Genomic DNA, 57,671 nt, shown 5'->3' on the forward strand with positions numbered 1-57,671 from the left:
GCGATCTTCACCTTCTATGAATCGCTTCATCCGGTCACCCATGCTGAATGAGTTAATCCAGTTTAGGCGATCAGCGCGTTTTCACACAAGCTCGAACCGGACGCGTCGCTACATTGCGACGCACACCACGCGCCCAGTTCGATAACGAGAACGGCGGCGGCGCAATCTGCGGTCGATGCGCGAGAATAAAGACGACCCCAAGCAAGACTCCGGCACCCGCACAATAAAGCGCGCCCCTTGCGCTATGCAGACCGCCGAGACCCGCGAGCAGCCCCACCGAACACAGCATCAGATAGGCATGCCGGTAGACGCGAAACCGATGCATCACAGCGGTACATAACCTCATGACCGCCATGTAGGCGACGCCGCAAACCACCGCGCGAATCCAACTCAGGATCGCGAGGAACCACATCACACCGACGTCCAGGTCTGCCGCGTTATCGGGTGCGTGGTGCGCACCGCGCCACGTCAGGTAGGTGCTCGCGGCCGTCACGACTGCGGGCAGAACGCCCAACCACACCCAGCGCGGCCTCATGGCGTTGCCGTCCGTCGCGACTCAGGCTCACGCGGATTCATTGCCCACCATCCGCCGCGCCGCCCAGATCGCTGACTTTGACCCAACCGTCGATCGCGCCTTTGCGCGGATTGCGATACTGGATCTTGATCCAACGCGCGTCGCCGCTGATCTCGTCCGCGCGCGCAATATCGCCCTTGACCAGATAACGGTGTGCCTGCGTCTCTGTCGGTGCATCGTGCAGCGGCAAGCGCGCCACGTCGACGTGCAGATTTGCCTTGCCACCGCCATATGCCTGTAGTTGCCGCGAGATGATTTTCCCGGCGGAGCTGTAGGTCAGCAATTGCGACACCGGGCCGCCGCCTGTGTCGACTTCGCCGTCCAGATGCGTTTGCAGCACCTCGTCCGTGATGTCGGCAGACGATTGGTACAGGTAGAGCTTGCCGGCCGTATCGAACCGGTAAGCGTCCGTGTACCAGATCGGGCCGCTACGGCAAGCGCTATACAAAGTGCGCTCCGCGGCTTTGACGGAAATACCCGTCAAACCGCCGCAATTGCCGGTGGGCTGATTTTTACCCGCCGGAATTGGTAATTCGACGAAGCGCCGTGCGGCGACGTCATAGACGAAGATCCGATACGACTCGTTGACCATGCCGTACTGCGTCACGAAAGCGAGATCGCGATGACCGTCGAAGTTATAGTCCGCGGTTTCGAAGTGCGGGTCGGTACCGCCGTCCCCTTCACTATCGATTTCAAACCGGGTAGTGGCGCCGCCGGGCAGCACGCTGATGCCGATATGGCTGTCGTCGATTTGCACGGCTTTGGCTGTAACACCGTCGCCGACGGCAAAGGTCACCGGCCCGGCATATTCGCTGTCCGCCATTGCCGGTGATCCATGACAGCAAAGTACGCATAACAGCAGTTGCGCGGGTGAGCGCAATCGTTGCATAAACATTCGCGATGTTTCCAAAATGGCCGGTTGTTAGTGCGCGGGCGGTGCAGATGAACCCAGCGCCGCACATTGCCAACCAGAAGGTGAATCAAGATAGCGCAAGATAATAGCCGAGCCTCACCGCCATTCGCACGGAACCGATACAATAGCCGCTACAGTGGGTATGCTGACCTCAATGCCCTATTGCACTTACCACGGCGATCGCTTCTCACTCTTTCCAAAACGCACGACACGCGATTCGGCTTCGTCGACGGCAAAAACCGGTGCGGATAGTAACTGCTGCTCGTGCAAATCGAGAATCCGGATAATCGGCGGACAGTCGGCGGCCGCGATCGACCAGATATCTTCGTTCGCGCCATGAGCGGCAGCATCCAGAATGCGCTCCGCGTCGAGATAAAGCGCGCGTTCCGCGTCGCCGAATCCGGCCTGCTGAAGATACCAGGCGAGATAAAGCGCCTTCACCAGTTTGACGAGCAGGTCGCCATTACCCTTGCCCGTCTGAAACGCGGCCAAAGCCAGATGCCAGCAGAGCGATTGCTCGCGCACATAAGAGGTGGTATGCGGGAGAAGTTTGGCCTTGCCAAGCGGTTTTCGACGCTTCTGATTCCCCGTGGGTTGTTTTTTACGATTCTGCGACATGGATCGTTTTTATCTGAGTGATGCCGTTTTTAATAACCAGCATCGTAATCGATATGGCAAATAAAAATAACCGCCGACGACTCCATTTAACAAAAATAATCAATATGCTATAGGCATATATTTGTCACGAAATAAACTTCGTATAGCAGATCGCAAATCCACAATGCCAATTTAACTTTACGCTTTAACAATTACCGCATCCAAATGTGCATTCAGCAAATAATGCCGACTGCCAATCCGCACGCGTACACGGCCTTAATCCGCAGCGCCGGCCGCAGTGAGGCAAGGCTCGCACGCCTTGCCGACACATCACGTTTCCGATGAGAAAACCGATTCAACCCGGCCGCCCCGCGCATGTGCCGAACAAGCTTAGGACGAGCGCCGGCCATCGGCCCACGGGCAATCCCCGACCACCCTAGCCGACCGGGGCTGCCGTACCGAATGTTATTATCGGAAACACCACGCGCCCACGAAGGCGAGCTTTCAAGCTGTCGGACCCCATGGATACCCATCTCACCAAACCCGCCGATCCCTCCACCACGGACCTCGGCCGGCGCGTGCGCGCCGCCCGTCAGGCCCAGGATCTGACGCTGGAAACCGCGAGCCGCCTGTGCGGCGTGTCCCGCTCGACGCTCTCCAAAGTCGAAAACGGCCTGATGTCCCCCACGTTCGACGTGCTGCAGAAAATCGTGCTGGGTCTGAAGATCGAGATCGGCGAGTTGTTCGGCTCCACGCCGAAAGTCAGCGCGAGCGGACGTCGCGCGTTGACCCGTAAAAACGAAGGCCAGCGCCACGCTTATCGCGGCTATCAGATGGAATTGCTCGCCACCGACCTCGCGCATAAAGCGATGCTGCCGTTCCGTATCCGCATTTCCGCGCACACGCTCGACGCCTTCGACGACTGGGGCCGCCACGAGGGCGAAGAATTCCTGTACGTCATCAGCGGTAGCGTGTGCCTGTATTCCGAGCTGTACGCGCCAACGCATCTGAACGCCGGCGACAGTTTGTACTTCGACAGCCGCACGGGTCACGCGGCCGTTTCGACGAGCGACGAAGACGCCGAAGTGTTGTGGATGGCGACCAGTGCCGACATCCCGCCCGTGCCGGCCGCCGCCGATTCACCGAAGAAATAACGCCCGCTGCGCCAGTTGCGCGATATGCATTGCCTGGCGGCCGGTTCCCTGTTCGATCTGCTCGCGGCAACTAAAACCGTTGGTCAGCACGATCGTTTCGGCATTCGCCGCCGTCGCTTGCCGCACAGCCGGAAATAGCTCGTCTTCGCCGATCTTCTCCGACAACGCGTGATGCCCGGCGTTCAAGCCGAACGATCCCGCCATGCCGCAACATCCCGTGTCGAGCAGTTTCCAGGTCACGCCGAGTTTGTTCAGCAACGCCGTGTCGCCTTGCATGCCGAACAACGCCTTCTGATGGCAATGCCCGTGCACGATCACATCCGCGTCGAGCGTCGGCCAATCGAACGGCTGACGTGCAACGAAATCCGAAAACAGAAATGTTTGCGCGGACAACTGCTTCGCCAACGCGTGACCGGGCAATTGCTTCAGCAGTTCGTCCTTGAAAACGGATAGACAACCGGGCTCGAGACCGACTACCGGCACGCCGGCGGCGATATCGTCCGCGAGGTCGTCGAGAATGTGCGTGAGCAACTCGCGCGCGCGTTCGAGCAGGCCGAAGTCATACAACGGACGTCCGCAGCACAGGCGGTTCTTCGGCAGCACGACATGCCAGCCGAGTCGCTTTAAAACATCCGCGGCGGCTTCGGCGATTTCAGGCGTGAAGTGATCGTTAAACGTGTCGACCCAGAGAATGACTTTCCTCTCCACGTTGCCAACGCGTCCTTCAACCCCTCCAGAGTGGGACGAAGCACGCCGTGCGATCTCCCGATACGTCGTCGCGGCGAAGCGCGGCAATTCACGCGTCTGCGCCACGCCCGCCACCCACTTGCCGAACGAAGCCAGGCCCGGCGCCGACGTCATGAAGTTCGTCAGACGCGGAAAACGCGCGGCCCATGGCGCCCATTCGCCGATCCGCCCCATGAACAGCGCCTGCCGTGGCCGGCGCTTCGTCTCGTAGTAATGCGACAGAAATTCAGCCTTGTACGACGCCATATCCGTATGCGTCGGGCAATCGGATTTGCAACCCTTGCACGCGAGACAGGTATCGAGCGCGTCTTTCACTTCGCGGCTTTGCCAGCCGTCGGCGATCACGTCGCCTTGCAGCATTTCCCAGAACAGATGCGCGCGGCCACGGGTCGAATAGCGCTCTTCACGCGTGGCGCGATAGCTCGGGCACATCGTGCCGCCTTCGAGCGAACGACACTTGCCCATGCCGATGCAGCGCTCGATCTCGCGCTGGAAGCCGTCACCTTCCGGACTCGCGAACGTGAGCTTCGTTTGCAGGGTCACCGGCTTGTAAGCGGGGCCCATCCGCAGGTTCTCGTCGGCACGATAGGCGTGCACGACCTTGCCCGGATTCAAACGATTGGCCGGATCCCAGATCGCCTTGAATTGCTCCATCGCCTGCATCAACTCGGCGCCGTACATGATTGGCAGAAACTCGGCCTTGGCCTGGCCGTCGCCGTGTTCGCCCGACAGCGAGCCGCCGAATTCCACCACCAGCTCCGCCGCTTCGCGCAGAAACTCGCGCCATGTCGACACACCCTCCGCGCTGCGCAGATCGAAGGTAATGCGCGCGTGCACGCAGCCGTCGCCGAAATGACCGTACAGACTCGTCTCGTAGTCGTAGCGGTCCACCAGCGCCTGAAACGCGCGCAGGTAGTCGCCGAGCCGCAGCGGATCGACGGCGGCGTCTTCCCAGCCGACCACCGGATCAGGCGTGCCGTTCTCGACCGACAGCGCCACCGCCGACGCCCCCGTCTCGCGGATCGACCACACCTTCGCCTGCAGCGCGCGATCTTCGACGAGCATCGCCGACACGTTCGGCCCCGCCTCGCCGGACGAAAAATACGTCGCGGCCGCCTGCGCCCGCTGCATCACCGCCTCTTGCGTGTCCTCGCCGAATTCGAGCACGACCCATGCGTCGCCCGGCGGCAGCAGCGCGATCTCGTCCTTCTTCAAACCGCGCGCCTGCAAGCCGCGAATGATCGCGCGGTCGAGTCCTTCGATCGCGATCGGCTCGCAGCGCATGAAATGCGGCACCGCATCCGCCGCGATGTAGATATCGGTGAAGCCGACCACGACGATCACGCGTTTCGCCGGACTCTTCACGAGGCGCACTTTCGCCTGCAAGGTCACCGCGCAGGTGCCCTCCGTGCCGACCAGCGCGCGCGCCACGTTGAAGCCGTTTTCCGGCAACAACTGGTCGAGATTAAAGCCCGACACGCGCCGCTTGATGCGCGGGAATTTCGCGCGAATCTGCTCGGCGTAGGTGTCGCGCAAGTGCCTGAGCGCGGCGTAGATTTCGCCCTGGCGGCCGCCCGCCGCGATGATGCGCTCGAGTTCCGCATCGGTGGTCGGACCGACCCAGAAACGCGCACCGTCGAAGGTCGCGATTTCCAGCGCCTCGACGTTTTCCACCGTCTTGCCGGCCATCACCGAATGCGCGCCGCACGAGTTGTTGGCGATCATGCCGCCGAGCGTGCAGCGGCTATGGGTGGCCGGATCGGGCGCGAAGGTGAGGCCGTGTCGTTCGGCGGCATCGCGCAAGGTGTCGCACACCACGCCCGGTTCGACTGTCGCCACGCGCGCGACCGGATCGACCGAGACGACGCGATTCACGTACTTGCTCGCGTCGGCCACCACCGCGACGTTGACGCATTGACCGTTCTGCGAGGTGCCGCCGCCGCGCGGCAGAAACGGTACGTCGTTGCGGCGGCAGACGGCGAGCGTGGCCAGCAGATCGTCGACGTCGGCGGGCACGACAACGCCGAGCGGAACCTGCCGGTAGTTCGATGCATCCGCCGCATACAGCGCTTTCGAACCCTGATCGAAGCGCACTTCGCCGCGCACATGGCGGCGCAGGTCTGCTTCGAGCGCCTGCAGCACGGCTGCCGTGCCCTTGAACGGCGTGGCGACGCGCGGCTCGTTTAGCGTGCTGCGCACGGCTTCACGCCGCCCGGACGCTTGTGCTTCGTCGAATGACGTTGATGTTCCCACTGCCGCGCCCTCACGTGTCCTGTTCGACGTTCGAGCACCGTTGCTCGACGCTCATGCCGCCTGGCTCGCCGTCATCTTGAAGATACCCTGGGCGTTGCCCGCGTCGAAACGCAGGTCGGTTTCCCAGCGGCGCGCGTCCTGATCGAACGCGCGCTTGCGCGTGATGAACTCGTAGAACGAGCCGGGCACGTCGCGCGTCACGATGCCGCCGTCGGCCGCAACGAATTCGCGCCGCACCCTGTCCGCACGATACGCGGTCTGGAACACCCGGCCCGAACGCGAGCGCTCCACTTCCGGCTTCATCGGACGACCTTTGGCCTTCTCGTCCTCGGAGAGCTGGAAAACGTCCGCGACGCGATCCGTGGCGTGGTTGAACGCGTTGCCTTCGGTGGCGATCCACGCCATTTCCGCCGACTCCTTCAACAATACGTCGTAATCGGCTTCGCGTGGCGTCTCGTGCTGACGCGAGAACGCGCCGACGATCACCGGCAGCAGCTCGTGCGCCTCGTCGAGCGGCAGCACGCCGTCGCGTTCGAGCTCCCACAACTGGCCGACGGCGCGCGGCGTCAACGGATCGCGCGACGCGCCGATCAGGTTCGTCACGGCCTGCTGGAAGGCCTCGGAAAAACGCTCGGGATGCAATTCGCTGACGAAGAACTGCGATATCTCGTCGGGCGCATCGTCGTGCGCCCACGCGCGGCCGGTCATGCCGAGGCGGTCGAGCGGATAGCGGCCGTTGATGCTGAAACCGAGCGGACGCAGAATGCGCGCGAACGCGGCTTCGCCCATCGGCAGCGCGCCGCTGTGCGGCCAGCGCACCGTGCGCAGCGCGCCGTGATCGAAATAAACGCTGCCGCCGGCGGCGATCGTCTCTTCCGTGTACTGACGGCCATTCGGCGAACGCGCCAGCAGATCTTCGAACAACGCCATGTTCATCGCCTGCGCAAGTTCCGCGCGCGTGACCGTGCCCGTTTCCCACTCGTTCAGAATCCGCGGATGGTTCAGCGTGGCGAAGAGCCGCGCGGTGATGTCGGCGCCGAGCAGTTTCTGCAGCAGTTGTTCGACATTCGCATTCTTGATGTTTCGCATATCGGTTCTCTACGGGGCTTGACGTGATGCCTGGCGCGCTCGCCGACGCGCCGTTGGGGACCGCCAGTGGCCGCGCAACGCGCGGCATGGCAAGTTTGAAGGTGACATTATTCAAATCCGCAACGCTGCCGTAAAGCGAGATAAACTCGCCACTTGATGCGTTTTCGGAATCAACCATGCGAAAGTTCAAGATCCCCAACATGGGCGCGCTGCTCGCTTTCGAAGCCGCCGCCCGGCACGAGAGCTTCACGCATGCGGCGCGCGAACTGTTCCTCACCGAAAGCGCGATATCGCGGCAGGTCAATACGCTGGAAACCAACCTCGGCGTGCGGCTGTTCGTGCGCGTCAAACAGCGCGTGGTGCTGACCAAGGCGGGCAAGGTGTATAGCGCGCAGGTACGGCGCTCGCTGGAACAACTCGACCGCGACACGCTGTCGATCATCGCGCACGGCAGCGGCGGCGGTTATCTGGAACTGGCGGTGTTGCCGACCTTCGCGTCGCAATGGCTGATTCCGCGGCTCGCGGCATTCAATGCGCGGTATCCGGATGTTCGCGTGAACATGGGCGTGCGCACCGGCACCTTCCCATTCGCCGACACGCATTTCGAAGCGGCGATTCACTACGGCAAACCGACGTGGCCGGGCACCTCGGCGGATTTTCTGTTTAGCGAGGAAGTCGTGCCGGTGTGCGCGGCGAGTTTGCTGAAGCGGCCGGTGGAACAGGCGGCCGATCTGCTGGACTACCCGCTGCTGCACTCCACCACCCGGCCCGACGGCTGGGCAACGTGGTTCGCGAATCTGGGCGTGGACGACAATCGCACCATGCAGGGCGTGCGCTATGAACTCCACACCATGCTGATCAGCGCGGCCGCCGCCGGCCTCGGCATCGCGCTGGTGCCGAGGTTTTTTGTCGATGCACAACTCGAACAGCTCGGGCTCGTGATTCCGCTCGCGGTGCCGCTCGCCGCGCCGGCGGTGGCCGACTCGGCGTACTACCTCGTTTATCCGACGGAGTTGAGTCACGGTAAGCCGCTTGCGAGCTTTCGCGAGTGGCTGTTGCATGAGGCGGCGGACTACGGGGCGGTGAATCCGGCGTTGGCGGGTAATCCGGTCGGTGAGTCAGAGTGAGAGTGAGAGTAGGCGCGATGTCGGGCGGTCGGTATCCGTTCGGGACTTAAAGGCCCGAAGCGTTGAAGCGTTGAACCGTTGAGTCGCGTCAAGCGCCCGTTTGCTGATTGCGGGCCTGCGCCAGCGCGCTCAGATTGCCTTCGCCGAAACCATGATGTCCCTGGCGCTGAACGATCTCGAAGAAGATCTCACCGACACGGCGGCGCACGAAGGTCTGAAAAAACAGCAACGGCACGCCGTCGGCGCCGATTTCGCCATCCACCAGCACATGGGTCCGTTTGAGCCGCTCGACGTCGAGCCCGTGACCGGGCAAGCGCGTATCGAGTTGCTCGTAATAGCGCGGCGGCGGCTCGACGAATTCGACACCGTTTGCAAGCAATTGCTCGACGCACGCGAAAATGTCGTCGGTGGCGAGCGCGATATGCTGCACGCCTTCGCCCGGATGGTCCGGCAAATAGTCGTGCATCAGGTTGGTCCGGCGCGTGCCTTCTTCATACAAGGGCACGCGGATCGCGCCGCACGGCGACACCATGACCCGCGATTCCGCCGCGATGTGCCAGTTCGCGTGCAACTCGTGGATCTCGCGGAAGTTGAGCAGGTCGCGATAGAAGTCGAGCCATTCCTGCATGCGCCCCTCGCCGACCGTTTGCGTCAGATGGTCCACGGCGACGAGCCCGGTGCCCGCGTGAGTCAGATCGGCGTAAGCCGTATCGATCTCGATAGGCCGGAAGTCGATGTCGAAGATCGAGATGTCGCCCAGGCCACCCCGCTGACCGCCGCGTCCGCGCCAACGGTCGATGAAATAGATGTGCGAATCGCCGATGCCCTGAATTGCCGGGATCAGCAATTCGCCCTTGCCGAGCCGCTCGCCTTCGAACGCCCAGGCGCCGAGGTCGATCGCGCGGTCGAAAGCGCGCTGCGCGTCGGCCACGCGAATACCGATCGCGCAGATTCCCGCGCCGTATTCCTCCGCGTAGCGGGCAGCGAACGAATCCGGTTCGGCGTTGAGCAGAAATTGCATTTCGCCCTGGCGATACAGCGTGACGTCCTTGCTGATATGACGGGCGATCGCCTTGAAGCCGAGTTGCCTGAACGTCTCGCCGAGCGCTTGCGGGTCGCGCGCGGCGAACTCCACGAATTCGAGGCCGGCGGTGCCGAGCGGATTGTGCTCCGGCACCGACACGGCGCGCAGCGCGGCGTCTGGAGTGGGCAGGTCGCTGGGCATGGCAATCTCCTTATGCGGTCGTTCGACGGCGGTGTTCGGTGTGGCTGAGGTTGGCTGCGCACACCGTTTTTTCCGGCGGGTTGGCGCGGGATGCGTGGTGCGCTGCGGCAATGCGGTACGCGATGCGCCTATGCACCGTGTTTGTACACCGGGCAGTGACGCATTCGCAACCCACATTTTGTACCAAATGGTTCACATCGAACAGAGTTGCCGCTTGCGACGTCTGGTTCGTGGCTTGTGGTTCGTGGTTCCTGGTGCGCCGCTTGCGGCGCCCGCCGTCAATGCTTGGGCGCCTTCTTCGCACGCACACGTTCACGCGTACCCTCGTCCGCCGACTTATGCGCCATTGCCGCCATCCTCTGGCGCGCGACCTCGCGCACCGCGTCGATAAACGCGCGCCCCACCGGCGACGGCTGCGCATCCGAACGCCGGATCAAACCGACCGGCTCGTCGGTGCCGGCAAACGGCAACGGCAAACGCACCAGCATGCCGTGCGCCAACTCATATTCCACCGCGCTCTGCGGCACGAACCACACCGCGCCGTTCTCGAGAGTCAGCGCCCGCCCCGTGGACACCGACAGCACCTCAACGAATGCCGACAACGGCGGCACGCCCCACGCGCTCAACAGACTCTCCGCCGACTGCCGGATCAGCGTGCCGAACGGCGGCAACACCACCGGATAATCTTCCAGCGCACTAGCCGGCAAACCTGGCCCCAACGCTAGTGGATGCCCGGCTCGCACCACCGCGATCAACGGTTCGTTGAACAACTGCTCGAAGCTCAGACCCACCATCCGCTCAGGATCGGCTAGCCGCCCGATCGCCAATTCGATCGTGCCGGCTTTCAGTCGCTCGAGCAATTCAGGGTTCGCGCCGGTTGCGAGGCGCACAATCACGCGCGGCCATAGCACGGCAACCCGCTCCAGCACCGGCGGCATCAGCGCCGCCGCGATAGTCGGCAGCACGCCGACTTCCAGCGTGGCCGCCGCCGCGCCTTCCGCGCGCGCCAGCAGGTCGACGCCCTGCCGCAACGCGCTGACGCACGCGCTGGCGTGCGGCATGAAGAGTTGCCCTTCGCGGGTCGGCACGGCGCCGTGGCGGCCGCGCTCGAATAGCTTCACACCGAGAATCGCCTCGAGTTCGGCGATCGTCTTGGAGACGGCGGGCTGGGTGATCGACAGGCTGTCGGCGGCCCGCTGGACGCTGCCGAACTGCGCAACAGCCAGAAAGCACTGGAGATGACGGAATTTGACGCGGCTATCCGCGAGACTGCGTTGCATAACTGCAGGTTATACGAAAAGTGCGAAAACGTCATTTTTCATAACCGCTCCGGTTGGATACAGTCGCTCCACAAGGTCGTATCTCACAATTAAGCCGTATCCCACAATTGTCCGAAGGAGACACTGATGGACGAGTCCTCTCTCACCGCACGCGACTTCGCGTCTCACCCTGCCTACATCCATCCCGGCTATGGATCGTCGGTCAAACGCGGCCCGACGCGTCCGCTGATTCCGTTGAAGGAAAAACTGCGCGATCAGCGCGTGCCGGTGTACGGCACGGAAGACCTCGGCGCGCTCGATCACGACCTGACGCGCAATGCCGTGCGTAACGGCGAGCCGCTCGGCGAACGCATCATCGTGACGGGCCGTGTGCTCGACGAAGGCGGCCGACCGGTGCGCAATACGCTGGTCGAAATCTGGCAAGCCAACGCCGCCGGCCGCTATGTGCACAAGGCCGACCAGCACGACGCGCCGCTCGATCCGAACTTCCTCGGCGCGGGCCGCTGTATCACCGACAACGATGGCCGCTACCGCTTCCTGACCATCAAACCGGGCGCGTATCCGTGGGGCAATCACCCGAACGCATGGCGTCCGAACCATATCCACTTTTCGCTGTTCGGCGACCATTTCGGCTCGCGCCTCGTGACGCAGATGTACTTCCCCGGCGATCCTCTGCTCGCGTTCGATCCGATCTTCCAGGGCACGCCGGAACACGCCCGCAGCCTGCTGATCGCCAACTTCTCGCTCGACACCACGCAGGAAGCCTATGCGCTCGGCTACGACTTCGACATCGTGCTGCGCGGCCGTAACCAGACACCGATGGAGCGCTAAGCCATGACCACCTCCCTCAAGCAAACGCCTTCGCAGACGGTCGGACCGTACTTCGCCTATGGTCTGTGCCCACAGCAATACGACTTCGACTTCAAGAGCCTGTTCACGCCCGTGGTGGCCGACCGCGAAGCGGCCGGCGAGCACATCACGATCGTCGGCCAGTTGTTCGACGGCGACGGCAAAATCATCGGCGACGCGATGCTCGAAGTGTCGCAAGTCGACGCGAATGGCCACTTTCCCGAGTCGCGTGAAGATATCCTGAAGACGGGTTTTCGCGGTTTTGCGCGCGTCGGCACCGGGACGGATCCGCACAAGCGCTTCGTGGTGGAAACGATCAAACCCGGCCGCGTAAGCCCGGATGAAGCGCCGCATCTGAACGTGATCGTCACCATGCGCGGCATGCTGCTGCACACCTTCACGCGCATCTATTTCGAAGACGAAACCGACGCGAACGCGCGAGACGCCTTGCTGGCCGCGGTTCCGGCAGACCGGCGCGGTACGCTGATCGCGCGCCGCGAGCCGAACACGGCCAATGTGTACCGCTTCGATATCCACATGCAAGGCGAGCAGGAAACCGTGTTTTTCGACCTTTGATGCAGTTTTTCTCCACTTTCATATAGCTTTCACATACACTGAGCATGATCCGTCTAGCGACTGGATCGCGAAACTCCGAGTAGTTAAGCCCGCCCCGCGCGGGCTTTTTTTTGTCCTGCTGGCTCTGATGTGCCCGCTGAAAACGGCGAACCGTGCAGTGCGAAGCGCCAACGGCTAGCGAAGCGAACAGTGCAGCCAGCGGCTGATGCGCTCCACGTCGGCAATGTGATCGCGCGCGCCTGGCGCGCCGAGCACGACGATATCGACGGGCCGACCGTGCACCCTCATTCGCACGACGACACAATGACCCGCCTCGTTGATGAAACCTGTCTTCTGCAGCACGATCGAGCGGTCGCCGCCACGCACCAACGCGTTCGAATTCACATAACTCAACCGCGCGCGCCCGCCGCCTGGCAAAACCACTTGCGCGCGATCGGTCGAATACGCGCGAATCAACGGATAACGGCTCGCTGCCGCGACCAGCAGCGACAAATCCCGCGCCGTGGAAACATTGTGCGGCGACAAACCCGTGCCGTTCACGAACGACGTATGCCGCATGCCGAGCGCACGCGCCTTCGCATTCATCGCCGCGACGAAACCCGGCCGGCCGCCCGCGTAGTCGCGACTCAGCGCGGCAGCGGCACGATTCTCCGACGACATCAGCGCAATGTGCAGCATGTCGTGACGCGACAATCTCGACCCCACGCTCAGGCGCGAGCCGGTGAACTTGTCGAAATCCTGATCCTGGACGGTGACGTCGAGCGGCGCATTCAACGCGTGGCGGGCGTCGAGCGAAACGACCGCTGTCATCAGTTTGGATACCGAAGCGATCGGCATGACCCGGTCGGCCTGCTTTTCGGTGAGCACGGTATGCGTGCGTTCGTCCACGACATAAACGGCTTTCGCGCGAAGCAAGCCGCGCGATTTGGGCGTGTAGCCGCAGCGCGCCAGCAGACGTGGTGAACGAGGCGATGCGTGCGCGGCCGTACGCGCCGCCGCAGCGGCCGTAGCGTTGCGCTGCGCGGCCGCCACGGAACGGCGTACGCCGCGCAGCTCGTGCGTATTGCGCGCACTGCGCGCGGCCTGCTTGCGATGTTGGGTCGCGTGCTGACTGGCATGCATGGGCAATTCGGCGCCCTTCAACTGCTTGCGTTTGTGCGCGACACGACGTGGCGCTTTGCCGCCAGTGGGCTTCTTTGCTTTATTGGAAGAGCGAATTTTCGCATTCGGCACGGACTTCGACGACGGCACGACCTGTCGGCTCACGCGAGCGGACGAGGGCCGCGCGGGCTCATGAGTCGCACCGAAGGACGCGCCGATATTCAGCCATAACAGGCTGATTACGGCGAAACAGCGGAGCCATGCAGGAAAACGACTCGCAGGGAATTCAAGCGAGGAACTTCGACGACCGTACGGCATTCAGCTTCCCGTTCTGTGCCGTGTGTGCCCGAAATGGAGTGGACACGAAGCCGGCAACGACCCGGCCGATGTTAAGACACATCGTGCCGACGATCAACGGTGAGCGCGCATGCCGGCCGATTCGCCGCGATTCGTTCCAACCGTCAACAGCGGAAATGATCGATGTTCTGCCCAGCGTGAATGGCGCGTGCGAGCCAATCCGGCTTATCGCCATAACCGTCCCACGTATTGCCGAACGCGTCACGGTACAGAACGGCGCGAACCGCATTCGCGTCGGCTTCGATCGATTCGGCGAGCACTTCCAACGTGATGCCGTAGTCGTCCATGCGCCGGCGTATCCAGACGATCAGACGCTCACGCGCATTCCCGTCAAGGTCGAGCTGCATTTGTCCTTCTCGCTCTTTCATAACGTAGTGGTGTCGAGGCTAGTATTGCTCGCATTGGATAAACAAAAGGCTTCGCTAAACAACGCGAAGCCCATGTGCGATTCGAATCGGCTGAGTGCAATTCGATACACAATGACTTTCCCTATTCGAGTCGAATTGCACCGGGAAATCATGCCCAACAAATCCCGGATTCTGGAGAGTTCGCCGGCAATCGGTTCGATGGGTTCGAAGGGGATCGATGTCTCACCCACCATTCGGGGGGCGCTTCTGCGTATGGGCGGGAATTCTAGCATTCAATTTCTTTTGCTTGCAGCAACGGCTATTCATTTCTTTCCGCCATCTCGGGTTATCCACTCGCGCACCGACGAAACCAACGACTCGCGCTCCAAAGCTACAATAGCGGCTAATAAAGGAGTCGCTCTATCAGGCAAAGTTCCGCCGGTATCCGGTTGACCCATCCACGCTCAGGAGACACCACCATGCATGCCTCGACCGCCGTCATCACGATACTTGCCGCGCTTCTGCTCGGTGCAATGAGTCCGGGACCCAGCTTCGTCATCGTGGCGCGCAATGCGATCGGACTGTCTCGCGGCGACGGCCTCGCCACTGCGCTCGGCATGGGTATCGGCGGTGTTTTCTTTAGCGGCATCGCATTGCTCGGTCTCTATACGCTGCTGGCTACCGTCGAATGGCTCTACGTGGGTTTGAAAGTGGCGGGCGGACTTTATCTGATCTACCTGGCGTCGAAAATCTGGCGCGGTGCGGCTAAACCGCTCGCCTTCGACGCTTCGCAAGCGGCCGTCACCAATCCGCGCAAATCGTTCTGGATCGGTTTGAGCACACAACTCAGCAATCCGAAAACCGCCGTGTACTACGGCAGTATTTTCGCGGCGCTGCTGCCGCAGCATCCGCCGCTGTGGTGCTACTTCGCCCTGCCGCCCGCAATCTTCGCGATCGAAGCCGGCTGGTACACGATCGTCGCGTTGTGCTTTTCGAGCAAGCGTCCGCGCGAAATCTATCTGCAATGGAAAGCGTGGATCGATCGCGTCGCCGCGAGCGCGGTCACCGCACTGGGTCTGCGTCTGATCCTCACCGCCCATAAAGTGGGCATCTGAAACCGCGCCGCTGATCGAGCAGTTTGCCGTGTCGCGCGACACGGCAACTTCGAACTAACCAGGGCCGCATCGCAAGGCTTGTCGCGTGGGCGATTCGACGTGCTCAACAAAAAATTTACAAGATAAGGGTTGACGCTGACGCACCTAAACGGTTACTGTGCCACCCGAAGTTCAAGAAGTTCGATTGCTGTTCATCAATGTCTCGCTCCCAAAGCGGTATTCGTTGTCCTCTCCCTCCTTGACGCTTCATCCGCTCCTCAACCGAGCACATCTTTTACTATTTTTACTCAAGGATTCTTCATGGATACCGGTACCGTTAAGTGGTTCAACGACAGCAAAGGCTTTGGCTTCATCACCCCGGACAAGGGCGGCGACGACCTGTTCGCGCATTTCTCGGAAATCAGCGGCAATGGCTTCAAGACGCTGGCTGAGAACCAAAAGGTGAGCTTCGAAACGAAGCAAGGCCCGAAGGGTCTGCAAGCGGCTAACATCACGCCGCTGTAAAGTTTGAAGGGCTCGGTGTCCGGCAACGGACACCGGGTTGCAGCGACATCCTCGCGGAGCTTCGTCTCCCACAGTTGGCGCGATCGCTTTTTAGCTGCGAGTTATTCAAGCAGCTTGCCTAAGCGCCAAACGCCTCGTTGCACCTCATTCTCCCCTCTGGCTTCAACGCCCATTTTTCGCTTTCCGACTGCGTCAGAATTCGGCTCGCAATGGCTCGAATCAGCTCGTCCGCGTGACTCGCATTAGCGTTCGCACGGCCGGTGCGCACTCGCACATCATTAGAAATAAAATGCAAACCAAACAAATTCATCATTACAACGGCTATGCCGTCAAACCTTCGGCGCACCGTTTGCCCGATGGCTCGTTTTCATCCAACCTGCTGCTCGAACGCGCTGACAGCGCGCGCACCGAAGGGCGCTACCAGTTCTATTCGCTCGACTACTTCCCGAACGAAGAACAGGCGTTGCAGCACTCGGCACGCTGGGCACACCACTGGGTCGACACGCGCGGTTAAACGCGCTCAATCAACGTTAGCTCGCGCGCTATTCATGGCCTTCGGTCTTGATCCGCGCGCGCAGTTCGAACTTCTGAATTTTCCCCGTCGACGTCTTCGGCAATTCGCCGAAGCGCACCGCTTTCGGCAATTTGAATCCCGCAAGAAATAGCCGGCAGTGCGCGATGATCTCTTCTTCGGTCGCCTGAGCGCCCTCCTTGAGTTCGACGAAGGCGCACGGCACCTCCCCCCATTTCGGATCGGCCATCGCCACCACGGCGGCAACCGAGACCGCAGGGTGGCGATACAGCGTGTCTTCGACCTCAATGCTCGAGATGTTCTCGCCCCCCGAAATGATGATGTCCTTGCTGCGATCGCGAATGCGGATATAGCCGTCAGGCATGCGCACACCGAGATCGCCGGTATGGAACCAGCCGCCGCGGAAGCTTGCCGCCGTGGCGCGTTCGTTCTTCAGATAGCCCTTCATGCAGATATTGCCGCGGAACATGATCTCACCGAGCGTTTCGCCGTCGGCGGGCACGAGCTCGTGCGTGTCCGGATCGAGCACCGTCACGGCCGATTGCAGGTGGTAGCGCACGCCTTGCCGCGCGTTCAACTCGGCGCGCGCGCCGTCGTCGAGTGCGTCCCACTCGGCCTGTTTCGCGCAGACGGCCGCCGGCCCATAGGTTTCGGTGAGCCCATACACGTGTGTCAGATCGAAGCCGATCTCCTTCATCTTCGCGATCACCGCCGGCGCTGGGGCCGCGCCCGCCACCATCGTCGACACGCGATGCGCGATTCCCTCGCGCCATTCAGCCGGCGCATTCGCAAGCGCGCTCTGCACGATCGGCGCGCCGCAATAATGCGTGATACCTTCGCGGCGAATCAGCTCGAACACGGTCTTCGCGTCGAATCGGCGCAGACACACATTGACGCCCGCGCGCGCAGCAACGGTCCATGGAAAACACCAGCCGTTGCAATGGAAAAGCGGCAACGTCCATAGGTAAACCGCGTGCCTGGGCATGTCCCATTCGAGGATATTGCTGAGCGCGTTCAGATAAGCGCCGCGATGGTGATAGACCACGCCTTTGGGATCGCCGGTCGTGCCCGACGTGTAGTTCAGCGCGATAGCATCCCACTCGTCGGCGGGCATCGTCCACGCGAAGGCGGGGTCGCCGGCTTGCAGGAACGCTTCGTAGTCGGTCGCGCGGATGAACTTCGCGGGGTCCGCCGGCATCGCGTCGGCCACGCTGATCACACGCAGCTCCGGGAACTCCAGCGCGGCGCGATGCGCGAATTCGCCGTATTCCGTATCGACGATCAACGCCTTCGCCTCGCCATGGCGCAGCATGAACAGGAGCGACGACACGTCGAGCCGCGTATTCAGCGTGTTGAGCACGGCGCCGGCCATCGGCACGCCGAAGTGCGCTTCTATCATCGGAGGAATATTGGGCAGCAAGGCGGCCACGGTGTCGCCGCGCTCGATGCCGGCCTGCCGCAGCGCACTGGCCAGACGCCGCGCGCGCTCGTACGTCTCGCGCCAGTTGCGGCGAATCGCCCCATGGACGATAGCCAGCCGCTCACCGTAGACTTCGGCCGCGCGCACGATGAAATCGATCGGCGTCAGCGGGACATAATTGGCCTCACGCCGCTCGAGGCCTTCTTCGAACCTATGCTTCATCGCTTCGTCTCCTGAGGCGCTGCCCGCGCCGTCGCTTATTCTGGTGGGTAAGCTAGCCTAGCAAGTGACATGGTGAACTGTCTGTCATTCAAATGACAGAGTGGTTCGCCCCAGCGTGTGCCGCCCGACTTCAGCCGAACCGCCATCCCAAACCGCTTATGAACGACGCGCCGCTCCCCGCCTTGGTGGACACTCAGCCGCATCGGCCCGAACGGGTCGCGCGCGACGACCTGCCGCGCCTGTTTGCCACCTGTGCGTGGTTTCGGGCACTCGCCGCCGAGCATCAGGCAATGGTCCTCGCGAGCGCTCACGCGGAACGTCTGGAGGGCGGCGCGTGGATCGCCCGCCGCCAGGAGCCGTCGGACTACTGGATCGGCGTGCATTCAGGCCTCATCAAGCTCGCCATCTACAACGCATCGGGGCGCAGTTGCACGCTGTCGGGCGTGCCGCCCGGCGGCTGGTTCGGCGAAGGTAGCGTGATCAAGCGCGAACTGCGCAAATACGACGTGGCGGCAATTCAACCCTCGCTCGTCATGTTCGTGCCGTCGGCGACGTTCCATGCGTTGCTGGAGTCGAGCCTGCCGTTCACCGGCTTCGTGATCCGGCAATTGAACAACCGGATGGGTGAGTTCATCGCGTCGATCCAGAACAGCCGTCTGCTCGACGTGGACGCGCGCGTCGCGCAATCGCTCGCACAATTGTTCAATCCCGATCTGTATCCCGACACCGGCCGCACGCTCGCTATTTCGCAGGAAGAAGTCGGCCTGTTAGCGGGCGTATCGCGTCAGCGCATCAATCAGGCGCTACAAAACCTCGAAAAGCTGCAGATTTTGCGCCTCTCCTACAACCAGATCGACGTGCTCGATCTCGAGCGTCTGGGTGCATTCGGCCGCGAACAGATTTAACGCCGAAAAGCCGCACAGCGTTTCATCGCCCTCTCCTTGAAACGGCCGCCCGCGCGCGGCCGTTTCGCTTACCTTCGCCTAAATTTTCAGCAGATGGATAAAGAAAGCGCGACAGCCGCCGTTATGCGGACTATGCAGCGTAGATTGCAGCCGCCCCTATTCCGAGCCCAACGTAGCGCCGAAACCGATAATGAACCGTCTGACACTGAAACAGAAACTGTGGGTGCCGTTGCTGTTGTGCTGGGTCGCGCTCCTGATCGTGACCGTTGTGAACGCGTTCGACGCACGTAACGCCCAGATGGACGCACGCCAGGCCGATCTGGCCGACGTCACCGATATGGCCGCGTCGGTCGTCGCGGATTACGCGAAGCAGGCCGACGCCGGTAAGCTCTCCGTCGACCAGGCCAAACAGCAGGCCATCGCCCGCGTCAACGCGCAGCGTTACGGCGCGTCCGGCTACGTGACGATCGTGCGCAGCGACTCGGTGATGATCGATCATCCGATGAGCCCGAAGCTGAACGGCAAGGACATGAGCGGCTTCCGCGACGCGAAGGGCAATGCGCTTTATCACGACATCGCGCAAGCGGGCGGATCAGCAGGCGGCGCAGGCTTTTTGCGTTACTGGTGGCCGAAACCCGGCGAAACGACGCCAAGCGAAAAGATCGGTTACGTGAAGCGTTTCACGCCCTGGGGCTGGGATTTCATCGCCGGTGCCTACATGGACGACATCCAGGCGCAGTTCTACGCGACGCTGGCCCGTTCGGCCGGCATGCTCGTCGTGCTGGGCGTGCTCGTCTCGTTCGTCGCTTCGCGCGTGGTGCGCAACGTGTCGCGCTCGATCGGCGGTGAACCGGTCACGGCCGCCGCGATCGCCATGCAGATCGCGCGCGGCGATCTCGCCACGAAAATCGAGTTGCACCGCGACGACACGTCGAGCCTGCTGTTCTCGCTGCGCGAAATGCGCGATCAACTGGCGGCCACCATCGCGCGCATCAAAACGTCGGCGGAGACGATCACGATCGCGTCGAAGGAAATCGCCGCGGGCAACCTGGATCTGTCGAGCCGCACCGAGGAGCAGGCCGCTTCGTTGCAGCAAACCGCCGCCAGCATGGATGAACTCACCAAGACCGTCACGCAGAATGCCGACAACGCGGCTACCGCGTCGGAACTGGCGACAGATGCGTCGAGCATCGCCGCGCGCGGCGGTGAGGTGGTCAACGACGTGGTGCAGAAAATGGCAGGCATCACCGATAGTTCGCGCAAGATCGGCGAGATCATCAGCGTGATCGAAGGCATTGCGTTTCAGACCAATATTCTCGCGTTGAACGCGGCGGTCGAAGCCGCGCGCGCCGGCGAAGAAGGCCGCGGTTTCGCGGTGGTCGCCGGCGAGGTGCGCAATCTCGCGCAGCGCAGCGCAACGGCGGCCAAGGAGATCAAGGTGTTGATCGATCAATCGGTGGCGCAAGTCGGCGAAGGCTCGACGCTGGCCGGCCGGGCCGGTAGCACGATCGGCGAAGTGGTCGACGCGGTGCGCCGCGTGACGGCCATCATCAACGAGATTTCGGCGGCATCGAAGGAACAGAGCTCGGGCATCGGCGAAGTCAATCTCGCGATCCGTCAGATGGACGACGTCACGCAACGCAACGCCGCGCTCGTCGAGCAGGCCGCGGCAGCGGCGGGTTCGCTCGATGAGCAGACTGAGCGCCTGCAACATGCCGTTGCGGTGTTTAAGGTCGAGCAGCGCGCGTAGCCGGATGGCTTGGTTGGGCGCGAGAAGTTTCAAAGATAAAGCCGTCACCGGGAATGAATGCCCGGTGACGGCTTTATCTTTTGAGGCCGCGATTATTTTGTTGGGTAATCGTTTCTCTCTGCGTTTTTACGCGGCTCGCACGTCGCTCCGTCGCGTGAGTGGCCGCTCGAGCATGGCGTCGCTGCCAAACAGCGTGAACGCGATATCGGCCAGCACACCTGACTTCTTCCAGCGCAGGTAATAACGATGCGCCGTCTGATACGGCGCGTAGCGCTCAGGCATCGCGCTCCACGGCGCGCGCGTGCGCAGCACCCACATCACGCTATTCATCACGCGACGAATGTCGATGCTGGGGCGGCCGCGCCGAGGCCCGTGCTCTTTCATTTCGGGCAGCAGCGGCACGATGCGGTGCCATTGCTCGTCCGTGAGATCGTGAACGGCCAGTGCGTGAGTCGAATTTGAAGCGAGAGTATTCATGCAGTAGAAACGCGCCCGCAGCTCACCTGCTGGCGTCGCCGCGAAAATAAGGTAGATCGATAAGTAAATTTGAGACTAACGCAAGCACGCGTTCGCGAAAGTTAATTCTTGTCAGACGAGCGTGAACAAATGTCAATAAACGCCACGATTTATTGCGCCAAAGAATTTTTGTAATCGCTATACGTTCGTGGCGCTGGCGGAATATGCGCTGTCTAAGCGCACCGAGGTGTACGGCACAATGGATTTCGACAAGGTGTCGGGGGCGGCGTCGGTTGGACTGCCGGGCAAGGACCATCAGACCGGCGTTGCGCTGGGTCTGCGGACGATTTTTTAAGGCGTCTGAATGAGGTGTGGGCTCACCCGAGCCTACTTAGCCCTTTTTGGGCGTTGGTGGGCGTTGTGGGGCGCCGTGCAGCCATATCGCGCGCCCATAAAAAAAGGTGCCGCGAACGGCACCTTTTTCCACAACAACTAGCTTCTGCGGAAGCTTAGAAGCGGTGACGCAGACCGACCGTAGCAGCCGTCTGGTTCTTCGACGACGACGGCAGTTGCGAGTTGTCGCCGCTGTAGATCGAAGCGACACCGCCGTCGCCCATTGCGTGCTGGTACACGGCTTGAGCGTAGACGTCCGTACGACGCGACAGCGAGTAGTCAGCTTGCAAGCCGATCTGGTGGTAGCGAACCGAATCCGAACCACCGTTGGCAGCAACGCCGTAGCCCTTGCCGTCGGTGAACGTGTACGCAACGCCCAGGCTCATAGCCGGCGTCAGGTTGTACTTGCCGTTGACTTCGTAGTTGTTAGCGCGCAGCGACTGTGCACCACCGACGAAGTTGTCCGAACGCGATTGCGTCCATGCCAGACCCAGGGTAGCCGGGCCGAATGCGTACGAACCAGCAACGCCGAATTCACGCTGACGGAAGCTGCCGACGTTGCCTGCCAGTGCGTTGACGTACGAACCATCCGACGCGCCGCCGTTACCTGCGCCCGGGTTGTTCTGCTGTGCGTAAGCAGCGCCCAGGTGCAGACCTTGCCACTGGTATGCAGCACCAACGCTGTATTCGCGGTTGTTTGCGAATGCGCCAGCCTGGTTCGAGAAGCCGTACGTGCCGCCGAACGTGAAGCCAGCGTAGTTAGCGCTCGAGTACTTGATCGAGTTGTTAACCGAGTAGCCGCCGTTCGTGCTCAGGTTGTCGTTGTTGAACGGGTGAGCGAAGTACGTACCGCCCCAGCTGCCCGTTGCCGTCAGCGGCGCCAGGTAGTCTTGCGCTGCGTCGTATTGACGACCCAGCGTAACCGTACCGAATTGCGCGCTCGACAGACCGACGAACGACTGACGGTTGAACATGCCGTTGTTGTTAGCGAACTTGCCGTTGTTGATGTTGAAGCCGCTTTCCAACGTGAAGATTGCCTTCAGACCGCCGCCCAGATCTTCCGAACCACGCAGACCGAACATGCTTTGGTTGATGCCACCGCTACCTGCCGAGTACTTGGCGTTGTGGTTGACGTTGCTGGTGTACGTCAGGCCTGCGTCGAGCAAACCATACAGGGTCACGCTGCTTTGTGCGTGAGCGACGGATGCGAACGATGCGGCAACCGCAACAACGATGAGACTCTTTTTCATGCGTGGGACTCCTGTTCGATAAATTTACGCGGGGAGCGGGACTTGCCTCAGCAGCGCATGCATCGCATCCGCTACTGCCCGTGTTCGCCGAACCGTTTTCCGATCGGCAGCCGGGCACCCTTGAAACGAAGCGTGAGTGTAGGGGGCGACCCTGGTGGTAACGTCCGCAATTTACACAACATGATTTTTCAGAATCAGCAACAATCCGAACGTACCTGGCATTAAGTCGTTGTTTTTCCTGCATTTATCGCAACATCGCAGAGCCGTGACGCCTGCTCCAGACAGAAGTCATTTGCAATCTCTCAATATTAAAAGTTGCGCGTATGCAACAGCATTTAATACGCGTGACGTAATCGGGTCGGATCCAATACCGATTAGCGCCGGCATATTGCTCGAAAATGAGGCAACGACAAAGTGGGTATTACAGAGGAGAGTAAATTTATTTTAGAAAGACGGGAACTTAATCTGACTAATGCGGTCCCGCATTTAAATGTCAGTTATGCCGTGATATTTGACGTGCGTCATAAAACTTTTTACAACGGAAGTGGCTGCGAATTCAATTTGCGCAGTGCCAATGCGGCTGGGTAGCGCGAGAGTGACGGGGAGCCTGTGCCGTCCAAGAAAAAACCGCTCTTAGGCGGTCTGATCAGATCCTGCTGTGGTCAGGCACGTTCGTTTGGCACGGTGACAGCGCGCGTGTCCGGAGTGAAGCTTTCGGCACGGGCGTTGCCCGGAGGTGAGTTGCGGCGCCGGCCGCCGCGTGACAAAGACCCGTGCTGAAAACGGACGGCAAACATCGAACGGCCTTCCGTCTTCATTTAACGGCGAAACAGCTCCAATTTTTACACGGAGTTTCCCTATTACCGGCAACCCTTACCTTATGGCGTATCGAGTGACTGGCTGAGGGGCGACGGGTGCGGTTGTCTACCGGGCTCGCCTAGCGGCAGCATCGACCAGCGCGACCGTATTTCAGTGGCGGTCGAGTCGGCATGGCGGCATCTCGTCGGCCGATGAGTTCAGAAACGCCTCCAGTCCGAATAGCCACGCAAAGCAGAAAGTCGCGCGCGAGAGCACGGAAGTTCGACTGCGTGGCACGGCTTCCCCGCCGTCTTCCACGGACGAACCCAGCAAAGGTTGAGGCGAAGCGAATTCGGTAACGGTGTGGTCGGGTCGCATGATAGTTCTCGTTATGGGTACGGTCGTGACGCCGACACTGAGCAAACCATGTGCCACTTGGCAGGGACAGAATTCAGGACCGCACTTGGGCGAGCTTATCGGCCCGTCGCGGGTCAATCTGTGCGCTCGACCGCCAACGAGAAACCCTGAAACGTTAAGAAAGGACTGGTGTAGATATCCGATCGAATCGATAGAGCCGATACGCGGTTGGAGTCGATTAACAGGAAATCGGCACACCGCCAAAAACCGGCCGGATTCCATACACCCGGAATCGGAATCCGAATTAATCGCACAGCGAGGGCGGTATATGGCCGCATGCCGTTATTGATTTCAAGCCGTAAAAAACAAAAAAGGGTTTCGATGTGCCGTTACGCAAAAGTCGTCCCGAGATGCAAGCGTAACGTGTCCTCTGCCCTTGGACTTTTCCCGCTACGACACGCCGGCAACAAGCATAACTTGGCCAATCGGCCAGCAAGAAAGCATAAGTTGTCTAAAAGAAAATCTACCTGTGCAACAGCCCCATTTTTCGTTCGCACTGACACGTCACATCGGCGCTAGCATGGTTTTACGGTCGACAGACATCTCTCGGCCTTGCCGACGACAACCGGGGGACAGACATGGAACTCAACGAGGTACGCGGAGAATCCTTCATTGATGCGATGGAGTCGGCCCTTGTCATCGGCAGCACGTGCACCCGAATGACTGTCAAATGAGGAAACGCCTGGGGCGCAGACTCGCTCAGGGCCTCGCTCAGATTGTCAGGTTCGACAGTCCATCGCTGACTTCTCAACCGTACCTCGCTCGATCGTTGTGCGCGGACTATGCAGCACGCGAACAGGCAATGACGATAGATGGCTAGCCGAGCTCTCGTGAATTTTGAGGTGAAATCATGCAAAAGCGAACAGAGTTCTCCGCCGACTCGGTGAACGACGCCATAAGAGCGATTTCCGCGAGGCATACCGGGCACCCCGGTGACGACATCATTCTTTTGTGCGGGCGATCCGAATCTGCCAATGCGTCTCTCGCCAAACATATAGTTGACGCAGCGCTCAGAGAGGCCCACCAATTCGCGAAGGCAAGCCCAAGGGCAATCCCTGCAATCTATGTTGAGGCACCGCGAAGCGTTGAATACATTTCATTCTGGCACTATTTTTACGAGCAAATCCTGGCGCAACTCGGAAACTATCGCGAGCCACCAGAAGTGCAATATCAACTCCATTCGAGCACCGGCCGAATAATCCGTCCCCACAGAATACACAGAAATACACTTGTCGCCTTGCGAACTGCCGTCGAGATTGGGTTACGCGAACGACAAGTGCAATTTCTCGTTATCGACGAGGCTGCCCATATTCTTCACCAAACTTCGGGTAGTTGCAGCCTGGAAGTTCAGCTCGGCACCCTGAAATCTCTAGCCGATCTCTGCGGGACCCTGGTGGTGCTCGTCGGCTCGCTCGACTCGCGCCAACTTGTTTCTTTGTCCCCCCAGCTCGCCAGACGGACACATGTGCTTCATCTTGAAGCGAGGCCGCCTGTGACGTGAAATGTGCCTTGCACTATAACCTGACGATCAACACCTGGGTCTATCCTGCAGCCTCCTGCAAATACCTCCCATGGCCCATGTTCAACGTGATGGATCAATGCCGCCGCGCATTTTTTACAGGATGCTAAATGACAACGCCTGACGAGCGGACGAAGGCTGTGCTCGACACGCGAGATTTCCTGCGAATTCTCGCTACAGCGGGTCAAGTCGCCATCCCTGGCCTCTTCCAGTCTGTCGCCCAGGGCCTGCTAAGGCATTACCCGTTAGTGGTCGACCTTGCCGTTTCGGCTTCGGCGCTGCCAGGAATCTGGGCGGATCCGTGCCTCCACAGACGCGGTAAGCAGCAGCAATGGCAAGCGTCGAAATTTTCGCGCCGCCCCTCAGACCCCGATTGACCGTCGCGCTTCTGGCAGGAGACAAAAAACATGGAAACCGACGACGTACCCGAAGACTTTCCACGAGACACGATGCCGGGCTTGGTTCCAGGTGCGCGGCCGAAGACTTGCGTCGTACGGTTTGACAATTTATACAGTGCTGGGCAAACCACGGCGGACAGGCACGAGCGCTGGCTTATCTGCGAAGATCTCGCCCCCCCCAACTCGTTCCTATCGCGAGGCGTGATGCGGCCGAGCACCCAAACCAATCTCACGATCCGACTCTCCAGCGCGTCCGCGCCGCCCTTTCTCGGAAGGCATGGGTATAACCGTCCGAACTCGCTTGGCTCATGTCTCGGCTGCAAACCCTGTTAGGTTGGTAGACGCCAATGGATCCTATCCCGTCAAAGAACGATGACAGTTCAAACCCAAACCCGCTTGCGGTGGATCTTCACCAACTTGGGCAACTGGTTCGCGACGCACGCGTTAGGTGTGAGCTCAACATCCGAGACGCAGCCGACGGGATCGGGGTATCACCCCGGGTACTTTCGCGCATCGAAAGCGGCGAGTCCGTTGGGACGGAACGCTTGTTCAAGGTGCTCAAAGATTTCGGCCTTGCCATGCTGGTTATGCCAAAGGGCGATGCCGACGTCGCCTTGGAAGCTCTCGGCCATACCGTGAACTGGTATGACGCCACGGCGCGCCAGTCACCTGCCACGCTGAGCGGTCCAAGGCCGAGCCTTGTACTTGATCGGACGACCCCCACTCTTTTCGTCGACTACGATGGGACGCTTCATGCCGGCCACGCGCTCGTAGATGAAAGCGGCCAGATAGCTCTCGACTCCGGGCGCCGACTATTCGAATTTGCTCCGCTTCTGGTTGAGATACTGGAGCCGTACCCATCCGTAGAAATTGTTCTCACAACTTCGTGGCTGCAAACACTGCCCGCGGAGAAGGTCATTTCGTACCTGCCGGCAGAATTGGTGAGACGCGTAGTCGGCACTACCCAAGGTAGAAAAGCCCGATTCAGCTACTTGCGAGACGGCACTGGGCGCACCGACATAATCACCTGCTATGCATTTGGGAAACGCTTGAAGCATTGGCTGACAATCGATGATTCCGTGCACGGCGCTCACCGTTTCGGATCTGAACCCGGCGAGTTGGTGAGGAACTTCGTGCTTCTCGACTCAACGCGTGGCATCAGCGATGAAGGCGCTCAGCAGCGTATTCGAGATTGGCTGGTCGAGGTACATAAGGACAATTTCACCCAGCGGGGCTAGACAAGTTGATTCAGGCGCAGCAGATCCGCGTATCAGGTCAGCACAGGCTTGCCCATTTCTCAACGCCATATGACGGAGGTACCTCCCATGCTAAGAGTAACAGTCGAACTGTGGCCGGGCGGCCGCGAGAGCGGTAGCCGAGTGTTGGCAACCGCCAACATCGGCCGGATTAAGAATGGCGCGCTCGCAGACTACAAGGTCGAACTGCACGAAGATGTGCAGGGAGAAATAGGCGCAGCGAGCCTGCACGACTATCCACGCTACGCTTCGACCATATGGGACCTGATAGCACGTGCCCTTGCGGTCGCGCTGACTGGGAAGGAGGAACTACCTCCACGCCCACAACAGCTTGATGTTCCTATTCACGCCTCCGATAACACCCCGTATGTGCGGCTTCGGGAGATACCGGAACCTGCGCGAAGCCTGTTCGAAAAGCGCATAGTCTATTCGACACGTCCGGTAATTGAAGAAGACCCGCACCCCATGGATTGTGCGCATGCGTGGGATTGGACCGATTTTCTGGATGGCGGCAGATAGTGCTATGGAACCTGTCTATGACGCTCGTGGTTTGATAGGGATCAGGTACCCGATACGCTGAAGCAACGGCGCCAACGGAGACAACTCATGAGATGGTTTCAACGGTTCGGCGAACGGCTTTTTCGGTTTGTTGAGTCACGGGAAAATGTCGACCGGCTCATCAATAGGCTCGGCAGCGCCGTCATGGCCCTCGGGACTGTAGCCGCTGTTGTTCTCGCAATCGCCATCGTTTTGCCAATGACCGGCCATTGGCATTGACGGACACCTCCTCCTCACTCAACGCTCCCATTCACCATGGCGAAGGTCGAAACGCTGATGCGGCAGTGCCAACGGAGGCAGTCACTGAGCGATTTCACGCCAAGCCGTCGACAGCGTCTGGTCCGTTGCACGCGCGGCAGACCTCAAGATAGTGACAATCGCGGGAGAAACACTTTCATGAGGAACGAGCCCACACAGCTCCGCCCTTCGCGGCAAACTCGAACATCTCTCGCCAGAGCTTGTACTTCTCATGGAACACCTTGTCTCCATCCGCGAGCGGCCGCGCCTGCGCAAGCGGTTCCCAAGTAGCGAAGTCTGCGGCGAGCTTTGCACATGCGACCGTCCCGAAAACACCGCGCCCGCTATATCGAAACAACTCCCGGAACGGCCCCGGGCTCATCCGCGTCGGACCGCCGAAAGTCATAACGGACCAAGTACGCCAGCTTCTCGAGCTGTTCATTAAATGCCATGGTATTGCGGGCGACACTGAACCATTGGTCTTCCTGGAACGCATACACAGCGCCGATGACCAACCCCTCCGTTAACGGTGCCCACTCCGGTTCGGCAGAGATGTCGATGACATCCTCTCGACCCAAACCGTCAAAATCGGCGCCCACCACACCGTCCAGTTTTTTCAACCCTCTACAAGAGACAAACAAAATGCTCATAACCTAACCCCATACAAGTGGGCAACTGGCACCTGAGCGGTTTTTCTAGCCTGTATGGCGACCGGGCTCCGTCGGCCACGTCGACACCAGACGCGACCGCCTTAAATCAGCGCCAGCTCTTCGTCATAAAAAATACGCGACCGGCGGTCGCGTATTTTTTGAGAAAATTGTCGATATGACCTTTCAGATCAAAACGAGCCGTCCGTGAGGCGCCTTAACAACCACCGGCTTTTTCACCAAAGGCTCGTCATAAGCCACTGCCTCGAATTGCTCCGTCAATAACGCGCTCGCAAAGACGTGCTCCAAAGGCACTCCTGGAATATCCGTAGTAGCCTGCAGCGGCACGAAGCCGGTGCTCAAACCCGACATCGCGCGCCAATCGTGAGCGGTTACGACGCGGCGCGGAGCCGCTCGATACTTCTCGTCAGTAAGTGGACCTGGCCCTATGCCCATGGACAGGAACGCAATGTCCCATTTACCTCCCTTATCGATCTTCAACCCGATCGGCACCCGACCGGCGCCACGCCACTTATCGATAGCAGCCCACAGTTCGGGGTCGGTCATTTCGGCAAGCCAATAAAACAGCACGCCGTCAAGTTGCAGTCGGATCGTCATCAGCATGCCGTCCTCAAGCTCTATGTGACCGAAACCAAAATTCCCACGCTCTCCACTGGTTCCGAGACAACGAGCCTCGCTTAGACGTAGAGGAAAAGTCAGAAACGGCATGTCGTCCGGCAAACCAGCAGCCATCTTGGGTCGATCGCCGAATGAGCCGAGCTCTTCCAAACGACCGAGAGCTACGGGGACACGACCGTTGATAATGTTGTTCATACCTTTCACCATTATTTCCATTAGGTTTAATTTGACGCAATCATCGTCACGAATTCCGCGAATCGAGCAGGTTGTGCAACGCCGTCAATGTCAGTCGGTTCACCCGTATTTGATTAACCGCTGCAAACCGGTATAGCGCCGGACTGGCACCATGACCGCAAGAAATCTATGTGGAGGCGAACGTATCCCTGCGACCGATTAAAGGTAACTCGAAGGGTCGCTTCAACAGGATAACTTTGCTTTGACATACTCAGACCTCTGCTCGTCGATGCGTCCGACAGACCATTTATATCATCGTAAAAACGGTCGAGTCCATTCGATTTTCAGAGAATCTTCAGAAACAAAATAGTCTTTTTAAAAAATTCTCTTATTAATTATGTATTTTTCGCAAGATCTCATTTTCGGGCTTTGCCGCCGACCCGGTGTACTCGCAGCCACGTCGGCTTCACTCGCCCCAGCAGGTACATCGGGCCGGCCCTACTGTTGATGAGCGCACCGCGCGGCGGCGACATAGTTTTACTAAGCCGTTCTGCTGCAGCGCTTCCACCGCAGCCTTCGTCGGGTTGACAATCCACGGCGATACCGCAAATTGACACAACACCTGAGCGGCGGAGGACCTAACTAAAATACAGCTCGGTTTTAAGCTAAGTTTTCAAAAAAACGACGCATGATGCATTAACTTACTGCAGCAGTAGAGACACGGTGCAGCGTTGACGCCGGTCCGGCTGCGCCCCGATCTGCTTGCAGTGCGCGGCCAGCTTTTAAAAAATACAACGCAAAAAACCAGGCTATTTCTTAACCAGATATTCGACAAATTGAATTCGAAAATGAATATTCGTCTTTGACGTGAATAAAATCGTCAACTCTTGTGATATCTTTTTACCAAAGCACAAGCGCTCCTAGCTACCGAATTTACAGCAAAGCCCGTTCCGATCACCTATTCGGTTCGTAATCTTCACTATTCTTTAAGTGGTCGCCACATGACAACGAGATGGTTTGCAAATTTCGAAATTGACGGTTATCCATTTGGATGTCAAATGGGCAGATATCAGCGATGGCACTTCGTCAGAAGCGATAGAGTTATCCGCCCGGAAACCAGGGAAAGACACGCACGCTATCAAGCCCGCTACAACCACGTTGAGAATCTCAGCAATTGGCATGAGCCCGACGAGTACCTGTATCTCACTACAGCGGAAATTCTTCGCCAACGCCTGGCAGCAGCGGGCTTTCATCGCACGACGTTGGAACTTGAATTTCTGGAATACCTCCAAGTAGCCTTCAAGTTCCCTCACCCCCGATTCGCCTCTACCCACGAGGAAGGGATAAAGGCAAGAAAAGCGGAAGAGCGCGCAGCAACGATCAGGCGTGCTGGGCTAGATGATTGGTTGTTCGCGTTACGGGTCGTCATGAGCAAAGACCTGACGGTGCACAACAGCCGTATGGAAGACATCGCATATTCAGATCCCAATATCGACATCAATGTGTTGGTTGACGAGACTAGTGGCTTCCTCGGATGGAAAGACATCTCGCCAAGAATCAAACACCTCCTGGGCTTCCCCTGCTTCACTCTGGAATCGATGGCCGTAGCAATGCTGGAGGTTACGGAAGATGACGCTGAGTGCATTCTGGACGTGAGTGATCTTGTCCGTACCAACCGCGCCTACTCCTTCGAGGATCTCGTCGTGGCGAAGAAGAACGCCACACAGTCCAAGGACGTGAGACCCATTCAGCATTAGATGGATGAACGAAGTCGTTTGCAGCTGCAAACGTCCACATCTGCTTCTATAAACCGCTTTCTACGAAAACAATAGTATGACCTTCCGAGCCTATACCCTCATTGATGGCTATCCGATCGCATGGGAATCCGACAATTACGATCGCTGGCTATTTGAACACGACGACCGAATCATTCGGACGCGGCCCAAGGGTCAGCGGCACGAGACGATCCACGCGCTGCCCGAAGATCCGTCGGAATGGATTGAACTCGAAACCGACTACCTCTACGTCACGACCGCTCAGATTCTCCGCAAGCGGCTTGATAGGACCTGGGGTTACAACCGGAGAGAACTGCAAGCTGAATTTAACCGATACAGGAAATTGATACTCGAGCAAGATCCGCCACGATTTTGTTATGGGGAGGGCTTGGTGCACACGATAGCGCTGCCTGAACGGGCGGAGATTTTGAGGGCAACCACTCTTGATGATTGGCTGGCTGGTCTGAAAGAGGTGATTCGCCGACGGTTGACCGCGGTCAATGAACCCATCAAGCTCACGCCGGACAGTCCCAATTCCGACCTCAATAAGCTGGTCGAAATCATAATCGCAGACTACGCTCCGAAAGATTATGACTTGCTTCCGGGGCACCCTCTGTGGGGCTTCCCGTGCCGACGCTTCGAACACTTGGCTGTTGCGGTGCTGGAGGTCGTTCCTGACAATGCCGAGTGTGTGCTGGACGTGACCGAACTTGTCAAGAATGAGTACGCTTACTGTTTCGAGGACCTTATCCTGGCGAACGAAGGTAGTGCGCCTGTTTGACGCCTTGGCGCCTCTTGATTCAGCCACCTCCGCCGTGGCGGCATACCACGGTCAGACCGACGTCGGTCGCGAACGCGCATAGATCCGTTGAGGGCTGCGCGTCGAAACAGCGTTAGGAACAATACAGTAGTATCGACAGCGAAGACTGTTATCCGGCTGCGCTGCTTGGCGTGATCTCACTGTGAGACTTGTCGGTATTCCGTCAAATTCAATTCTTTTCTGAAAGATCAGCCTTTCCGCACCGCCATGGTCGTTCGAGCCGGCTATACCGCTGGCGCGTGAATCATTCACGTCGATAACAGCCTGGCGCTCGAGCAGATACTGATTCGATGGGTCGCCCTTCGTCGTCCGGCACGACTCCCTCGAACGAAAACCTGCAAAGCAACGGGCTGAAATCTCGCCGTCTGTAAGCCAATTCTCCGGGCTTTGAAGATCTCACAGCAAATTTGCTCGTTTTCTTTTCTCACATGCACCTTCGCTCGGGCTATACGGCAGCAGTCCAACAACCGCCCGAGGCAGTCTACGACCGACATTCGTAGACCAGGGCGTTCGATGGCCCGACCACTTAACCAGGCGTAGCCCAAATTGAACAACTCCAACACCAATCCTAAAAAAGCATCTGATCCTGATGCCAATATCGTCAACGCGCTGTTGTCATATATGCACGACTGCGGCTTCGATGAATCGCATCTGACGCCGATGTTCCTCGCACTGACGCTCGAATACGTCTACCAACCTCATCCGAGATTTTGGCGAGACTTCAACGTCACGATCCTGATTGACGCCCTGTCCCGGCATATGCCCAACTGGCGAACGACAGCTGGCATGAGGAGAGGCGGCGCAGACAGACTGTTTCAAAAGCTCGAGCGCATCCTGGCAATCAACTCATTCGACGAAGCGAACGCCGAGATGCTGCTGGCTCTGCAAGTCGTAGAACGACCGGAAACCCCTTCCTCCGCGTTCGCATGGATTGCTGCCGAGCTCGCGAAAAGAGGGGCGACGGTGCACCTCGAGTTCGCGCAACCAGACGATGAGCGCTGCGGCGAAAAGGCACTCGACGTTGTGTATTGCCTTGAGCAGGCAAAGCTGGGAAATGCCGTCGAGCGTACTGGAACTATCGTGGCCAAGGCCTATCGAGACGCCGTGATGAAACGCCACTCTCTTCGCGAGGGTTCCACACGTCAAGCAGTGTCCGCGGCGGACGTGTAATCAATGGCTTACCAAGCAGGACCGTGCTCGTGGACCGTCGCTGTCTCCAAGCAGTCGGATGCTGACATGCGAGTCTCGCCAAGCAGAACGCGGCCGTGCCACCACGTTGTTGGGTTTCCCGCGTACAACGCGTCAGTCTTCATGTCTGCGTTGCTATGAGCCTGGAGCCGTCAGGGCGAGCAACGCCGTCGGAATCTCACTGTGAGACTTGTCGGTATTCCGTCAAATTCAATTCTTTTCTGAAAGATCAGCCTTTCCGCATCGCCATGGTCGTTCGAGTCGGCTATACGGCTGGCGCGTGAACCATTCACGTCGATAACCCATGACGCGGAGTAACTTAAAATGCATATCACCGGTGAGAACCTGGCGACGACTGACAACGCTCACTCGAAAACGGTCGACCTGCTCGTCGACTACATCACGGACTGCGAATTCGACGAGTCGTGTCTGAACAAGGGAAACCTCGAGATGGCTATGGAATATTGCTACCAGCCGCATCCAAGATTTTGGCGGGACTTCAGCGCAACAATCGTCGCCGATGCAGTGGCGCGACTCTTCCCTGACTGGATTTCCGCCCCGGGAGACGCCAACCGCAGCGGCAATGGGCTGATGCGCGAGGTGAGAGAAATCTTGCGAGTCAACGCTTTCGACGAAGAGAACGCGGAAATGATTGCCGCCGTGCCAATGCGCGAGCGCCCTGCAGACCGGGTCGCAGCGTCCGAATGGATCTGCGGTGAATACCGTCGCAGAGGGCAGATTTCGGAATTGGAGTTCGCTCAGAGAGATGGCAAACGTTGTGGAGAGGGCGCGTTGATCGTCCTCGAGTGCGTGGAAAAGGCGCGAGCAGGGATACCGTTCACGCGGATTGGTACCAGAGTAGCGCGCTCGTATCGGGACGCAATGCTGGATGCCAGGAGATGAAAGGCGCCGAAACCGTTCGCATGAGCCGACGCACAGACGATGGCAGTCGGTTGGATACGAGCAGGACGGGGGCGCCCTGCTCGTCGAACCCACGAGCGATCGCTCGCCCTCAACGAAACATCAGACCGCAGTCGCTTAAACCGCCGCGCCGTTCGTCGGCGAGGACGCTTGCGCGGGAGACTCTGCAGGCGCGGCGACTTTCTTGGCAACAGCTTTCTTCGCCGCCGTCGCATTCTTCTTTGCCGCGACTTTTTTGGCCGCGACCTTCTTCGCCGAAACCTTCTTTACCACAGTCACCTTTTGCTCCGCAGCACCCGCACCAGCAATCAGAAACGCCGTTCGATCCTTGGCGCTCGCCAGCCATGCCGGAGCCGGACCTCGTCCGCTCCACGTCGCTCCAGTTTTCGGGTCGCGATATTTCGGCTCCTGCGGCCCACGAACATAATTTCCGGCGTTGGCCACCTTCTTGGCAGTGGTCGACGTGCCTTCCGAGTCGCTATCAGTCAAAAACTTACTGCGGTCCTTCACATTAGCAATCCAGGCTGGTGCACGACCGTGTCCGGTCCACGTTGCTCCCGTCTTAGGATGACGATACTTTGCCGCCGCAGACGTTGCCGCAACCTTAGTACCTGCCGGTTTGCGCCCGCGCCCTTTTCCATCAACATGCGCGTCAATGTCGGCTGTGGTCAGACCGTGCTTTTCCATAAGCTCGCGAATTTTCGCGATGACTGTCGACGACTGCTTCTTTGCAATTGCTTCGGCTTGCGCCTGCAACTTGGCGATCTTTGCTTGCAGGTTTTCGAGTGTGGCCATTATTGCTCCTCTTTCGTCGTGGTAACGGCCGCACTATGCCACATTGAACTCACTGCCGGAAAGCACATGTACTGAAACGACTACCGAGTCTGTCACTGCGTTTGAGCAACAGGCAGCGAAGCATCCACTGTTTTGATCCCGTAAAATCTTACCTAACGGTAAGATCGAAGATACGTTGTCGGCGTCCACAGTGACTGATATCTGTCAACCTCATGAACTGGCGATTGGAGATCTCGTATGCGTCATGACACTAAGGATGCTCTCTTCAGGAAGTTACTATCTGTTCCGCTGCAATTGCATTTACAGCCAACCTTCGTTCTATCCGATGACCACCTGACAGGTCAACCGGTTTGGGATGACATAGTCATCTACGTAGAACCCCCAAACGCCCCGGGGCTGAAACAAGTCATATCGAAACTGCGACGCCGGATGCGAGCGGCCGCTCCACACGAGAAAATCGAACAAGGTCACACACAACTTAATGGGAACGGACTCCGCGCGGGGAGGAAGACGCAGTCCGCATCCTCAGACATTCGACTAGAAGACGACCAATTTCCACAGCTCATGGCTGAGGTGTGCTATCGACTGATCGTAACCGACCGCCTGACACCCGTTGGCTACTGCACGTTTTGCATTCAAATCTCCCATTGGCAGGATGTGGAAGTCGACCTCGACGAAGTATGGCTCGCCCGAGATTATCGGGGCAAAGGAATTGGCCAAGCCATGGCCGAAAAGGTTGCAGATATCACAATCTTCACACTGGAAGAGCTTGACGCGCGGGTGAGAGAGAATTCGAGGAGACAACTTAGGCTCAACGTAAACGTCGGCGGCGACGTTTACTCACGCTCGGGCGAGTCATTCGTGAGATGCACCTGCGACGCTCTGATAGTCGGTGCGGACTTTACGGATTGGCATGCGCTCAGGTTCACCCGATTCGACTATGACGCTCGCTGGTGATAACCGTACTGTTCCTTGAAGGAAGTAGGCGCGTGCGTAGGTCTATGTACCACACGCCAAGACGGCAAAACGCCCTTCTAGCCGTGACCGTCAACCCGCACTCGCGCCCCTTCTTCGTCGTCCATGACGACTAACACAACCCGCAGTATCGACAACGACGAACACGGAAAATGCCTGATGACCCACGTGCTACTCCCGCTTGACCGACCAGAAGCGTGGCCCGCTTCACTGGGGTCTCTCCTATGCGGTCTCTACGAATTGTTTCTAATCTGGCAGAACACCCCTTGGAAGATGAACCCGCAAGACTATGACCGAGCAATCAACGGCCACATGACATTGTTTTGCGGGTCGGTATTGACGACCGTCAATATACGGGAATCGCAGGAGCGCCGGCGACGGCTGGGGCCAGCCGTGGGAACCGCCCCAGCCCGGCCGTATTACGCCGATGGCGGTCGGTAGGACGGATCGGCCTCGAACAGGTTGAAGCGCGCGCAGTCGAGGTCGTTCTTGTTGAACAAGGGTGCGAAACGCGGTTCGAGCATGATGCTTTCGAACGACAGGCGCAGCGCCCCGTGTTTCGCGAGAGTGACGGGCGGATACGTCTCTAACAGGCCCTCAATCGTTGTTTTCACGTACTTCTTCGAAAGCGAAATGTCCATCGCCTCACGGATGCGCGCGCCGAATTCACGGACCAGCGCGTCGGGTGAGACGGTGGCCGTGCCGAGCGCCTCAGCCGATTCGGGTGTGCGGGCGGCGGTGGCGGCTTGCCGCGCGGCCTCGCTCAGTGCACGCAGGAACGCGGGTAGGCGCGGCAGCGTGCGATCGACCGACCAGGTTTCATGATTGTCGAGAAATTCCGGGAATTCGCCCGAGTTCAGCACGGCATACAGCGCATGCACCGCCGCGTCGGTGATCTCGAACGGCGGAGGGAGCTCGGCCCGGCCGGTTCGCTCGACAGCGACCTTCGTATAGGGCGCTTCCTGCGCGCCCCCCTCGACCACCTCGTCGACATGCAGCCAGTATGGGCGGTAGCGTTCGTCCGGGTGCCCGTCGCCGCGTGGCGTCCAGCACAGAATCCAGCGGTCGGGCCGCACCATATCGGATTCGAGGAACGACAGCGTGTTGTTGACCGTCCTAGGCGAGACGATCTGATCGGTGTAAGTGATGTCGCCGAGCACCCAGCACACGTAAATTTCATCGGCGGACACCGGTCGGTAAGCGTCCAGAGCTATGGCCTGCGCATCGTTGCGAATCACACCCTGCTTGATCGCGCGATCCCAAAGCGCGCGAAGTTCAGCCAGGCGCGCGAGTTTGGTCGCAGTAGTCGGATAGGCCATGGCCGCCTGCCGCCGGTAGTCATCCAGCCGCGCGCGCAGCTCGGCTAGCGCCCGCGCATCCTCGACGAGGAACCCTGCTTCCTGGAGGCCTTCGGCGCTCAGGCCGTTAGCCGTCAGGTTGAAGCTGCCGACCGCCGCACCGCGCTCTCCGAGGTAAATCTTGGCATGCAAGTTGTCGAGGAAATGGACGTGCTCCCAGCCGATCGCCTCGGCGATCTCGACGATTGCGGCAGGATTGGTGCCGACAGTCGGCGACAGTACGATATCGTGGAGCCTCTCGGGAACGATATAGGTTTTCCAATCGATGCCGACGTAGGCGACTGCAATCTGGCTCGGTGAAATCTCGCGCAGCCCGCGCTGAATGTCGCTGCCGTGAACGAACTTCATGGTTGTGGGACCCCGTATGGCTCAACGTGTTGTCGTGGTGGCCTCGATGGGCCTGTCGCCGATCGTCATCAGCATGCGACGCGCGCGGGGGGCCCCCGCGAGGTCGATGCCGTCAGTCACCCTGACGAAGGGCTGACGACGTGCGATGCGACTGACACGATACCTTACTGCGGTGCCGTTCCCAACGGCAGCCAGAGACTGCAACCTGAGATGTCGATTGGGTGGCCGCTTTGGGATCGCCGCTAACATTCGAATGTCAGAGCGGGCCGTCCGGTGGACGACTCAAGATGGCCGCGTGCCGACTCAAGCAATACGCATACTTACCCTGGCCTTGCACGACTACGATCGGCAGCACGCGCCCCACTCCGGTCAACCGCTGTCCGCCAGCGAACATCCGCTACCGACAGCAAACTTGCCGCAATAGGCTTTTGTGCGAACATCGCAGTAGAAAGTAGCCCCCTAACGAAGCGAAACGTAAATTGCGATGAGCGATAAAACCAATGACGATAAGCAGGAACCGGACTGCACTTTGCCGCCGGACCATCCGTTACCTGCGGACCAATTGGGCCGGTACAGTCCCGAACGCGACTACTATGCGGAGAAGGACATTGCTGATTACGTGGAGAGTCAAGCGCGCGACGAGACCGTGCAAAATGTGGAACGGATTAAGACTGATTACGTAATGGGCCGGCCTTACGAGATGTGGGATGTCACTAGCGACAAAGATCGCTGGTGGGTCATCACCAATCCGACGAACTTGTATTCGCAGCGCCACTTCCCGAGCCTCGATTACACACTGTCATTTCATGTCGGTCTAATGATGCGCGTCGCGAGCCACAGCGAGCGCGCCGGCGAACCGGAACCGACGCCCTTTGACGAAGTTTTTCGTCGGCAGAACCAAGCCACGGACCTGTTGGCGCGAGCGGTGGAGGCCGTCGACTTGCAGGCTGTCGGCATGCAACTTCGCGAATGCCTAGTTTCACTGATCGTCGCTGTCCGGCGTCGTATCGAGGTAACCGTTGATGGCGAGCGCCCCAAAGATGCCGATGTCGTTGGATGGAACAGGCTCTTGACGGGACAATTGTGTCCGGGGGAGAAAAATGACGAACTTCGCAATTATCTGAGAGCTGTAACCGAGAAGGCTTGGCCGCTTGTTAACTGGCTGACGCATCACAGGAATGCCAACAAGACCGCCGCTATTATCGCCGTCGATGCAGTCGATGGCATTGTAAAACACTATGCCCGATTGCTCAGCCGTGAGCGCACGGATCGTATCGACCAGTGCCCGCACTGTAAATCACGCAATATCCGCACTTTTTTTGAAATTGAAATCGGGCCGAGCGGCGAGTATTTCGAGGCCTGCGGCGAATGCGACTGGGATAGTCACCCGGGGCACACGGATGAAAATGTGTAGCCTTAAAAAGTGCCGCTGTCGATAGTTGACACAGTTCGGTGCCTTAGCTATTACCTTCTCTTTGAGGGGGCAATTTGGTCTTCGTTATTGGACGATCGCGATCGAGCGATGATTGACCCCAACTGGCCGATGGTAACCTGTAAATATCTCTCCAGCAAACGGATACAAAGATGAAGGCTCTTTTCGTTGGCGCAGGCGCATCATATGAGTGCGGTATGCCGTTGGTGGGCGAACTGACCAATTGCATACGGTTTAACCTCCTCAAGCGGCTGGATGGCAAGCTCTTTGACTTTCGTGCCGATCCGGCATATCGCGAGACATTTAAGAGCATCTTATCCGACACCAATCTCCATTACGAGCAGATGGTCGGCGTGCTGGAGGACACGCTTTTCGCTGGGAAAGGCAAGCCACAAGTCGTTCAAAATGTCACTTCCCAGATTCTCGAATGCATTCAGCTTCTGTTGTTAGAAGACCAAGTGAATACGAGTGCCTTGTTTGCTAGCAAAGTGAAGGACTACGTTGGTATCGCCGCGCTGGCGGATCAGCAGCCCGGGCTGCACGTTTTTAGCTTGAATCATGACGTGAACTTCGAGGAGATTTGCAAATACCACGGCGTTCCATACCGAGATGGTTTCGGTCTAAGTGTCACAACAGGCTTGAGGCGCTCTGTCGCTTCGCGTTAAAAATAACAAGGTAACCACGAATGAACATGAGGGGCCACCTTCTTTACATCGATATCACGCAGATATGCGGTATCGGATGTGCATTTTGTATGTATGCGGACAAACACATGTCGGGGACGAGCATGGAGTTGTCACCCCGAGCCATCGAGAACCTTGCGTCGCTGATCAATTCGCCGGACGTAAAGCGAATATCTATCAGCGGGGAAGGCGAGCCGCTCAATAACGTCAAGGTATTCCATCAGATCCTCGCGCTTTCCCGTGGCGGGAAGGCCTTCGAATTCATCACCAGTGGCTTTTTCCCCCACGACAAGCTGGAGACTTTCTACGAGCGCACCCATGTCCAAGTCACGGCAAATGGCGACACCTGCAACATCCGGCTCAGCTCCGATTCGCATCACATCGAGAAGATCAGGCACCGCCCCCATGGATTCAGTATCGCCTACCTGAAAAATCAAAAACCGGATGGGCTGACGTTCTCCTTCCGGTCGGTCGATACAGATCGAGCCTTCACACAAGGCTACCTGGTAGAAGAGCTTTCCCGCTGGGGCCTCGACGCAACGATCGAAACGCGAGGCGCACTTGAAGATGCGTTAATCGTCGACGGCCAGACCTTTGGCGTGGACTACAAAAATCTCGTCCATCCGGCGCCGGGCACGCCGCCTGGCTATCTGGATCTGAAGGGGTACATCTCGGCGATCGAAGAGAAAACCCAGAAACCGTTTACGCTCGGCAGCATCAACAAGGCACCGCTCGAAAACGGCTTGGACGTGACGGTCAAACCGAATGGCGACGTGTTCTTTTACGGCATCGAGATTGAGCGCCTGGGAAACATTCATATCGATGGCATCGACTGGGAACAGCTCTCCCGACATGTCGCTCAGACACCGCTGATCCGCGCGCTTTATACGCGCCCGTTTATCGATCTCGTCGGGCGGCTGGAGCACGACGAGCTCACGCAGTCGATCCTGACGACTGTGAATAACCCCTATTGGGTGGTCAAGGCCATGGCCAGTCACGACGGAGTTCTCGAAAAAATGATTGCATCATGATGATCGACTGCCACGTCCACACTTTCTATTCGAAGCACGCGACCGGCACTGTAGACGAGGTCGTGCGCGCCGCGCTAGCCAAAGGGGTGAACGTCCTTACGTTCACGGACCATGCTCCTTTCCACGTCGACAGTCTGAACCGGTTGCTCGAAAGCGAGCTGGATCAGTACTTCGATGACATCGAGCGCGCCCAGACCGAGTACCGCGGACAGATCAAGATCCTGCGCGGGTTGGAACTGGACTACCTCCCGGGCGCCAGCGACTACACAGCGCGGATGCTGGCCCGATACGATCTCGATTTCGCCATCGGTTCGATTCACTACATTTCGATGGCCAACGGCGACGAGGTCAAGGTCTGGGAACTCGCACGCCTGAATAACCCAGCGGTGCTCAAGCGGTATTTTTCCACGCTGGCCGAATTGCTGGAATGCGGGCTGTTCGACGCGGTGGGCCACGCCGACACCCTTTTGCGGGGCGTGTCTAGCCCCGTCGTGCATCGGTACGTGGAACCGCTTCTGCCGGCATTCGCGCGCCACAACATCGCATTCGAACTCAACGCTTCAGGGCTGCGCAAGACGACGCTGGACCTCAGTGCCGGGCGGGAAGTCCACGGCAAGTGGTCATACCCCTCATTGTCGCTGTTGCCTCTGCTGCTTCGTGCGGGAGCGGCTTTCACCATTGGGTCGGACTCACACACGCCAGAAGACGTGGGCGCCGGCGTACAGGAGGTGGTCGATGCCCTGATTCCGCTGGGCCTCAAGACAGTCAGTTACTTCGAAGGCCGCCAGCGGGTCGACATACAGGCCGCGTCTTTGACGACGCCCCGTCCATCACACCCCGCCGATCCACAACAATGAGCATGAGCCTTATCTTGAACACCGAATCTGCAACGCGGGCCAAACCTTACGCGAAATCGAACCCCGCAGATTGGATGGAAATCCGCCGCAGCCCGGACAAGTCCAAGCTCGACCATTTCCAGGATGCACTCAGTCCGGGCCGCCACGAGGACGTAAAAGGGGGATTCCGCTCGTTTGCCGCCGAGCTGCTGGAGCGTGGCCTGATCTCCATGCGCCTGTACGTGTCTGTCTTTGGCGGGGAGGCGCTCCATCACATCACGCATGACGACGACAAAGTCTTCCGCCACATGGAGACAGGCGAGGATGCAGGCGAACTCACGGCAATCTATAGCCGCGCCAAATACGGGAGCATCGCCGGTATCCGGCATTTGGCCGGGCTGATTGTCGAGCACCTGAGCCAGGCACTGGACGCCCCAGACAGTCAGTGGAGCCGCCTCTTCAACGAGGCGCGGATCAACGGCGACAGTGTCGTTCTGATGACCACGGGCTGGCGCAACGTGCCCTCGACGGCTAACGTGCTCTACGGGATCGTGGTCGACCACATCAATCTGAAGCTGGCGCACCTCGGCCTGCCAACGATCATTAACGTGAAGCTGCCCCGAATCGCCCCGCCCTGCGAGAACTACGCCTCTCTCAGCACCGAAGAGCGCGAACGCGTGAACCTCGTACAGGACCATGTCATTCCAGCTGCCAATTTTTATGCCTGGTCCTCGGTTCACGTGATTTTCGGCGACGACGTACTCGTCACAGGTTCAACGGCCGACAAGGTCTTCGCCGAATCGATGCGCAATGGCGCCAAGTCCTTCCGGGCGATCTACCCCATTGCCATCGACCCCAGGTTTGCGCTGAACGATGCGACGATCGAGGAGTGCCTGAATACGGTTGCCGTCACTGGCGAGCTCGACAGCACGATAGCCGCCATACTCTCGGACCCGGACTACCAGCCGATCCTGCGCACTATTCGACTGGTCTTCTCAGGGGGCAACCACGCCTCCTTCGCCGGCTTCCTGCGGCAAGTGCCATCAGCATGCTGGCTGCGTCTCTACATGTCAGCGCTCGGTAACGAGTTTCTACGGCAGGACGACATTAGGCCTTCGCTGCTGAAGCTGCGCGCGTTCCTTACGGAGCGTGGACTCCTGAACCTGGACGGCATGACGGTGGCACGGTGAGCTCATCCGAACGTCAGGCTGCGCGCTACGTGAGCTACTGGGAGACAGCGCCCGGCACATCCATGCCGCCTTATGTCGCGTTGGCGGTCGTGTCAATGCAGCGCGCCCTAGGTAGCGCGTTCCAGTTGCTGACGCCCCGGTCTGTGCCTGGGTTGATTGGTACGGATTTCCTGCGAAAATCCTGGGACTTCGAGCCGCTAGGATTCGAAATGATTAGCGAAATCAAAACGATCGTAGCCAAGAGTGACTACATCCGGATGGCGTACGTATATCGACATGGCGGGGTCTGGCTCGATGCCGACACCTTGCTCTTTCGCGATCCGACCATGTCGCTGTTTCCGGAAGGCTTGACGTTCAATCTGCACTGGTATAGCGAAGCCCTGTTTGCCTCGCAAAAGGGTAACGCGCTGCTCGGACGGGCAGTCAATGCGGCGTTGAGTCAGAAAGTGCACCCTTGGGGCAACCCGGGTGGAATCAAGGCGCTCGTGGCATGTGCCCCGGAGCAATTGTCCATCATCCCCGCCAGTGTCTTGGACCCTGGCTATCGACCGCTTTACAACTTCTCGACCTGTGACGTCATGAGGCGCCGCGACATCGCGGTGGACGAATTCATCACCGCGCCAAATGTTGATATTCTGAAGCTCTACAACACCTACTTTACGAGGACGAGCACGCGTCAGTGTTCGGTGGAGCAGTTCCTCTGCGAGGAGACCCTGCTGGCCAGGTTATTCCTCCACATCGAGGCCGATCCGTCCTACTGGATCGACCGGACAGATATGCTCATGGCGCAATGCGCAACTTAGGCAGTGCAAATGGTTCCAGTCGTCCCGACCTCTATCGCGCTCGACCTGATATGCAGGCGACAGTCCGTCTCCCGGGCAAGATCGAGCGGCTTCGCAATCAGCTCATGAATCGTCGGCGTACTCCGGTGTGGGGACCCGTGCGCAACGTAGAGCCAAGCTGGAAAGCGTCTTCCCGACCCGACAAGCTCCAGTTCGACGCGGACCAGGTCGAAAACTTCCCGTGTTCTTCCACTGGGGGTCCATGCTAGCGGAGGGGTGCGATGGTCCGGCTCTCGCACGTGCAGCGCGCGGTCCAGTTGCAGGTTGATAGTACCCGGGTGGCACTCGGCCACCTCTGGAAAGGTGGCACTGATCAAGGGGAGTTGGCGGGATAGCGTCCCGCTTGCAACCCCGAGACCCCGAACAAGACGCGCGGCGACCGTGATGCCCGGTTGCACCGGTGCAGAGGCCACGCCTAGATCGCGAACTGCCTCGACCACCGCCGACGATGAGAACTCGTTCATGTCCTTTGCACCGGTCAGCCTGTAGCGCCGCACGTCCTGATGGCTAATGACCACGCGAGTGGTGCAGGAAGCAGGCGGTAGCCATGGGTTCGGCTCCTCCCCCATCTCAGGGTAGATAGCCACCAAGTTCTTGCCCAGGCCCACGGCCATATGAACGATGGCCGTATCGACGGTGATGGTGATTCGCGATGCACTCACCGCAGCAACTGCATGCCTGGGCGTCTCAATGCCATCGAGTGCCTTCACGTTGGGACGCCCGACTTGGACCTCGAGCTGCTTCGCTGCCTGGCGCGTAGGCAAGCTGCTGAGAATGCCAATTGTGAAACAAGGGTAGGTGTCCGCCAGGGTGCCCAACAATTCCACGGCCTTAGTGGTGGCGAGGGATTTGTCTGCGCGACTGCCGTAGGGGTTTAAGACGATGTCCGCAGTGCCGATGCCCATCGCGCCTGCGGTTGAGGGCGACGGAACGATATAGCCCGTCTGCACCGCCAGTAGACCGAGGCTCTGCAGTACGCGCGCGTACTTCTCCACGAAAAGCAGGTCCTTGGTGCTTGCGCCCAATTTGTGGCTTACCAGACGCAGCGCGTCGTCCAGGGAATAGACACGTGTCGCGTTCAGTCGCGAGAGAAAGAAGATTTCTCTAGGCTGAATACGCCCTACCAGGTGCACCACGACATCGACGGTGCCCAGCTCGCGGCGAACGCGTAGCAACTCGCGGAAACCGGGACGTGCGCGAGTGACAATGACCCGGTCTACACCGAAGTCCTCCCGATGCATTTCCTCTAGCTCGGCGACGGTGACAACGGTGACTCGCATCTCAGGGAGCTTGCGGACCTCGCGGTAAAAGGGCGACGAAACAATGGCATCGCCCAGCTTTGCATCCCAGCGCAGTACGACCACGTGGCCGGCTGTTCGCATAGCCGCCCGGGCGGGTGAACGATCGAAAAGCGCTCGGATTAGGCCTCGTGCAATGCTGGCCAGCGCCCTCCGTAGGCGAGTCATCGTGCCCCCTGTGTAAAGGTTGCGCTGCCGGCCAGCCGGGAATCGCGCCTGAAAACGCAGACACGTCGACGAATTCCAAGTCCGAACGCTAGCGGATTAATGTAAGACCGTCCATCGGTTGCGCCCATGCATGACGCACAGGCTGGCACAGGATCTCTGTTCTATGCGGCTATCGGTAATTAACCTGCAGTGCATGGCCGCTAGATGTTATCGGGCGTCTCGCCCTCAGCAAGGTGCGAGGCGTTGCCGCTGGTCGTCTTCCGTTTACGCCTTGCGGCTTCAACCATCGCGTCCTTTTGAGTGCGCTGGCCAAGGTTAAGCGCCAGGAATACTACCGTTACGGTTCGCCTGTCGAGTACGTAATGGGCTGCAAAGCCATCGGGCCTTGAATCGAACGAAGGCATCTCATCGATATGCTTAAATTTTGCGCCATCGAAGACCTCATTTTCCGCAATCTCCTTGAGTACCTCAATCGTGTCGGCGACAACGGAGTCGAAACAGTACGTGAGATGAAAAAAGATCCGACACAAACCATACCCGAAGAGCTTGTTGAGATGACTGACCAGTTCTCGACGGTTAATCGCGTGCTTCGCGTTGCCGTTGCATATGACCGCCTCGATCACCGAAAGCTCGAAGTTCCCATGCTTGATGACGAGATCTCTTTCGCCGGGATTGCCTGCCACAGTTTGGCTACCCAATGACTGGTCCGGCACTGACCAACCGAACTTCTGCAATCTGCCGGTCAGCAACTCCCGCATGACAGTGCTCAGCCCATTCTCGTCAAGATTCGCACGCGACAGCGCAGGCAGCATCAGGGACATCAGACCGGCCGACGCACCCGAAACAGACGTGACCATGAGAGAGTGAAACTTGTCGGGACTATTGTCCCATGTAAAAGGTGCCTCGCCCGCACCCGCTGCCGACCATTCGCTCTCGGCGCTTCCGTCGCTTAGGGCAACACCCGTCGCTGTTTTCGGCATCGGGCCGACCGAAGCACCGATGAAATGCCTGACCTCATCGAGCAAGGGTGTTGTTCCGAAAGCAGTCGCCGCGTTCGTCAGAAGCTCCAATGCTTCATCATGTCGCCCTACTCGGGCCAGGGCAACCGCGTCGTACGCCGCTATTTGCGCCGTCGCTCGTTCTGCGTACTCCGCGCGCAACAGAACATGAGCATCTTCGGGGCGCCCGACGGCAAGCAGGAGCAACGCCTTGTTGCTGCCGAGTGAATGGGCATCCGCGCCGGTCACGGACCGGCCCGACAGCTGCTCATATTCCGATAGCAGTTCGATTCCCTCCCGCAACTTCGCGCCCGTGAGAATAGCAAACGCATCGCCACCCATAACACGGCTTAGCTTGGCCGCAAACAGATTGGTGGCGTAGCTCTGCACTTGCGGGTTCTGTCGATGCAATGCTTCCAGCGTTGTCACTGCCCGGTCCAGATTCCCGCCCGGACGCTTGACCTGTGACAGAGCCTGATAAAAGGAAATAAGGTCCATAAGCGACTGCCGGTCCATCTGTTCAACTTTCTCAGGGAGCACAGCGGTGTCTATTGTCTTCCAGTCTTCCTGCATAAAGGCTAGATGGAGAGCAAATCGCAGACGCATCGTTTCGCGCCCGCGGCCCGGTCCCAGCGTCGTCGCAGACGTCTCTATCGTCATGAACTGGGCCGCCGCACCGGCAAATCCCCCGTTCAGCAGATCTTCGATTCGCTTCTGCAAATCAACAATAGACCAAAGTTCCGCTGCCTCTTCAGGGACCAACGCATCGATCCGGCGTTCAAACCGTCTTCGGAGCAGCGGCGGTGACCAAGACGACAACTGCGCGAGAAACCCTGGCTCGTCTGTTTCAAGGATCTGGACAAGCACTTTCTCCAACGAAGAATCCTCGAGCTTGCTAATGGCCGCGCCCAAATCAGCGGCGATGCTCCCTTCTCGCTGCGACCACGAACCAGGGGCCTCATAGCTCGGCGCGAACGCGGGTACCTTCCCTTTCTCACGGTGTGCGAGCGCGCCGATGCGAATGGCGTTCGCCAGAGCATCGACGATTTCCTTAGAAACAGACTCGCCAATACTGGCCACTGCTCTGCTCAAAATGCGGATATGCGCTCTAACAGAGTTAGACAGCTCCCTGATGAGCATAAACAGGGCGGTAGTTTCCTCTTCGGTTTCACGAAGCCGCTGTCGGATGTCGAACGGATTAAGAAACACCCCGTAGTTACCGGTCCTGCTCGCCAGCCGACAAAGTGTCACTGCTGCCGACGGTGAAATCCGGGAAACGCTCAGGGCCGGGGATCGGCCCTGAATCGACAGAACGTAGGCTAAGGTCAAGACCTCCGGATTGACCCTCTCGATCTTGAACACATCTACGAAGTCGAGTGCTGCGACAAATTGTGCGCTTTCGACGGGCTGCCCGACAGCTGCTTCGATCAGTGCGTCGGCCATTGATACCATCAGTGCCGGATCCACATGCTTCAGTCGTGCCCGGAAAATTTGCAACAGCTCCTCGGCCACTGACACAACACCAGAATCGCCTCCGTCCCGCCTTCCGTGCAGCCACCAATATACGGCCGCCACTTCTTCGGGTGGCACTCTGCCTTGCTCGAGCCAATGAACCATCACGTCAACGGCATCAGTGAACGCCTCGCATGTCGAACGCGCTGCCTCAGTTTGAAATAGATCCCGCTCCCAGGGCTCCGGGATATGCCGCCATGCTGCGATGATCTTGCATGCAAGTGGCGACGACTGCGGGTGCATCAAGAGGTCAGCAAGCAGCCGGGGACAATCATGGCATTCACCCGTTATGGCTCCGAGGATTTCCGGGTGCGACATCCCGAAATCAACCAGCGTCGCGAACGTCGGATGAGGCGCGGCTGCGCCCTCCTGTTGCTCGACCATCCGACACAGGATCCGCATGAGTCCCAAAGAGAAATGCGCGGCCTCACCAATCGCAAGTGATAAGCGCTCGACACGATTGTTGTCCAGCCATGCTACACGGCCTACCAGGGTCTTCGGAACAGCGTCGACGTATTCGGAGAAATCCGCCGGATCCCGGTTCGAAACGTGAGCAACAAGTTGCAGCAGTAGTTTCCGATACTCATCCCAGCCGCGGTGATGTGACTCGTCGACGGAGACCGCAAGCGCTGCAGCCTGGAAAGCCTCCGAGTCCGCCGAGCTCCAGGCATCGCGCGATACGTCGGGATACCCCAAGTCCATCCATCGCTGGACCCACCAAAGCAGCCGCATCGACTGATCATCGGGGCCAGCGTCTTTCCTGTCCCACAATCGGGCGCTCACCCACTCGGGCGATAGGCAAGCAATATGCGCGGGTCGCGTCGCCCCGGACAGCACCTGCTTCACGATTTGCTCGACGCGATCATCATCGTTAGAGCGAGCATCCCAGCGCCAATCGGTGCAATATCGGGCGTCCAGCCAGTTACGAAACGGGGATGACGAAGGAAACGCCTGCTCCGCCGCTCTCGCCACGTCGTACGAAACCGTCAGCCGATGCCACCCCTCGCAAATCCATCCCTCGTCAATAAGCTTTTCAAGACACGATCGCGCCGACTCAGGATCGGCGCAGTTTGCCTCAAAAAGCTCGAGCGCCCTATCCGGCGCCTCGGCCTTTGTCCAAGAAAGCTCCTGAAACAAGCGCAGCACCACTTCCTCGTCGTAAAGCTCAATGTCCGGCGCCAAGTGCCGGCCCTGCCGCTCCTTGGGCAACAGGTGTGAGAAACGTCGCCGCAGAACGCTACGGGTGTGGTTTGGTACCGAAGCAAGGCTCTTGAATCTGGTCATTCGTTTGCGGTTGAGGTGACGTTTTCCCGCATCGACGCTACCAACTGCTTCAGTAGCTGCAAGTCGGCTGCCGATGCGTCGGCGCGTGGGGTAAGCCCCCAGTGAGCGTTGTGAACCAGAAGGTTGCTCGCTTCTGACTTAGCCATAAATGTAAGGCGAAAAATCGTGCCGATGATTTTGCGGTGTTTGGATGCATATATCCATTGCCACAGCATGGCGTGCTGCGCGATGAACTCGTCAAGCATGCGCTCTGCCGACGCGACGAGTTCATCGTCCCCCTGGCTGATGTACAGCTTATCGCCACGATTGAAAATTTTTGTAACGTCGACTGCGAGAATTCCGCGGTGCCCAGAGCCAACTTCCGCCCCAAAGCGCTTCCCGAGCTGATTGCACGCATCGCGGACGTTTGCCTCGAGCTTACTCACACTGGTGACGCGCTTGCATTCGACCCATATTTTCTTACGATCGATTCGGATGCCTGTGTCGCTATCGGCACTCAGGATAGCCTCAACGCCACTGGCGGGGCGGTGAACTCGTGCCGCTACACACGCCTCGAAGAGGAAATTTCTTGCCGCGGCGGAATTGCCGGCCTCATCAGCCGCGTTCTTAGGCCCATTTACAGCCTTCTCGAGCTTCCTGACAATCGCGGTCAGCTGCTCCTGCGGTAAACTTCCAAATGCCCTATGCACGGCAACGAATTCGAAGATCTCGAACATCGAACTTACGAAGTCCGGAAATACCTCACGCCCCTCCTCATCCGATGCTGTTCGATACGCATCCTTCCAATACCGAAGCACCTTTTCGTAATACCCGATGCGCCCTGACTGCGCGATGGCAATTCCCAAGCTGCTCATCCAGTTGATGGCGGCTTCGTAGTCGCGATGTACGCTGTCGTACGTATCTTTGAGAATCGGCATGATGAAAGAAAAGTCTAAGGGACGACAGCGTTAGTAGAAGACCGTTGTTCGGCATGCTGGGCTGTCTACTTAGATTCGACCCGCAGTTTCAACAGGCCACGACTTTGGCCCGAGTGTTATCCGCAAACGCCTACCCTGATGTAAATCAACGGTCATGTTTCGGAGGAGTGCGATGCCAAGCTCGTCGAAAAACGGAGGGATTTCGCTGTCAAGTAGCTGGCGACAAAGTATTTTCACGATGTGTCTGGCAGACTCGCCCGGCTCGCTCGACTGGCCTCGCCTTCGTTCGACCGGAAAGGCATTCGTTGGCACCACGCACCTTCCTGCCGTCTCCCCCCGCCCCGCTTGGCGGTGACACCGCAGCAGACCCAACCGCGTCCGTGCGAGTCGCGAGCTCGGAGTTGCAGCATCTCTTACCTTGGCGCTTGACTCGGCTGCCGACGCACTCGCGCCACCTGACGCAAATCGGGTGGCATTGACGACCTGCGGGATATTGACCGAACCACAGGAGCACCGGTGGCACATATGACATCCCGGGACCGAACTTCCACGAAACAACGCACCAGAATCCCGGACTCCTGACGCCTGTTACAGCCCCCGACACCCGCACGCTCGGGCGTTCGCCTACATACATACCGGCACTCGCCCCTGGTAAGCAAGCCGCGCAGCGGATCACCGCGAACACTCAAACTTGACGAGTCCAACGGTTATTCCAATGACATCCCTATCCCTAATTAGCTCAGGAAGGAATAACCAGAGCAAACAATAGAAAAACCATCCCTCAGGAAGGATATCCTCCCTTTGGGATTTCTAGCAAAGATATCCAGATGTAAGCAAGAAAGGAATAGCCAAAGGCCCCTAGGCTTAATGCCAAGGCCCTTCCGCCATAACGGCTCCGCCAGACTGTCTCGGGTCCCGCGCCTCTAGCTTCGCCAGCGCGTCCGTTATCTCAGGACCCATCCCCGTGGTACGGATTTCCCTAGCGCGCCACCGGTCACACTCGTCCACGCTAGTGGTCACTCACCGAAGCCCTTCAGTCGGAAGGGGCGGCCCTAAACGTCGGTCGGCTCGTGCTCGGCGACGTCGTGACATGTAATGTATATCACCAGATGTGCCCTTACCGCTATGCCGGTAGCATACAAACTTCTGTTTCGAATCCATTCTTTCAAAAGCTCTGTTAAAAAGCAGGTGCATTTCGAAAACAAAAAATTTTTGACTAATGCCACACAACATGGTCTGCAGGCGTATTGAGCTGTAGGCGCCAGAAACAGCTGGCCCTATGCCGGACGCCACGGGATACCCTGGGATGGTGAGATAGTCTTGAGACCCTTGGCGAGGCGGCGAAGTTAGCACCTCGAGACGAAGGGCTGGATGTCGATCCGCCACGGACCGTTCATCTTGATCACCGATTTTCAGCGCAACAGCTTGATTCGCTCCTGAAGAGCCAATGCGGTCGGAGTGTTTTTCGCTACCAGCGCCGCAGCAATTTCCACAAGTGCCTGTCGAGCCTCGTGGTCCTTGACCAAGGCCTGCGCGTTCTGATTCAGTAATGTATTGAGAAGCTCGATGATGGCCTCGCCCGCATTGTCTCGATGCCAGCGGCCGGACGGATTTTGGGCCTTGAGCAGCGCAGCAATCCACCTTAATCCATCGAGTCGAAGCGGTGCACCAAAATCCGCCGCGAGAAAGTAGCAAAAGCGTGTGACGCAATCTTCGTCGCACCCCATGTGAAGCTGCGCCCAACGCTCGTAGGCGTCGCGCATCCGCAAGAGCACGCCGGCCCCCAGTCGCTGAAGCGTGTCCGCGTGACCGAATCCGAGCAAATCGCAAATGAGTCGCTCGCCATAGAACCAGAAGCGCCCCTTGCCCCAATTCGCCGCGAGTCCATACTCGACCATCGCTCGCCAAACGCCCTCGAATGCCTCTGGATCGTCTCCTTTCGATAAACGAAGGAAGAAGCCATCGATGAAATGATGAAGTGCATAGTGCGCTTCGGGTCCGCACGCCAGCACGGATTCCCAGAGTGTCTGGGCTCCAGGTTCGTACGTCGCGATCGAGAGTTCGCCGAGCTTCAGGAGCACGTCGTAGCCGAAGTGGCTCGGAAGGTCGTACTCGCCATCATCGTCCCTAGCTCGCTGCTTCTCGTGCTCCGCTTCATAGGCCCAAAGGCGCGCAACGAGCCTGGCGTCTACATCCCTATCGCCTGTACCAGCCCCGCTGACGAGCCAGTGAAATAGAACTCCGAGAAAATGCCAGTCCAGCCCCATTCTAGGTTGACGTTCAGGTTTCCCCTGCCACCGATTTTCGCCTGACGTATAAGCACGCATCCGTCGGTTGAAGTCCAGTCGCTCGCAGCCGTCGACAACGCGCGTGAATCGGAGGCCGTCGGCGCTGGCATCCTTTCCTCGCAGCGGCATGCGTCTCAGTCGTGCAAGCCACACTCCCCACACCTGGTGAGCGTTATCATCGTCTCCATGGTGGGGCGACAGCATGACCAACCCAGACCAAAGCACGCCTGCTTGCAGAAGCCTCCACCACGTAGGGCCAAGCCGATCGCGGTATGTGTACGCGATGTCGACAATCGTGGCCGCAGCTCCGGAATTGCCGCTCGTGAGAATCCGAAGCACCGCCCCTTCCCATTCCGCCGACCGGTCGTCGTTCTTCATCCAGAGATGCATGGCGGCGTAGGCCGCGAACTTCAGTTCGTCGAGGTGATATCCCATCCGGCTATTACGGATAGCTTCTGCCGTGGACGCTATCGCAGCAACGGTTGCCTGAACGATTAAGCCGGCATGCTCGTTAGCCTCCGGCGACTTCGCCAGCCAACTGTCACCTGAGACGATGAGGGCCGTAGCGAGCGCAAGTTCACATTTGGCTCTGGCGGTTACGTCGCCCGTAACATCACTCTGGCACTCCCGCAGAAGCGTGTACAAGCCCGCGGCTTCGTCATCGCCGACCGCTCCCTGCGCGCGCAGGAGCTTCTCGCATTGTTTCAGCAGCAGCAGGTATTGCAGTGGCTTTGCATTTTCGTCCTGCCATGACTCGACTTCGAGGCGGAGATCGTCGGGACATGAAAAAACCAGAACCTCAGTGCCCGTCTCGGGATCAAGCGTTGACCGGTAGTTTTCACGATCGAGCATCGCGAAGATCAGTCTGAATTCCAGAGACTCCTTGGGACCATCAGGAATCGACCAGGTCGGAATCAGCGCCTGAAGTCGCGCCGCCACTGCAGCTTCGGTTTTCAGGAGGCCAACGACGACGTCCATTAGCGTCTTCTGTCGGTGAGGTGCCAGCGCCCAGCTACGCGCGAACTCGAACAGGACGTCAACGGTCTGGGGGCCGTTCCACGCCATGAATTTTGACTCAACGTGTTCGACGCGGGCACTGTCCCAATAAAATGCACACGGGTCTGTCAGCAGCGGCAAAAGAACCCCAGTGAGCAATGATGGACAGTGTTTTCCAACATTGACAAGCAGGCCGATAAGCGCTGCTGATGTGCCGTCCGAAAGTATCCACTCGATATACGGCGTCACATCCGCGCCGGCGTCGAGTTGAAGCGCAAGCCAGCGCTCGAGCGCATCCAGCGCGCAGAACAGATTGCCGTTGCGGAGCGAATGGGTCTGGGTCCAGTCGAAGACGCTCCATCCACCATCGAAGGTCTTCTCCTTACCGTCCGCTACCTGTAGCGTCAGGCCTGGTGGAGATCCCTCACGCCCCCTCATCACTTCGGCGACCCATCGTTCGGTGCAGAAATTGACCAGTGCGACTAGTGCCTTGAGTGCTACATCAGGTGCACTCTGCAGAAACGAAAAGAACGGGCTCTTCCAGAACGCTGTCGGGTAGCCATCCCGCGCGTAGTCGAGGCCCAACTCGATTTCGTGCCGGCTCGAACCGTACTCTCGCTCGGGCTGGTCTTCGATAATGAGAGCGAGTAACACCTCGGCCGCGATGTCCGGACGCGCACGCATCAGCGGTTGCATGGCATTGCCCTTGAGGCACGCCTCCCGGAAGTCCCTGTCTATCCGCCGTCGTGCGCCCAGGGGCCAGGGAGGTAGCTTCTCGCGGCTTGGGCCAAAGACAGGCGACATTCGGCGCTTCGCCTCATGCTTTTCCCGGTACGCCGCATCAGTCCGAATCCGTTCCGCGCGCTGCTTGGCTTGTTGACGAACAACGTCAGCAATCCGCGCGCTGACCTCGTTGGAGATTTCTCGCCGGCCCGCGAGCTCGAGAGCCCAGGCGCCTACGTCCTCTGGCATGTCCGCAGCCCCGGCGAGCGCGGCCGTAATGAGAAGTGGCTCTCGGTCGACATAGATAACACCATGCCCCTTCTCGACCTGAACCGTCCGCGCCATGGCCAAAGCCATTTCAGTAAGCTCGCGCCGAAACGGCATCAGCGTTCCGTTTGACAGCTGACGCGGAGTTTCAGTTAGCCAGGTCTGAATAATCCTGACGATCACGGACGATACGGCTCCCCTCAGTTTTTCCCGTTGCGCTATGAGGAATCGAAGCACTGGCGGCCAGCGGCCGATGATAATCGAGCGAAGCTGCGCCTCCATATACAGGCCAAGCGACGAGTTGTTGCCTGGCACGCCTCCCGTCGGCACGGTTCCGATGTGGTGGAACCGGATGAGCAGTCTGGTGAGGTGCTCGGCGTTGTTCGAAAGCAGCAAATCTACGCGCTCTGACAGAAACATCTCGGCTTCAGGGTCGAGACAAAGAGCGTCAAGAAGAATGTCTCCCGCGGGACGAAGCTCAGTCGCCTGAGCAGAAGCGAATGCGGCGTCCCAAGCCGTTCCAGTCTCCGCAGGCTGCCGCAGCAGAAACTGGCCCAGCATCCGAAGCGAGTTGGTCCAGAGAGGGTTCACCGCGAGCGCCGCCCACTCAGCCACATCAGTCGATATCTGCTTGAGGAACTGGAAGCGAGCCCAATCGGCGGCGAGGTCGTGCTCGAACTCAATACGGTTAGTTCGGCGGTTCAGGTGAAGCGGCAGTTCAGCAGGGCTCTGCGTGAACGTCGCAGCGTCGGCCTGCTCGAGGTCGCTAAGCGGGAAGCTCCTCTCGAAGGACGCTTCACGCTTCGCGAGGCGCATGACGAGTGCCTGAACGTCTGGGCGGTTTCCGGTCCAGTAATCCCACAGACGATCAGAAATGGCGGTATGTGACGCAAGGCCACTTGCACTTGAACCAAGCGCAGAGCCGGCCTGGACCACCCAGCCCAAGGTCCTGAGGTTGGTGAGCGCTGAAACGGTATCGTCGTGGGCGGTCAACCAGCTAAGGGAGGGCGACGCCCACAGTGCTAGCATTACATCCAGGTTCGTGATGAGCTCAAGTTCGACCAGCGCGGCGCGGCGACCGCCGAGCATGTCCCCGGCACCTTCGACCCAGTTCTGGGTCTGAGTGATGACGACAATACGCCATGCGCCGCCAGCCTGTTCCGCCGGCGCGAGAATAGCCTGGAAGAACCGCCGGATGATGCCGAGCTCTGCGGGGTCGATACGTTCGGCCGAGTCGATGACCAGGACGTTTTTCGGATTGACCGTTGCGTTAAGAACCAGCGCCAGTTCATGCCTGAGCGGAAGCATGCCGCGCCGCGTAGCGCTGAGCGCCGTCTCAAGATCGTCTGGACCGAACCAGAGTTGCGTCCATGCCCCAAACTGCACGTCGAGCACGTTCTTGACGAGCGCTGACTTACCAGAGCCCGACTCACCGAATACCACTGTGACAGCATTCCCGGAAATCTCACTTCCAAGTTTCGACTTCTCTGCAGTTCGCTGAACGCTATAGCCCGAAGGTAGCTCTGTCTCTATCCGCGCCTTGTAATCAGAAGTGATATTCGAGAGGGTTTCCCAATCGCGCTTGTAATCAGGATGGTGGTGAAGGTCGAACTCCATGCGGAGCATCGACCAGAGGTCCTGAAGGCTAATGGTTCCACGGCGGAGGCGCATCTCTGTTGCAACGTTGACGAGCCACTGCCAGAGTTTTTCTGCTTCCGTCGCGTCTGCACTTGCCAGGAGCTGCCGGCATTGCGCGATTGCCTGATTCCTGGTCTCCGAGTGCGGGAGTTGCAAGTCGACAGGCAGCACATGAAGGCGCCTGATGAGTTCAATCGTCTCTTCGTCAGATGCCTCCGGGCCATTCTTGTCTGGTTTGCGAACGCTGTTGAATACTTTGGCCTGCCCGGGATTGCTCCGGATCCGCCCCATCGCGAGCCCGATGTCGGAGCCGGTACATGCATTCTTCACTTCCCGCCAGTTCGGGTCGAAGACGCGATGCACACCCTGTGTTATGAGTGCCATGCCGTCTGCCGATCGGCTCATCGGACTTTGCGGTGCGCGCCACTGCTCCCACGCACGCTTCACGAAGTCTGCGGGCAGCCCCGATGCGTTGACCTGCAGGTTGCCCTTCGCAGAGATGGCAAGCTGCCCGCGCGCTCCTGTGTTATGCAGGATCGTCAACAAAAGGTCGTCGATTTGCCACCCTAATGCTGAGACCTGCGCTTGAAGCTGTATGCCTGCCCCGCCGATTGCAGGCGCCTGCTCGCCCATCAGCATTTTCACCAGAAGCCAGGCGCTAATGAGGTCTTCAAATTCGAATCCGGCGCCACTCGTTGACCGCAGGGTCGCGGGCGCGTGCTTCCTTTTAGCTGGCGTCTTCGGCATCGCTTATGTCGGTCCAACAATAGACAAGGAACAAAGACTAGCAGCAATCAGTTCCGCTTACGTGGAAGCAAGGGGGTAGACGCGCCGTAAGCCGTTCGGCTGATAGCGCGTCATCCTGACTAAACACTGCTTTTTCAACATCCCGCTAACGCGGCTCACCGCGTGGAAACATAACATCGATTAGCTCCGAAGCGTCCATTTTCCGGTTAATTTTAGGACTTGCCCAACGTCTGAATCGTGAAGGAACAGCTTCAGGCGTAGGAATAATATCTCGATAGAAATTTTTCATCCGTGAATCACATATATTCGCAAGCTGGCCATTACCGATTGCTTCGCAAAGCTCCTTGAATTCCGAGAAAAAAATATTGACCTGCGCTGCAAGCCAATCTCGTTGATGCTTGATCTTCGTGTAAACCCAGTAACCACTAAACTCGGCATCGTTGAATGGCAGATTTTTGCCACCCTGCAAGATTACATGATTATCAGCAACGACACGAATTTGAGCGATTTGAATAATCCTATAGTAATCGTGGAGAACAAGGCGCAACGCGTCGCTATCCATTTTCGTCGGATCTTTCATAATAATTTCCACAAGCTCGTCGGAAAACCACGCAAATGAGGTAAGATCTTCGACGTCTGCATGACGAATCTGCTCGATGAGGAATTCGGTGTAGTGTTTTATGTAAATTTCTAACGCAGCGTGAGCCAAGCGGTCGCGTTCTTCGGGACGAAAATGAATAATATAGTTAAGCGCTGCCTGATTCCCTGAAAATCTAATAAAATGATTTGGCTTGACACGAACATCCGGATCCGTCACTCCAATAATCGTAATGTCTTGTGCTGCATATGGATTGAGATCAACGTCTGAATACATGGCGACCCGGCTAGGCGATACCGCGAGCGCCTTCAGATATGAGCAGCATAATTCGGGATCGTCGCTCGATATTACCCATTGTAAAATAGCTACGTGAAACCGTTTCGCTTCCCAAGTATCTAATCCACCGACGCGCAAGAACTTTGATTTCAGAAAGAGGAATGCATACTCGCGAGCCATGCCGGTGCCGTGTATTTTATCGTAGTGCGCTACCGCCTTGAATCCGTCTATCTGATTCTGCCTGAACGCGGTTAACATCCGAAAGTCATGATCTGCTACTAACTCTGGATAAGCAGGTCCATAGCAATCCAGAAGAAGTGGAAAAGAATCCTTTATTATAACGACATCATGCAAATAACGCCGAAGCGCTTCAATATCGAATGTACTT

The 57,671-nt window shown here is 58.7% G+C and carries 46 protein-coding genes and 1 pseudogene (1 of these 47 running past the window's edge); 26 read left to right on the forward strand and 21 right to left on the reverse strand.

Features of this window, described 5'->3' with window-relative positions:
* Window positions 1-70 precede the first annotated feature (70 nt).
* The 3 genes from BX591_RS16710 to BX591_RS16720 all read right to left on the reverse strand — a co-directional run bounded on the left by BX591_RS16710 (window position 71) and on the right by BX591_RS16720 (window position 2,105).
* On the reverse strand, window positions 71-535 hold the full coding sequence (locus BX591_RS16710; protein WP_111932506.1) for a hypothetical protein: 465 nt from the start codon (window positions 533-535) through the stop codon (window positions 71-73).
* 37 nt (window positions 536-572) lie between these two features.
* Complete coding sequence (locus tag BX591_RS16715; protein WP_111932507.1) at window positions 573-1,397, reverse strand: XAC2610-related protein; 825 nt, start codon at window positions 1,395-1,397, stop codon at window positions 573-575.
* 258 nt (window positions 1,398-1,655) lie between these two features.
* Window positions 1,656-2,105 carry a hypothetical protein gene (locus BX591_RS16720; RefSeq protein WP_111932508.1) on the reverse strand — a complete coding sequence of 150 codons (450 nt, stop codon included), beginning with the start codon at window positions 2,103-2,105 and terminating at the stop codon, window positions 1,656-1,658.
* A 500-nt stretch (window positions 2,106-2,605) separates the two neighbouring features.
* Here BX591_RS16720 and BX591_RS16725 point away from each other — a divergent pair, with 500 nt between their 5' ends.
* Complete coding sequence (locus BX591_RS16725) at window positions 2,606-3,238, forward strand: helix-turn-helix domain-containing protein (protein ID WP_111932509.1); 633 nt, start codon at window positions 2,606-2,608, stop codon at window positions 3,236-3,238.
* Here the strand turns inward: BX591_RS16725 and BX591_RS16730 are convergent.
* Complete coding sequence (locus BX591_RS16730; RefSeq protein WP_420849388.1) at window positions 3,224-6,238, reverse strand: FAD-binding and (Fe-S)-binding domain-containing protein; 3,015 nt, start codon at window positions 6,236-6,238, stop codon at window positions 3,224-3,226. The two genes, BX591_RS16725 and BX591_RS16730, sit on opposite strands and share 15 nt — an antisense overlap.
* A gap of 51 nt (window positions 6,239-6,289) precedes the next feature.
* Window positions 6,290-7,327: a DUF1338 domain-containing protein gene (locus BX591_RS16735; protein WP_111932511.1), complete on the reverse strand. Its 1,038-nt coding sequence runs from the start codon at window positions 7,325-7,327 to the stop codon at window positions 6,290-6,292.
* Between the two features lie 176 nt (window positions 7,328-7,503).
* Here BX591_RS16735 and BX591_RS16740 point away from each other — a divergent pair, with 176 nt between their 5' ends.
* Window positions 7,504-8,454: a LysR substrate-binding domain-containing protein gene (locus BX591_RS16740; protein WP_111932512.1), complete on the forward strand. Its 951-nt coding sequence runs from the start codon at window positions 7,504-7,506 to the stop codon at window positions 8,452-8,454.
* An 88-nt stretch (window positions 8,455-8,542) separates the two neighbouring features.
* Here the strand turns inward: BX591_RS16740 and BX591_RS16745 are convergent, their stop codons facing one another.
* Both BX591_RS16745 and pcaQ read right to left on the reverse strand, forming a co-directional pair.
* On the reverse strand, window positions 8,543-9,679 hold the full coding sequence (locus tag BX591_RS16745) for a 4-hydroxyphenylpyruvate dioxygenase family protein (protein ID WP_111932513.1): 1,137 nt from the start codon (window positions 9,677-9,679) through the stop codon (window positions 8,543-8,545).
* A gap of 278 nt (window positions 9,680-9,957) precedes the next feature.
* The gene (gene pcaQ, locus BX591_RS16750; protein ID WP_111932514.1) at window positions 9,958-10,959 is read right to left on the reverse strand and encodes a pca operon transcription factor PcaQ; all 1,002 of its coding nucleotides are present in this window, start codon (window positions 10,957-10,959) and stop codon (window positions 9,958-9,960) included.
* A gap of 126 nt (window positions 10,960-11,085) precedes the next feature.
* On the opposite strand from pcaQ, the gene pcaH reads away from it, so the two are divergent.
* Both pcaH and pcaG read left to right on the forward strand, forming a co-directional pair.
* Window positions 11,086-11,790: a protocatechuate 3,4-dioxygenase subunit beta gene (gene pcaH / locus BX591_RS16755; RefSeq protein ID WP_111932515.1), complete on the forward strand. Its 705-nt coding sequence runs from the start codon at window positions 11,086-11,088 to the stop codon at window positions 11,788-11,790.
* Between the two features lie 3 nt (window positions 11,791-11,793).
* Window positions 11,794-12,384 (forward strand): protocatechuate 3,4-dioxygenase subunit alpha, encoded by a 591-nt coding sequence (pcaG, locus tag BX591_RS16760; protein WP_111932516.1) that lies wholly within the window; start codon window positions 11,794-11,796, stop codon window positions 12,382-12,384.
* Window positions 12,385-12,558: 174 nt separating this feature from the next.
* Here pcaG and BX591_RS16765 read toward each other — a convergent pair whose 3' ends face one another.
* Entirely contained in the window at window positions 12,559-13,803 is a 1,245-nt protein-coding gene (locus tag BX591_RS16765) for a serine hydrolase (protein WP_111932517.1), read from the reverse strand.
* Window positions 13,804-13,946: 143 nt separating this feature from the next.
* Window positions 13,947-14,210, reverse strand: coding sequence for an H-NS family nucleoid-associated regulatory protein (locus tag BX591_RS16770; RefSeq protein ID WP_111932518.1), 264 nt, complete (start codon window positions 14,208-14,210; stop codon window positions 13,947-13,949).
* A 458-nt stretch (window positions 14,211-14,668) separates the two neighbouring features.
* On the opposite strand from BX591_RS16770, the gene BX591_RS16775 reads away from it, so the two are divergent.
* From BX591_RS16775 to BX591_RS16785, 3 genes are all read left to right on the forward strand, one after another.
* A complete protein-coding gene (locus BX591_RS16775) occupies window positions 14,669-15,304 on the forward strand; it encodes a LysE family translocator (protein WP_035561219.1) in 636 nt (211 codons plus the stop codon).
* Window positions 15,305-15,604: 300 nt separating this feature from the next.
* The gene (locus BX591_RS16780) at window positions 15,605-15,808 is read left to right on the forward strand and encodes a cold-shock protein (RefSeq protein ID WP_006047703.1); all 204 of its coding nucleotides are present in this window, start codon (window positions 15,605-15,607) and stop codon (window positions 15,806-15,808) included.
* Window positions 15,809-16,097: 289 nt separating this feature from the next.
* Window positions 16,098-16,322 carry a hypothetical protein gene (locus tag BX591_RS16785; protein WP_111932519.1) on the forward strand — a complete coding sequence of 75 codons (225 nt, stop codon included), beginning with the start codon at window positions 16,098-16,100 and terminating at the stop codon, window positions 16,320-16,322.
* Between the two features lie 28 nt (window positions 16,323-16,350).
* On the opposite strand, the gene BX591_RS16790 is transcribed toward BX591_RS16785, so the two are convergent.
* Window positions 16,351-17,982 (reverse strand): acyl-CoA synthetase, encoded by a 1,632-nt coding sequence (locus BX591_RS16790; protein WP_111932520.1) that lies wholly within the window; start codon window positions 17,980-17,982, stop codon window positions 16,351-16,353.
* A gap of 158 nt (window positions 17,983-18,140) precedes the next feature.
* On the opposite strand from BX591_RS16790, the gene BX591_RS16795 reads away from it, so the two are divergent.
* Together BX591_RS16795 and BX591_RS16800 are read left to right on the forward strand one after the other, a co-directional pair.
* Window positions 18,141-18,887 carry a Crp/Fnr family transcriptional regulator gene (locus BX591_RS16795; RefSeq protein WP_111932521.1) on the forward strand — a complete coding sequence of 249 codons (747 nt, stop codon included), beginning with the start codon at window positions 18,141-18,143 and terminating at the stop codon, window positions 18,885-18,887.
* A 190-nt stretch (window positions 18,888-19,077) separates the two neighbouring features.
* A complete protein-coding gene (locus BX591_RS16800) occupies window positions 19,078-20,637 on the forward strand; it encodes a methyl-accepting chemotaxis protein (RefSeq protein ID WP_111932522.1) in 1,560 nt (519 codons plus the stop codon).
* 126 nt (window positions 20,638-20,763) lie between these two features.
* Here BX591_RS16800 and BX591_RS16805 read toward each other — a convergent pair whose 3' ends face one another.
* Window positions 20,764-21,114 (reverse strand): transposase, encoded by a 351-nt coding sequence (locus BX591_RS16805; RefSeq protein WP_111932523.1) that lies wholly within the window; start codon window positions 21,112-21,114, stop codon window positions 20,764-20,766.
* A 172-nt stretch (window positions 21,115-21,286) separates the two neighbouring features.
* Here BX591_RS16805 and BX591_RS16810 point away from each other — a divergent pair.
* A pseudogene (locus BX591_RS16810) lies at window positions 21,287-21,448 on the forward strand (porin); the annotation flags it as partial.
* 154 nt (window positions 21,449-21,602) lie between these two features.
* Here the strand turns inward: BX591_RS16810 and BX591_RS16815 are convergent.
* Window positions 21,603-22,736, reverse strand: coding sequence for a porin (locus tag BX591_RS16815; RefSeq protein WP_111932524.1), 1,134 nt, complete (start codon window positions 22,734-22,736; stop codon window positions 21,603-21,605).
* 2,065 nt (window positions 22,737-24,801) lie between these two features.
* Between BX591_RS16815 and BX591_RS16825 the strand changes: the two genes are divergently transcribed.
* From BX591_RS16825 to BX591_RS36510, 5 genes are all read left to right on the forward strand, one after another.
* On the forward strand, window positions 24,802-25,452 hold the full coding sequence (locus tag BX591_RS16825; RefSeq protein ID WP_111932526.1) for a TniB family NTP-binding protein: 651 nt from the start codon (window positions 24,802-24,804) through the stop codon (window positions 25,450-25,452).
* 128 nt (window positions 25,453-25,580) lie between these two features.
* Window positions 25,581-25,847, forward strand: a complete 267-nt coding sequence (locus tag BX591_RS37250; protein WP_338068901.1) for a BPSL0761 family protein — start codon at window positions 25,581-25,583, stop codon at window positions 25,845-25,847.
* 368 nt (window positions 25,848-26,215) lie between these two features.
* On the forward strand, window positions 26,216-27,106 hold the full coding sequence (locus BX591_RS16840) for an HAD domain-containing protein (RefSeq protein WP_176343071.1): 891 nt from the start codon (window positions 26,216-26,218) through the stop codon (window positions 27,104-27,106).
* Between the two features lie 87 nt (window positions 27,107-27,193).
* A complete protein-coding gene (locus BX591_RS16845; RefSeq protein WP_111932527.1) occupies window positions 27,194-27,643 on the forward strand; it encodes a hypothetical protein in 450 nt (149 codons plus the stop codon).
* An 87-nt stretch (window positions 27,644-27,730) separates the two neighbouring features.
* Window positions 27,731-27,901, forward strand: a complete 171-nt coding sequence (locus BX591_RS36510) for a hypothetical protein (protein ID WP_167444574.1) — start codon at window positions 27,731-27,733, stop codon at window positions 27,899-27,901.
* 362 nt (window positions 27,902-28,263) lie between these two features.
* On the opposite strand, the gene BX591_RS16850 is transcribed toward BX591_RS36510, so the two are convergent.
* Window positions 28,264-28,569, reverse strand: a complete 306-nt coding sequence (locus BX591_RS16850; protein ID WP_146749776.1) for a hypothetical protein — start codon at window positions 28,567-28,569, stop codon at window positions 28,264-28,266.
* Between the two features lie 183 nt (window positions 28,570-28,752).
* Window positions 28,753-29,400 carry a hypothetical protein gene (locus BX591_RS16855; RefSeq protein ID WP_244146954.1) on the reverse strand — a complete coding sequence of 216 codons (648 nt, stop codon included), beginning with the start codon at window positions 29,398-29,400 and terminating at the stop codon, window positions 28,753-28,755.
* A gap of 980 nt (window positions 29,401-30,380) precedes the next feature.
* Between BX591_RS16855 and BX591_RS16860 the strand changes: the two genes are divergently transcribed.
* The 4 genes from BX591_RS16860 to BX591_RS36765 all read left to right on the forward strand — a co-directional run bounded on the left by BX591_RS16860 (window position 30,381) and on the right by BX591_RS36765 (window position 34,065).
* Complete coding sequence (locus tag BX591_RS16860) at window positions 30,381-31,136, forward strand: HEPN/Toprim-associated domain-containing protein (RefSeq protein WP_146749777.1); 756 nt, start codon at window positions 30,381-30,383, stop codon at window positions 31,134-31,136.
* 76 nt (window positions 31,137-31,212) lie between these two features.
* Window positions 31,213-31,935, forward strand: a complete 723-nt coding sequence (locus BX591_RS36515) for a HEPN/Toprim-associated domain-containing protein (RefSeq protein ID WP_167444575.1) — start codon at window positions 31,213-31,215, stop codon at window positions 31,933-31,935.
* 585 nt (window positions 31,936-32,520) lie between these two features.
* Window positions 32,521-33,144 (forward strand): hypothetical protein, encoded by a 624-nt coding sequence (locus tag BX591_RS36760; RefSeq protein WP_111932530.1) that lies wholly within the window; start codon window positions 32,521-32,523, stop codon window positions 33,142-33,144.
* A gap of 342 nt (window positions 33,145-33,486) precedes the next feature.
* Window positions 33,487-34,065 (forward strand): hypothetical protein, encoded by a 579-nt coding sequence (locus BX591_RS36765; protein ID WP_176343070.1) that lies wholly within the window; start codon window positions 33,487-33,489, stop codon window positions 34,063-34,065.
* Between the two features lie 135 nt (window positions 34,066-34,200).
* On the opposite strand, the gene BX591_RS16880 is transcribed toward BX591_RS36765, so the two are convergent.
* Window positions 34,201-34,878, reverse strand: a complete 678-nt coding sequence (locus tag BX591_RS16880; RefSeq protein ID WP_111932531.1) for an H-NS histone family protein — start codon at window positions 34,876-34,878, stop codon at window positions 34,201-34,203.
* Between the two features lie 237 nt (window positions 34,879-35,115).
* On the opposite strand from BX591_RS16880, the gene BX591_RS16885 reads away from it, so the two are divergent.
* Window positions 35,116-35,835, forward strand: a complete 720-nt coding sequence (locus BX591_RS16885) for a GNAT family N-acetyltransferase (protein WP_111932532.1) — start codon at window positions 35,116-35,118, stop codon at window positions 35,833-35,835.
* Window positions 35,836-36,272: 437 nt separating this feature from the next.
* Here BX591_RS16885 and BX591_RS16890 read toward each other — a convergent pair whose 3' ends face one another.
* The gene (locus BX591_RS16890; protein WP_111932533.1) at window positions 36,273-37,559 is read right to left on the reverse strand and encodes a phospholipase D family protein; all 1,287 of its coding nucleotides are present in this window, start codon (window positions 37,557-37,559) and stop codon (window positions 36,273-36,275) included.
* Window positions 37,560-38,043: 484 nt separating this feature from the next.
* On the opposite strand from BX591_RS16890, the gene BX591_RS16895 reads away from it, so the two are divergent.
* The 6 genes from BX591_RS16895 to BX591_RS16920 all read left to right on the forward strand — a co-directional run bounded on the left by BX591_RS16895 (window position 38,044) and on the right by BX591_RS16920 (window position 43,534).
* Complete coding sequence (locus tag BX591_RS16895) at window positions 38,044-38,973, forward strand: gamma-glutamylcyclotransferase (RefSeq protein ID WP_111932534.1); 930 nt, start codon at window positions 38,044-38,046, stop codon at window positions 38,971-38,973.
* Between the two features lie 170 nt (window positions 38,974-39,143).
* Window positions 39,144-39,656 carry a hypothetical protein gene (locus BX591_RS16900; protein ID WP_146749778.1) on the forward strand — a complete coding sequence of 171 codons (513 nt, stop codon included), beginning with the start codon at window positions 39,144-39,146 and terminating at the stop codon, window positions 39,654-39,656.
* A 26-nt stretch (window positions 39,657-39,682) separates the two neighbouring features.
* Window positions 39,683-40,705, forward strand: a complete 1,023-nt coding sequence (locus BX591_RS16905; protein WP_276330771.1) for a radical SAM family protein — start codon at window positions 39,683-39,685, stop codon at window positions 40,703-40,705.
* On the forward strand, window positions 40,702-41,562 hold the full coding sequence (locus BX591_RS16910; protein WP_208459616.1) for a histidinol-phosphatase: 861 nt from the start codon (window positions 40,702-40,704) through the stop codon (window positions 41,560-41,562). Before BX591_RS16905 ends, BX591_RS16910 begins: the two co-directional genes overlap by 4 nt.
* A gap of 14 nt (window positions 41,563-41,576) precedes the next feature.
* The gene (locus tag BX591_RS16915) at window positions 41,577-42,731 is read left to right on the forward strand and encodes a hypothetical protein (protein WP_208459615.1); all 1,155 of its coding nucleotides are present in this window, start codon (window positions 41,577-41,579) and stop codon (window positions 42,729-42,731) included.
* A complete protein-coding gene (locus BX591_RS16920; protein WP_208459614.1) occupies window positions 42,728-43,534 on the forward strand; it encodes a glycosyltransferase in 807 nt (268 codons plus the stop codon). The genes BX591_RS16915 and BX591_RS16920 overlap by 4 nt, the downstream gene beginning before the upstream one ends.
* Here BX591_RS16920 and BX591_RS16925 read toward each other — a convergent pair.
* From BX591_RS16925 to BX591_RS16950, 5 genes are all read right to left on the reverse strand, one after another.
* Window positions 43,531-44,937, reverse strand: a complete 1,407-nt coding sequence (locus BX591_RS16925; protein WP_208459613.1) for a glycosyltransferase family 9 protein — start codon at window positions 44,935-44,937, stop codon at window positions 43,531-43,533. The genes BX591_RS16920 and BX591_RS16925 overlap by 4 nt on opposite strands.
* A gap of 302 nt (window positions 44,938-45,239) precedes the next feature.
* The gene (locus tag BX591_RS16930; protein ID WP_111932539.1) at window positions 45,240-48,833 is read right to left on the reverse strand and encodes a hypothetical protein; all 3,594 of its coding nucleotides are present in this window, start codon (window positions 48,831-48,833) and stop codon (window positions 45,240-45,242) included.
* Window positions 48,830-49,750: a hypothetical protein gene (locus tag BX591_RS16935; protein ID WP_111932540.1), complete on the reverse strand. Its 921-nt coding sequence runs from the start codon at window positions 49,748-49,750 to the stop codon at window positions 48,830-48,832. The genes BX591_RS16930 and BX591_RS16935 overlap by 4 nt, the downstream gene beginning before the upstream one ends.
* Before the next feature lie 1,412 nt (window positions 49,751-51,162).
* Entirely contained in the window at window positions 51,163-56,409 is a 5,247-nt protein-coding gene (locus tag BX591_RS16945; RefSeq protein WP_208459612.1) for a P-loop NTPase family protein, read from the reverse strand.
* A 145-nt stretch (window positions 56,410-56,554) separates the two neighbouring features.
* Window positions 56,555-57,671 carry the 3' portion of a hypothetical protein gene (locus BX591_RS16950; protein ID WP_146749779.1) on the reverse strand. It continues 509 nt past the right edge of the window, so 1,117 of the gene's 1,626 nt are visible here — the last part of the coding sequence; its start codon lies off the right edge, out of view; it ends in the stop codon at window positions 56,555-56,557.

This window comes from Paraburkholderia bryophila (assembly GCF_003269035.1).
Taxonomy (GTDB): domain Bacteria; phylum Pseudomonadota; class Gammaproteobacteria; order Burkholderiales; family Burkholderiaceae; genus Paraburkholderia; species Paraburkholderia bryophila.

Coding starts and splice junctions, on each gene's coding strand:
- BX591_RS16815 (WP_111932524.1), bottom strand. CDS start 22,736: ATGAAAAAGAGTCTCATCGTTGTTGCGGTTGCCGCATCGTTCGCATCC.
- BX591_RS16735 (WP_111932511.1), bottom strand. CDS start 7,327: ATGCGAAACATCAAGAATGCGAATGTCGAACAACTGCTGCAGAAACTG.
- BX591_RS16745 (WP_111932513.1), bottom strand. CDS start 9,679: ATGCCCAGCGACCTGCCCACTCCAGACGCCGCGCTGCGCGCCGTGTCG.
- BX591_RS16825 (WP_111932526.1), top strand. CDS start 24,802: ATGCAAAAGCGAACAGAGTTCTCCGCCGACTCGGTGAACGACGCCATA.
- BX591_RS16930 (WP_111932539.1), bottom strand. CDS start 48,833: ATGACCAGATTCAAGAGCCTTGCTTCGGTACCAAACCACACCCGTAGC.
- BX591_RS16780 (WP_006047703.1), top strand. CDS start 15,605: ATGGATACCGGTACCGTTAAGTGGTTCAACGACAGCAAAGGCTTTGGC.
- pcaH (WP_111932515.1), top strand. CDS start 11,086: ATGGACGAGTCCTCTCTCACCGCACGCGACTTCGCGTCTCACCCTGCC.
- BX591_RS16720 (WP_111932508.1), bottom strand. CDS start 2,105: ATGTCGCAGAATCGTAAAAAACAACCCACGGGGAATCAGAAGCGTCGA.
- BX591_RS16790 (WP_111932520.1), bottom strand. CDS start 17,982: ATGAAGCATAGGTTCGAAGAAGGCCTCGAGCGGCGTGAGGCCAATTAT.
- BX591_RS16800 (WP_111932522.1), top strand. CDS start 19,078: ATGAACCGTCTGACACTGAAACAGAAACTGTGGGTGCCGTTGCTGTTG.
- BX591_RS16775 (WP_035561219.1), top strand. CDS start 14,669: ATGCATGCCTCGACCGCCGTCATCACGATACTTGCCGCGCTTCTGCTC.
- BX591_RS16710 (WP_111932506.1), bottom strand. CDS start 535: ATGAGGCCGCGCTGGGTGTGGTTGGGCGTTCTGCCCGCAGTCGTGACG.
- BX591_RS16805 (WP_111932523.1), bottom strand. CDS start 21,114: ATGAATACTCTCGCTTCAAATTCGACTCACGCACTGGCCGTTCACGAT.
- BX591_RS16715 (WP_111932507.1), bottom strand. CDS start 1,397: ATGGCGGACAGCGAATATGCCGGGCCGGTGACCTTTGCCGTCGGCGAC.
- BX591_RS16770 (WP_111932518.1), bottom strand. CDS start 14,210: ATGAAAGAGCGAGAAGGACAAATGCAGCTCGACCTTGACGGGAATGCG.
- BX591_RS16905 (WP_276330771.1), top strand. CDS start 39,683: ATGAGGGGCCACCTTCTTTACATCGATATCACGCAGATATGCGGTATC.
- pcaG (WP_111932516.1), top strand. CDS start 11,794: ATGACCACCTCCCTCAAGCAAACGCCTTCGCAGACGGTCGGACCGTAC.
- BX591_RS36510 (WP_167444574.1), top strand. CDS start 27,731: ATGAGATGGTTTCAACGGTTCGGCGAACGGCTTTTTCGGTTTGTTGAG.
- BX591_RS16850 (WP_146749776.1), bottom strand. CDS start 28,569: ATGAGCATTTTGTTTGTCTCTTGTAGAGGGTTGAAAAAACTGGACGGT.
- BX591_RS16880 (WP_111932531.1), bottom strand. CDS start 34,878: ATGGCCACACTCGAAAACCTGCAAGCAAAGATCGCCAAGTTGCAGGCG.
- BX591_RS16845 (WP_111932527.1), top strand. CDS start 27,194: ATGCTAAGAGTAACAGTCGAACTGTGGCCGGGCGGCCGCGAGAGCGGT.
- BX591_RS36765 (WP_176343070.1), top strand. CDS start 33,487: ATGCATATCACCGGTGAGAACCTGGCGACGACTGACAACGCTCACTCG.
- BX591_RS16900 (WP_146749778.1), top strand. CDS start 39,144: ATGAAGGCTCTTTTCGTTGGCGCAGGCGCATCATATGAGTGCGGTATG.
- BX591_RS16785 (WP_111932519.1), top strand. CDS start 16,098: ATGCAAACCAAACAAATTCATCATTACAACGGCTATGCCGTCAAACCT.
- BX591_RS16885 (WP_111932532.1), top strand. CDS start 35,116: ATGCGTCATGACACTAAGGATGCTCTCTTCAGGAAGTTACTATCTGTT.
- BX591_RS16910 (WP_208459616.1), top strand. CDS start 40,702: ATGATGATCGACTGCCACGTCCACACTTTCTATTCGAAGCACGCGACC.
- BX591_RS16840 (WP_176343071.1), top strand. CDS start 26,216: ATGGATCCTATCCCGTCAAAGAACGATGACAGTTCAAACCCAAACCCG.
- BX591_RS16945 (WP_208459612.1), bottom strand. CDS start 56,409: ATGCCGAAGACGCCAGCTAAAAGGAAGCACGCGCCCGCGACCCTGCGG.
- BX591_RS16725 (WP_111932509.1), top strand. CDS start 2,606: ATGGATACCCATCTCACCAAACCCGCCGATCCCTCCACCACGGACCTC.
- BX591_RS37250 (WP_338068901.1), top strand. CDS start 25,581: ATGACAACGCCTGACGAGCGGACGAAGGCTGTGCTCGACACGCGAGAT.
- BX591_RS16795 (WP_111932521.1), top strand. CDS start 18,141: ATGAACGACGCGCCGCTCCCCGCCTTGGTGGACACTCAGCCGCATCGG.
- pcaQ (WP_111932514.1), bottom strand. CDS start 10,959: ATGCAACGCAGTCTCGCGGATAGCCGCGTCAAATTCCGTCATCTCCAG.
- BX591_RS16935 (WP_111932540.1), bottom strand. CDS start 49,750: ATGCCGATTCTCAAAGATACGTACGACAGCGTACATCGCGACTACGAA.
- BX591_RS16855 (WP_244146954.1), bottom strand. CDS start 29,400: ATGAACAACATTATCAACGGTCGTGTCCCCGTAGCTCTCGGTCGTTTG.
- BX591_RS16765 (WP_111932517.1), bottom strand. CDS start 13,803: ATGCCGTACGGTCGTCGAAGTTCCTCGCTTGAATTCCCTGCGAGTCGT.
- BX591_RS16890 (WP_111932533.1), bottom strand. CDS start 37,559: ATGAAGTTCGTTCACGGCAGCGACATTCAGCGCGGGCTGCGCGAGATT.
- BX591_RS16860 (WP_146749777.1), top strand. CDS start 30,381: ATGACAACGAGATGGTTTGCAAATTTCGAAATTGACGGTTATCCATTT.
- BX591_RS16740 (WP_111932512.1), top strand. CDS start 7,504: ATGCGAAAGTTCAAGATCCCCAACATGGGCGCGCTGCTCGCTTTCGAA.
- BX591_RS36515 (WP_167444575.1), top strand. CDS start 31,213: ATGACCTTCCGAGCCTATACCCTCATTGATGGCTATCCGATCGCATGG.
- BX591_RS16895 (WP_111932534.1), top strand. CDS start 38,044: ATGAGCGATAAAACCAATGACGATAAGCAGGAACCGGACTGCACTTTG.